This is a genomic window from Streptomyces sp. NPDC012825 (assembly GCF_042900925.1).
Lineage (GTDB): Bacteria > Actinomycetota > Actinomycetes > Streptomycetales > Streptomycetaceae > Streptomyces.
This window is the reverse complement of sequence record NZ_JBIBBZ010000028.1, coordinates 1-49,471: the sequence shown is the minus strand read 5'-3', so window position 1 is coordinate 49,471 and position 49,471 is coordinate 1. Positions and strand designations below refer to the sequence as shown.

Here is a 49,471-nt window from a genome sequence, read left to right as displayed (position 1 = left end):
ACCACGCCAGGCTGCGGGCACCGGGAGAGCGGGCCTTCGCGCAGCTGAAGTCCTGGCGCATCCTCCGCCGCGCCCGATGCTCCACCCGCCGCATCGGCACCCTCGTCCAAGCCATCCACACCCTGCTGACCTGGAGCTATTCAGGATGAAAGAGGCTCACTCAAGACCATGACGCCCTTCATGAGGCCAAATGCGAGGTGAGCCCAGGAAACCTCATGGAGAAACTGATCGAAGCCGAGCGGAAGAAGCGCGGCCTTTGTTGAGCCGGCAGGCACACGCGGCCCTGATGCGGCAGCAACAGACAGCCGCTGTCCGGCGCAGTGGACACCACGACCACCGCAACGGCCATCTCCCTGACGGATGAGCCGAGTGCCGGGATTCGCCGTACCACCGCAGAAGCAACGGCCAGGGAAGTCCGGTCGCTACCCCGCACAGCCAGTGACTGATCAAGCCACTGCTGCCGACTTCAGTCGCTCGGTAAAGTACCAGCTCAGAGCCCTGCACACCTGTCAGCAGTGACTGAAGTGACTGAGTTCCGCATGCTGCTTGCGTGGATCACTCGTAGGTGTCTTATGTAGACACCTTGAGTCGCTTTCTCTTCACCCATATACCGCCTGACCTGCTGTTTTGTTCAGCAATGCAGAGTAAGCGACTGAAGCAGCCCAGTCGCTGCCGCCATACGCGGTTGCCGCCGAGTACCTCTCTACAACTCATCTCTCCGCAGGCCGTCCCCATTGAAGACACCCTGCTCACGCCTCACATCGAGATCGACCGAGGACCCTTACCGACGGTCAGAGCGGTGTGGCCAAGGATCTGGTGAGCACGTCTGGTGCCCAGGCCGAGGCGTTTGAGGGCTTGGGCTTTGCTGAGGCCGAGGTGGGTGAGGAAGCTCAGTTCATGATGGAGGAGGTCGGGGGTCCAGGGGGACTGGTGGGCGGGGGTGCGGATGCCGTTGGGTGAGGTAGCGGGATCGTCGATGGTCTCGTTGTCCCAGGCCAGAGGCGGTGCCCAGGCTTTGGCCTGGGCGCGTTGACGGGCGGCGGGGGAGGGGCCTGGCTGGTGGGCCAGCTCTTCCCAGGCGGCCAGGATCGCTCCGCGCAGGGCGGGTGTGCTGTGCGGATGGCCGATGAAGGCGGTAAGCGTCTTGGCGCTGATGCCGCCTGCCGCGCCGATGTTCTTCAGAGTCCAGCCGGCGGTGCACAGGGCTTGCAGGCGTCGTAGCAGTCCGGTGTCGGTGATCTGGATGCGGCGCGGACAGGCCGGTGGGGGAAGGTCTTTGAGGGCGAGGATCCGCTGGGCTATGGCGGTGTAGATGCCGCGTCGGGGGTTGCGGACGTGGTCGAGAAGGGCGCAGGACAGAGTGCTGGGTTTGACGCCCGCGGTGCGGGCGATGAAGGAGCGACTGGCGCGGTCGTAGCGCAGTTGCAGGTTGTGCAGATGGTCGATGACCTGCTGCAGGTCGGTGGTGTCGCTGCGGCGTGTAAGGGCGGCGATCAGAAGCAGATCCGGATCCAGGACGAGGAGCCGTTGGGCAGCTGCCTGCTGGATACGCCGGGGCCGGCCAGCGGTCACGTCGTGCAGTGCGGCGGCCAGGGTGCTGGGCGATATGCCGGCCGCTCGTGCGACAGCGGCCTGTGACAGCGCGGGGTGCGCGGACAGCAGCGTCTGCACGTGGCGTATGGCGGGGGTGGCGTCGGTGGAGCGGCCGCCGTATCCGCGGTCGCGACACGGCAGATCGACCGCCCTCACCGACAGCAGGCGCTGGGCGATGGTTGGGCTGACCGTACGGTCCTGGGCTTGGTCTTGGCTCTTTTCGTGACGGGTGTCGCGCAGCAGGGATTTCAGGGTGGAGGAGGCAACGCCGGCGTACCGGGCGATCGCGGCCACCGGCAGGTGCGGGCGCTGGGCGATCAGGTGCCGCACGTGTTCGATGACGGGGGTGGCGGCTGTGCGGTCGGCTCGCATGGGGGAGTTCCGGGAGAGTCGGACAGGACGATCGGGCCTATGTGTTGCCCGAACTCTACGAGTGAGCAGGACCCATGAGGAAATGCGGCCGGTCCTTGACGGCCGCTGTACCGGCAGTGGAGTTCATGACAGGGGGGTGTGGGGGAGAGGAGGCTATCGGAGTGGTGTGTCCGCGGGGCGGAGTGTCGAACCGCCTCCCGAAATCGAACAGGAGTAGCATTAATCCGTGAGTGAGAACGCATCTCCCGATGAGGAGCCGAAGGATCCGTACGGCTTCCCGGTCGATCTGAAGGACCTCCAGGCCCGGCTCCACCAGGCGCATGCCGCCTACCGGGCGCTGCTCAAGAGCCTGCCGTGGTCGGTGGAGCCGTTGCCCGGCTGGCCCGGCACGGAGCATCCGCACACCAAGGAGGTCCTCCCAGGCCGGGAGAACAGCCCTGGCTACACCCCAGAGCAGGCTGCGGAGGAGAAGCGGCTGTGGGATCTGGTGCGTGAGCTCTCAATCGCAGTAGCCACGCATCCGTACTGGAGCAAGTCCGAGCGCGGCACCGGACTAGTCGAGGCCCGCATGGCGCTGAAGCATCACCCTGACGTCATGGCCGTGATCGACGGCCTTACCGAGGCGGCCTGAAACAAGACGGACGGAAAAAACGGTCGGCTACCCGTGCTCGGGGGCACGGGTAGCTGGCCATTGGGCTCCCGTCCTGTCGGAGGCCGTGCCCCGACCGTACGTCACAGCGGTCTTCACGGGCTCGTGATGAGGATGCGACATGGGCTGTGCGGGTGGCCTGGCCAGTCATCTGGCGGAGTGTTATCAGCTCGCTGATGTCGCGAAAGCCCCATCCCGCCGACGATCGGCCCCCTCTCGACGAATGGCACTGGACCTCCGGGGGCGGACCGGTATGCCTCAGCGAGGGGGAGGTCGGGGGCAGCCCTTCTCAGACAGCGCTGCAGCCGCAGGGTTACCCGCAGCAAGCTTGGTACGCCCTGGTGCTGTGCGGTAAGGCCTACGCCACCGACGAGCGCGTTCTCCAGGCAGAACGCGCTTCCGGGGTGGAAGAAGCCGTGCGGATCGTGCATGCCCATCTGGACGATCATCGCGCGCAGCTCAGGGGGCGGGTCCAGGGCGAGCGCCTACTGGACGCAGCCGAGGTAACTGAGACCAACGGTCCCCAAAGGACGCCCAAAAACCAGGGCGGCCGACGCAACCAGACGGTAGTGGCCTGGCCGGCAGCGGCCTCGTTGCGCCAGAGGTGGAGATCGCCGCCGGAGCCGCCGGTGCCGCGGCAGCTCTGGAGGACGATGTGGAAGCCCTACTCAGCCAGGAGGGCCCCGTACATCGGCGCCCAGGGGAATCCCCGGCCATAGGGCAAGCGCACCAGCAGCGTGGGGAAGTCCCCCCGTCCAGCGGGTAGTAGCGGTCACTCAGCAAGCCGCTGCCGTCTGCTGCGGGACGACGAGGCCGGCGTAGGCGTCGTGCGGCTTGGACGGCAGTCCCCTCAAGGTTCATCGCACGGCCCTTGTGCTCAGGGGCTGATCTGGGATGTCAGTCGGTTGTGGTGGTTCGTTGACGGTCTTTGGACCCTGACCGGCTGTGAATGCTCGAGCATGATTCTGGTGTTCAGGTCAGTGCTTCTCCAGGTTGAGACCCTGGGCTGTTTAGTCCCTGCAGCTTCAGTCCCTGGAGAAACCTGCAGGTCAGAGCGGTTAGCTCTACCGCTGAGGGACTGAAGGGACTCAATTTTCATGTTTCCAGCCTTTACGTGCGTGCGTGTATGCGCGGGCGTATGTATCTCCTTGAAGCCTGAGCCGCTCATAACTAGAGATTTCAGTCCCTTCAGTCCCTTTGAGTCCCTGAACCGGCTGCCCCAGCCCGCTGACCTGCAGGTTTATGTAGTGACTGAAGCGTCAGGGACCGAGGCGCTTCAGTCCTGCTTTAGCCCTCTCGAACGGGGAGGGTGTGCAGGGGGAGGGGAAGTCCGAGTGGATGACCCGGGCTGGAGGTCTTCCAGCCAAGTGACCGAACAGAGACTGAAGGGACCGAAGGGACCGAATTTTCAAAGAAGGGTGAGGTCATGCGCGAGTCGCCCACGGCGCTGCGCTAGCATCCAGGGTTAGGGAATCTTCAGTCCCTTCAGTCCCTCAGTCCCTTCGATCACCTCCTCTGTGCCGCCAAGGAAGAGCCTGTGTCCGTCCGTCCTGTGCATGTCGCAACCTGGATGGCTCGGCATGGGTTCGCAGTGCATCCTCTTACTCCCGGTGCCAAGACACCTCCCCCTAACTGCCAAGCCTGTACAGCAGGAGCCCATCAGCCCCAGAACTGTCCCTGCCACGTACAACAGGGCTGGTGTCACGGTTTTCACGCCGCTACCACCGACCTGCACACCCTCCAGCAGTGGTGGTCCATCCAGCCGGAGTTCGGCATCGGTATTGCCTGCGGCCCTTCCCGCCTAGTCGTCGTCGACGTGGACACTCACGCCGACCGCCTGCCTGATCGGTCCCGGCTGCTGCCTGGCATCTCCATCCACGACTCCGTCGACCTTGCCGGGCTCAGCAGCGGATTCGACACGCTCGCTCTATTAGCTGCCTACCGACGCCGACCAAACCCTTGCGCGGACACCTCGACCCTGCGCGTACAGACCCCTTCCGGTGGAATGCACATCTGGTACCGCACGCCCCGCCACGCCCCCGCGTTCAAGTCCTCCAGCGGATCCAGCAACCGCACCGCGCTCGCCTGGCAGGTCGACATCCGCGCAGCCAACGGATACATCGTCGCGCCCGGCACCCGCACCACAACCGGCGCCTACCAAGCCCTGCCCGGAGCCCGCATCCCCGCTCCGCTCCCACTGTGGCTGGTCGCCGAACTCACCCGCACCGGACACCGCGCGGACGCTCCAGCACCTTCGAAATCCCCGGCACCGAGCTCCCCCCGCCCCGCAAACACCCCCCATGTCCTTACAGCCCTCCTCAAAGAGGTAGAGGACTGCGGAGCCGTCCCCGAAGGAGCAGCCTTCAGTGAAAAACTCAACCGAGTCGCCTTCACAGCCGGTGGACTCGTCCAAACCGGCTACCTCAACAGCATCGAGACCCGGCAGCTGCTCATCGAGACCGCTACACGCGCCCGGCCCCACCAGCCCCGCAGAAACGCCCACATCGTCGAGACCGGCATGCGTGCCGGCAGCACCCGACCCATCCGACCCGAGGAACGCACATGAGCAGCGCCGGAAGCACCGGGTTCAACGCCCAAGCGGCGGCCGAACAGCTCGCCGCGTTCGGTGACGAGCCCGCGGCCGAACCGTCCAAGCGCCTGCATCCCCCGCAGAAGAACGCAGGCCCGGTTCTCACAGATCCTTCCGACTTCGTCCAGTCCGGGCTGCTCGCCAACCTCAGCGACCGTGGCAACGCCAAACTCTTCGCCCACCTGTACCATGATCGATTCCGCCACGTCGAAGGACTGGGCTGGTACGTCTGGGACGAGTACCGGTGGAAGCGCACCGGAGGAGAAAAGGCCGCCATCTGGGCCGCCGGCGACATGGCCGAGGATCTGCCCATCGCCGATCCCCGCGGCGTCTTCACCGACCGGGAACTCATCCAGCACCGCAAGCGCGCCATGTCCACCTCCGGCGTGAAGGCCATGCTGACCCAGGCCAAAGCATCCCCCGAGCTCGCCCTCGACCCCGACAGCCTCGACGGCGACAAATACGCTCTGTGCACCCCGGCAGGCGTCGTCGACCTGCGCACCGGCGAACTCCACAAGCCCGACCCCACCCGCGACCTGCACTCCCGGGCCACCTACCTTGCCCCCGAAGCCATCCCCACCCCCCGGTTCCACAGCTTCCTCGACCAGACCTTCGGCGAGGACGACCGCGGCAAAGAGATGATCAACTTCCTGCATCTCCTGCTCGGCTACTCCATCACCGGCGACGTCGGCGGCCAGGTCCTGCCCTTCCTCTACGGCGTCGGCGCCAACGGCAAATCCGCACTCCTCGACGTCGTCATCAAGATCCTCGGCGACTACGCCGACGTCGCACCCCCCGGCTTCCTCATGGAACGCGGAAAGTTCAACGAACACTCCACCGAGCTGACCGAACTCCACGGCCGCCGACTGTTCGTATGCAGCGAGCTCAAGCCCCACGACAAGTTCGACGAAGCCCGCGTCAAACTCCTCACCGGCGGCGACCGCCTCAAAGCCCGACGCATGCGTCAGGACTTCTTCAGCTTCGAACCCACACACAAGCTGTGGCTGCTGGGAAACCACCGCCCCGAGGTCGGCACCGGCGGCCACGCGTTCTGGCGACGCATCCGCCTCATCCCCTTCGAACGCGTGGTCCCCGACCACCGCAAGATCGACAACCTCGCCGAGATCCTCGTCCACGACGAAGGCCCCGGCATCCTCTACTGGATGATCCAAGGCGCCAAGGCCTACCTGGCCACCAAGCCCGCCCTCACCGGCCCCAGCGTGGTCCGCACCGCCACCCAGGCATACGCCACCACCGAAGACCACATCGGACGCTTCCTCGCCGAGTGCTGCACCACCGGCGGCGACCTGGAAGAACCCCGCGACCTCAGAGTCGAGCAGGGAGCCCTCTACCGCGCCTACAGCAGCTGGTGCCAGGACGGCGAAGGACTGCGCCCGGCCACCACGCGCGCATTCGCCACACGCATCCGGGCCGAGGTAGGTGTCGCCTCACCCAGCGAAATGCTGCGGTCCAACGGACAGAAGTTCTATCCCGGGCTCGCGCTGCTGGCAGACGACTGACCCCCTCAGCGCGCAGCAGACGGGTAAGCCTCAGCACGAAGCCGGAACGCGTGCTCCCGGAAGACGACCGACACACCTACCATGGATGAAGAATGAGCCGAGCCACCCAAGTGCCGGGCCTAGTGACCGCCGGCCGTATACCGACATCGGCGCCGGGTACGGCGTGGAGGAAACCGGGCCCTGCACGGGCCGACATGATCAAGAAGGGATCCAGGCCATGAGTTCGCTACTGACGGCAAGCGACCTCACCCACGAGGACAAAGTGGTGTGGCTGGAAGACCCCGAAGACCTCGACTACGTCCGCCAGGCCCTGGACAAGACCCCCCGGCGCCGGGGAAAGCCCCGATACCACCGCGACGGCCGCATGATCGGCTTCGCCGAACTCAGCGACAGCGCCGAAGCCGACCCCGACAGCGGCCTGCAGAAACGACGCGTCTTCTACCTGCTGCCCCACGACCGTGACGCCGAGCCCGACGGGCTGTACCGCGCCGGGGCACCTGGCGAAGCAGTAGACCCGCGAACGATCCAGCCGGGCCAGGTGGGCAGCAAGACCGCTCGCTCCCAGCGCGGATCCGAAGCCACCGTGGCCTGAACCGGTTTTCCAGTCCCTTCAGTCCCTGGCGGACGTACGCGCGCACAAAGAGAAGCGTCGCAGTGCACAGGGATCTTTCTCAGGTTCAGGATGTGGCGTGGGGGAGGATACGAGGATCTCCACGAGATCGTCTTCGAGGGGCATCAAGGATGGACCTCACCTGTCCATCCTAGGGAAGCGGGGATGCCGGCTCATCCCTACGCGGCCGCAGGCTGCTCGTCCTTGAGGCAGGCGAGCACAACCTCTCGGTTCTCGCCTCACTGGATCATGGCCGGGAAGTAGAGAAGCGTGGGCGGTCTTACCGAGGCGAAGCTGGCGCAGATGGCCGGGAAGCGTTCGTTTGAACGCGGGCTCGGCTACACCGACGCGGTGTCCGGACTCGAGGTGGGTGACGGCTGGATCAGAGCATTCGTACATGGCACGGAGCGATACGAGGCAGAACTGCTCCTGGGTAAACGCGGACGACTGTCCGGCAGATGCGACTGCCCATACGGCCAGGAAGGCAACTTCTGCAAGCACCTGGTCGCCCTGGGCCTGACAGTGATCTCACAGGAAACAGATGTCCTGCGACGAGGTGAGCTGGCCCGAGGCCGAGCGCACGGCCTCGACGCCTGGCTGTCCAGCCTGTCAAGAAAGGAACTGCTGGCACTCCTGCAGCAAGAAGCAGCCGGGGACCGACAGTTGCGCCGCCGTTTGGAGCTGAAGGCGGCGAGCGCCTGCGGAGACCTGGACGGCATCCGGGCCCGTATCCGCGAGCTGTTCGATATCGGACCGTTCGCCCGGTACGGCTATGTCGAGTACACCGATGCCCAGGCCTACGCCGACCAGGCTGGCCAGGCAGTGACCGCGATCAAGGCACTGATCGGCTCAGGCCGGCCGAGTGATGCGATGGTCCTGGCTCAAGAGGCCATCAGCCTGCTGGCAGCAGTGGTCGAAAGCATCGATGACTCCGACGGATCGCTCACCCAGATCGGTGGCGACCTGGCCGACGCTCACTACGACGCCTGTGGGCAAGCTCGCTTCGACTCCGAGAAACTCGCGCACTGGCTGGTGACCCATGCGCTCGATGACGCGTCCGATCTGACGGACATCGACCCCCTCAAGTACAAGGACCTGCTGGGGGAGCGGGGGATGGCCTCTCTACGTCGTCATGCGGTCAACGCATGGCAGGCCAATCGCACCGGCTGGGCCGAGAAACAGCTCATGCAACGACTCGTGAAGTCGGAGCAGGACACCGACACGCTCATCGCCATGCACGCCGCAGACCTCGCAGCAAACGGTCACACTCACCTGCTCATCGCCCGCGAACTCGATACCGTAGCCCGTCCGTCCGAAGCCCTTGAATGGGCCGAGCGCGGCATCGACGAGACCGAGGATCTTGCCGCAGTAGACACCGCCCTGGTGGACTACCTTGCCGACCGCTACCAGCGGGCCGATCGGCTCACCGATGCCCTCGCGCTGCGCCGCGAGCACTTCATAGCCCGCCGTACCCTGCTCACCTATCGGCAGTTGCGCACCGTCGCCCGAGCCACCGGCCGCTGGCCGGCCGAGCGAGAAGAAGCCCTGAACCTCCTCCGGTCCGCCACCACCGCGAAAGACACTCACAGCAGCCATGTCCTGGTCGATGTCCTACTGGACGACGAAGACATCGACACGGCCTGGCAGGTGGCCACCGACAGCGGCGCCCGCGACAACCAGTGGCTCGCACTGGCCAGCCAATCCCACGCCACCCGCCCCGGCGACGCTCTCACCGTCTACCACCGCCTGGTCACCCCGCTCACCCGGCAAACAGGCGACCGCGCCTACGAGCAGCTCGTCAGCCTGCTCCTGAGCATCCGTGACTGCCACGACCACCTTGGTACGCCAGAGCTCTTCACTGCCTATGCTGCTGATCTGCGCACCGCCCAGAAGCGCAAGCGGAACCTGATGAGACTGATGGACGAGCACGGGTTGTGAACCAGGACAGCGTCCGAGTCCGGTGGCAGGCGCCACCTGTGCCATTCGCAGCCTGACAGCCGCTTCGCCAAGGGCAACGTGACTGTTATCGACCTCTTTGCTTCCTGGTACAGGCGCCGTTCGAAGCCTCCTGGAGAAAACTTCCGAAGCCTCCAGCGAGGCAGAAGCCCTGATCGGAACGCACCCTCTGACTGCAGAGACCAGCCGGTACGAGACCTTGAACAGCAGGGATGGCAGATCGGAAAAGTTCTTCTCCTCTACAACCAACCGGCCCGTAACGGCCGGGCTCCGTAGAGCGCTTGGCGCCCTGCGATCCGCCGAAGCAGCCGAGCCCGGCCGTTGGACCATTCAGGCTCCGGCCGTGACCGTCTCGGCGGGTTCACCAGCCGGTGCGGAAGCCCCGGTGCCGGCATCGGCAGTGTCTGCGGTCCTGGGCTTGGTGTAGAGGGCGACGCCTTGGCGGGTGTCCTTCTCGACCTTGTTCTTCTTCACCAGGCCTTCCAGGGCGTTGCGGACGACCTGGACCGAGGTTGAACGCTCGGCGTGCGCCGCGGCGAGTTCCGCGTGGATCTCACTGACCTTCAGCGGCTCGCCGAGGAACTTCTCCCCCAGCAGGCTGTCGATGAGCGTGCCAAGCGTCGGCTGCGCCCCTGACGTACTGCTGGCGGCCTTCTTCGGCGCTGTCTTTCCCGGCGCCGTCTTCTTGGCCGGTGCCTTCGCCCTCTTTGCTGTCGGCTTCTTCACCGGCGAGGCCTTCTTGACCGTCGCCTTCTTCGCCGACGAGGCCTTCTTCACCGCCGCCCTCTGAGCAGGGGCCGCCTCCCGGGTCTCCCGCGGCTGGGGTACGGCCGCTTCTCGTACGGCCTCATCCAACCCGGCCACTACGCTGCTGACCGGTGCGGAAGAGGGCATGGAGTCCAGCGTTGCGGTCAGCCACTTCTCCTCCGTCCGCAACTGCTCCAGACGGGCGGCGATCGACGCTTGCTCGGCACGATTGGCCTCGAGGTCAGCGGTGAGCTGCTCTGTGTACCTGGTGTGAATCGAGGTGCTGTCCAGCTCGTTCGGCACTACAGTCCACGCTCCTTAAATGATGGGCATTGGTGCCGGATGTTACTCGCCACTGGCCAAATCCCGTTGCTGCAGCCCGAAAACATCCCCGGCGAACTGACGGGACCGGCAGACGGGGAAGGTGAAACACCTCGCGCCAAGAGCCCGTTCACCCCACGTCTGAAAGGCAGTTGGGCATGTCGAACCACGTTCGTTCGACGGCATAGGGTTAACGCGCAAGGGCGTCTTGAGTGCGACGGGAGAGCACGCGTGCGTGAGAGCGGTGAGCACTGGCGCGAGAGCGCCGTCTGCCGACAGGGGGACGCCGAGCAACTCTTCGGAGCAACCGCACACCAGAACCGGGCCAAAGCCCTGTGCACTGGTTGCCCTGCCCGCATACCGTGCTTAGCCGAAGCTCTTGATGAACAGATCGAGTTCGGTGTCTGGGGCGGTATGACTGAACGTGAACGCAGGGCACTGTTGCGTCGTAGACCTCACGTCTCGTCATGGAAGGCAGTGCTGTCCGGTTGACTCGCACGGCTTGCTTTACCGGACCGGCAGGCTCGAGTGGTACGCGTAAGGCCTTTCACCGAGACCGACCCTCTGTGAGCCCCTGGGCAAAAGGCCAGGTCAGAACGGTCACAATAGAGAAGCAGGGGCTGAAGGGACTGAAAACCTGGAACCTCTTCGCCTTATCGGCACCCCTCGCCATCGAGTTCCCCTCCCTGGTGAACGACCTCGCAGCCGGCTGCCCACAGATCCGGTGAGCTGAAAGGCCATCACCTGTCTGCGTCCTTGGGCATGCGCTCATCGTTCCGCCCCTCTACGGTATGCCTTAACCGCCCCGACAGGACGGCAAGGCGGCCTCGTGTTCCTTCGCACGTCACGGGGCCGCCCCTGCTCACCCCATAGGCACTGTCGCGACACCGGCCACTGCAACACAGAGCCCGACAAACTCGGGGTGATCACCGCCCAGGTCCTGCAGGTGGCGGGATTGGCCCTCAAGGACTCCTCCTCATCGGGCGGGGTCGCGTGGCTCTGGTCATGCGGAGGCCAAGGCGGTCGGGCTGGCAATCACGATGGTGGTACCGCCGCTGCTTCTGACACATCAATGGGGTGTGTCACTGCGATCCGGCCACCGGTTCACCAACCGCTGACCATTCAGATCATTGCGAAGCACGTCCGAGGGACAAGACACTGTGCGCGGGCGGAGTGGTGATGATCCTGCGCCACGACCCGATCGTCGGCCAGGTGTGGATCGTCGAGGAAGTCTGCGCGATGTGCGCACCCCACATCCCCCACGCCCGGATCCTGGCCCGCGCCGCGGCCCCCGCACGACACACCACCAGCAAGCCCACCACCCAGAGCCAGGCCCAGGGGAGCCGAGCGCAGGTGCTGCCGCGCCCGGGCGTGCCCAGCCTGTTCTCCTCCGCCGACGCCGCCGAAGTGGGCACCGACACCGTCCGGCGCCCACGCAAGCCCTGCCGCCATCCCCGTCAGGGCTGAGAGGTATCACCGGCGGCAAGGAGCTCGGTTGACGGAGTGGGGGTCTGTTCGGTGGGAGTGGCGGCTGAGTGCTTCAGCCGGTGAAGCCTCGGAAGACACCTTCGGGATCTTCCCCAGCCATATCCGCGACCTCGTCAAAACCCTGATTGGCGATCATCAGGTTCACGTTCATCTCGTGCACCCCATGCGGCACCGTACGGAACATATCGCCGTAGATCTCGAACTCCTCATCATTTTCGCACTGGTCCCTGCTCCGCAGGGACAGGGTCAGCAGCGTGCAAGGGCTCTGCCACATCGAGACGTGATCAGCCAGATAGACCACGCTGTAACGCTCCGCAGTCCCGGACGCCATGGACATGACCTGCGCGGGTGTGATCCCTCTCCACTGCGGGTCGTCGACCAGATGGACGTAGGGCTCGAAGTCATCCTCCTCGCCCCAGGTCCTCATGAGCGCCGTCCACGCCTGCTCGTCACCGTAGCCGGTCCTGATGACCAGCGCGGCATCCCTGTCACGCTCCATCGGCCACTGCACACGGCCACTCATCCCGCTCTCCTCCGCCCAATCCAGAGCCCGCAGCCGGAAGGTACGGTCACCCGATCCCCCGGCGCACAGCTTGCAGCACGCACGGGCCGCATACCCCTGCAACCAGGGGGGTGCGCCACGCAGCACCGATGCTCCCGGGAGTGACTGTCCTTGGGTGACTGGTTTGATGCCGTGGGCTCGGAGGATGCGGCCGTGGTCGGGTGCGGGGGATTTCTACAGACAGACCCAACTATCGCAACTATGATAGTTGGAGGTAGGATCGGGACTATGGAGCCAAGGATGTATACGACGATCGATCTGCGTAAGCAAATGGGGGAAATCCTGGATCGGACCCGTATCGCGGGCGAGCCGGCCGCGATCACCCGCAAAGGCAAGACGCTGGCCTACCTAGTGCCTGCGGACTGGTTCGAGCACTATCAACAGCTCACCCAGCCCGAGGCCGCAGAGCCCGGACCCGTCCCACCCGCCGCCGCCGACGACAGCGCCGACGCGGCCTGACCGGCCCGCCCCGCGCCCAGGAGAACCCCCGCCATGACCGCACAGCCCCTGCACTCCGAAGACCCCGGCACCAACCGTCCTCGCCCGGTGCCTCCCATGCCCGAACGCACCCCCCAGGCCCTGCGCCTGGCCATCCAGGACCACGCCCCGCACCTCCTGCCCGACTTCGAGGCCCACTGGCGGCGCGCCATCGCCGACACCTTCAACCTCACACCCGTCCCCGCGTTCATGCACCTGTGGTGGACCCAGTACGCCATCGCCCGCGACCCCGAACTCGAAGCACACCTCGCCGACCTCCAGGCCCGCGCAGCCAAGGAAACCGACCCGAACGAATCTGGGCCCCTACTTGCCGAATACAGCCGCCTGCGGGCGATCGCGGCCGCAGTGGAGCCCGGCCGGTGACCGACCAGCCCCACCCGCCACACCCACCCTGGCAGATGGACTGGACCGCCCAGGCCCGCCACACCTTCGACAACATGCCTGCCGACGGCCGCAAGCTCGTCCTGGCCGTCCGTGCGGAACTGATCACCGCCACCGACCCCTACTACCGGGGTATCGACGCCGACGCTCACCTGCCCCACTGGATCAGCGTCCGCCCCCTCACCTCCACCAACCCGGGCAGTGAACACATCGCCGATCTCGCCGGCGGCCGCGGCTGGCTCATCTACAACTTCATCCGTCGCCATGCCGAACCACAGATCACCGTCACCGACGCCTTCTGGGCCTGACCGCCTTCCTGCCCGGCGGCACCAGATTCCCAACCATGCCTGTCACGCACACCCCACGCTCAGTTCCCGCAGCGCATTCCGCTGCTCCACCGTGAGCTCGTCTCATCAACCACTTCTGCGGCAAGGACGGCCAGTCGCGTATCTGCGGAGGCTGGACGGGCTGCCATGACCGTGACCAGCTCCTGGCACTGCGCGTGGCTCTCGCTGACAGCCAGATCACCGTAGAAACCGCTGAGGCGATCCGGGACTACACCTCACCGATGCCATTGTTCGAATCCGGCGCTGAGGCCGCCGCGCACGGCATGCGCGACATCCTCGCCCCCGACCCCGAGGCTCGCCGGACCATGAACAAGATCGTCCGTGTCCGCCCGGACGTCACATACGCCCCCGCACGCCCCACTGACTGACCCCCGGTCCCGATCCCGCGCTCGCGGCGCCGGGACCTTCTCACGCCCACCACAGGCATACTGGGCCTGCCTCATCCGGCCCCAGCCCTGCCGCTGCGCCCTTTGTCCGATCTCGCAGCGCTCCCGGCCACCGCGTCAGCCAGGCCCAAACGAAGACACTTCACGAACACCCCGAGGGGTCTGCTCCACCCGCGTGAAGTCTCACGCGTACTACCGGTCGGCGTCAGGCGACGGGTTCGATGCCGACGGCGATGTTCTGAGCGCGCAGGTGCACCGCCAAGATCTCCATCTCGACGAGCGTGCCGATCAGACCATCTCCAGCAAGCTGTACGGCCCGCGCCCGTGCCGCGGCAAGGGACACCTCCCGGTCACCGCGCAGGGCCCGCAGTCCCCCGACCAGATGTGGTGTCTGCCCGGACAGGCGAAGCCGCACCGCGCCGTGCGCCTGCAGCAGAGCCTGCCGAATGTCCTCGGGCGTGACCGACCCGCTGTCCTGCTCACACCAGCCGTGCGAACAATCCTCGCAGTAACCCTCACACCGCTTCCTCCAGCATCCCGACCCGCCGCACCCCGTCCTCGAGCACCTGCACACCCACGGCATCACCGCCTGCTTTTTCACCACCGCCACGCGCGGCACAGCCTCCGGCCTGCGCCTGGTGGCCCCCACCACGGAAACGGAGTTCAGACAGCTCCAGCACGCCCTGGACACCCTCCCCGAGTGGCTGCGGCCATGAGGATCACCATCGACACCGACACCGACACCGAGACCGAGAGCTACGCCGACGCAGCCACCTGCCTGCGCACCGCATACGCACCCTCACTCCGTGGCCGCGCATCCATGTCCTACCTCGGCAAATTCGTACTGGAACCCCTGCCCGCCGACACCGAACCCGCCGAGCGCTCGTTCATACCCGTGAGGGATGAACGACCGACGCCGTAGGAGCAGGCGCAGTGCAGCTCGATAACCGGGGCACCGGCACGGAACCCGCCCCGACCGGCCTCGCCGACAGCAATCGGCCGCGACCGGCCCGGGCGCTCCTGCCGTGCCCGGGCCGTGCCCGTACGCCCGGCTACAGCGACCGCCATCCGTCGTACAGGGAGCTGGCCGGGCGAGGGGACGGCTCCGTCGGCGAGTCTGACCCGGACCCGGCCGGTCAGCCGGTCCAGATGGAGCCGCAGGAGCCTGCCGGCGCGCAGCGTCCCGCCTGTCGGACCGGCCCAACGCGATTCCGGCCCGGCCACCCCGCACCCCCATGCCCCTGAAGAACACAAGGAAAGGACCCCATCTCATGCTCGCAGGATTCGACGTCACCCACGCCGACCAGGCATCACGACACCAGGTCAAGGACGGCATCACGGTCACGACGCTGCGCGACGGCACCCATGACGAGCTGTCGGCGATGCTCATCGACTTCGAACCCGGCGCCGTCTTTGGCGAGGAACTCCACCAGACCCCGGAGATCCTCTTCGTCCTGGAAGGCCAGTTCCACGACGGCCAGCAGATCCACCCGGCGGGCACGCTGATCACCGCCACCGCCGGCAGCGTGCACTGGCCGCAGTCCGAGACCGGCTGCCGCCTCCTCGCGCTCTACCCCAATGGCACCGCGAGCGCGGGCGAGTAGCCCGCCCCTACCGCATCCCCGCAACCGGCTCCGCGTTCTGCAGACGCCCGCCCCGGGGCTCATCCCCAGCAGTACCCGGTCCGGGAGGGACCGCCCCCCTTGCCCCTCCCGGACAATCGCATCCCGGCAGCCAGGCCCCGGACCGCTGATCCTCCCTCCACTACGATGGGCGGCACAGGGCCGGTGCGCCGGCCTGCTGCCCCGTTCCCGCGCCCACGCCGCGAGGGGAACCCCGAGGCCGAGAGCCTGCAACTCTCTTGCCCCACAGTGCAGTTCTTCTTGTCGGCACGCTTGGTCTTCCAGCGGCCCGCGAGGCGTGGAGTGCCGGGCCGGGGACGAGGATCGGCATGTCCAAGAACACCACCCGCCAGCACGACCGGGCCGTGCGCGCCTACATGGCCGAGCACGCCGTGTCCTTCAGCCAGGCACGGTGCGCCCTGACCGCGACCACGCAGAGCCAGACCAGCGCTCCCGCACCTTCGCAGTGGGACGGCTTCACCCCCGAGGAACGCCGCCGCTGGGACGGGGTGAAGCTGTCGAGCCTGGCCTCGTGGCAGGAGCTGCGCCGGCTTGGGGAGGTGGCCGACGAGCTCGGCTGGTCCATGCCGGCCACCTCGCCGACTGGTATCCCGCTCTGGGGCGGGTGAGCCTGCGGCGCAGCGACGCCTTCACTTACGAGACCCTGGAGGAGGCACTCCTCGGCGCGGCAGAGGTCTACCTGCTGTGGGGGCGACAACCAGGGCTTCGAATGCCCCCACCACCCCCTGGGCTGGAAGATAATGAGAGAGGGCATGCGGGCCGAACGCTGGTTCGACACCTTCGCTACCACCATCCCCCGCGACCCCGACCGTAGCTTCCCCAAGGAAGTGTGGTCCCGGCTCACCGACCACGCCCGCTGCACTCTGGCACGGGAGCCTCTCTGGCTCGGCGCCGACCCCGAGTCGACCGCCAATCGGCAGCAGAGCCCCGCTGCTTCGGACCGGTTGGCCAAGGACGCGCTGCTGGGTGTTGTGTCGGCAGCGAACTTCCTCATCGCCGCATGGCGCCAGCAGGTCCTCAACCTAATCGGCGAGGCGATGCGTACCCGGCACCATGTGTGGCACGTCGAGAGCACTGACCAGGCCTGGCAGACCGACGGACGTACCGTGTTCAGCGACATCCCCGCCGTCGCACTGGCACAGGCCCGCCGTCTGCTGACCAGAGAGGGCCGTAGCCGGGCAGGGCGAGATTGTTGACATCTACTGGGCCAGTCCCGCACCGGCGGGGCACTACTACCGGTCGCTGTGGTTCCGGCTCAAGGTCTGGAAGATCGAGGACCACTTCACCGGCCCGCGTGATGTCCCCTGGATGCGCGTCCAGTGAGCCGACGGCATCCTGCCGGGCATCTCCTTCACCGACATTGTCGCCATGCGCCGGGCCACCGGCCAGGACCTGTCGCCGTGGGTCCCGGTCACCAGCGAACTCCTGCGGATGCCGACCCTCGACGATTACCCCTCGCCCTTCGACGACGCACCCGAGGAGGACTGAGGCCTCCATGTCAGTGGCTCGTCACCCAGCCTTGGCCGGGTAATCAGCGGCGTCATTGATCGGGGCTATGGTTCCCGGTCATGGGGTTCTCGGGGTCTTTCATCGTGGCGCGAGCCGGTCGGCCGCTGACGGAGTTGGCGGCGATACGGGCGTCGGACTGTGTGCCGTTGTGGTTGGCGCGCGATGGCGAGTGGCAGATCCTGCAAGCGTGTCCCATCACGGATCCGGAGCCTTCGATCATCGGCGAGACGCGCGCTTCTGTTCTGGTCTGCCATGTGGTCGACAGTGACTTCGCGACCGTTCAGGCAGCGAGCCCCGATGACCTGTCATGGCAATGTGCTTTGTCACCGGAGATGGCGCGGGATTGCGGCCTGCCTGGTGAGTGGATCGGTGATTCGGTCAAGGTGAGCGAGCGAGCTGCAGCCTGGGCTCGAGGGGCCGGTTTTCAGCCGGACCTGGTGGCGCTTAGGGCTGCCCTGGTGACTGAGTGTGATCCGCTGGCGGAGGACTTGGTCTTCGCGCTCGTTCACGCCTTGGGGTTCCGGTTCCGTAACGCGGTCCACCTGGAACCGCCGACGGTGTGATTCAGTGTCCGTTCACGAGCTGCGCCCTGCCGACTCACCAGCCGAAGTGCCCAGAGCGGTCGCACGATCTGCTGCTTATTGACTTCGGCTTGTCGGGGTACCCCTGGATACCCCAGGGGTACCCCGACAAGCCGAAGTCAGTACCTGCCCGCAGGCTGTCTCCAAGACCTGATCTTGGAGGTGCTCGTGGGGCATCGACTGAGCGTGTTCGTCCGGCTGGTGAGCATGGCGGCACCACCCTAAGAAATTGTCTCACGTGGCAAGTTTCGCGAGATTCTTGTAGCAGGTCAGGGCGGCAGTCGTGGCCGGGCCTCGGCTCTGCCGGTCATTGCGGACCGCATACGTGATCTTGAGAATAGGAGCGGCCAGTGGCAGGCTCGTGCCGCATGATCGATGCATTCGCGAAAGACAACCTGCACGGGAGACTGCGGCGGGACCGCGAGGCGCTGCTCTGGAAACTTGACGGCCTGTCCGAGTACGACGCCCGCCGGCCTCTGACGGTGACCGGGACCAACCTCCTCGGCCTGGTCAAGCACGTGGCCACGGTCGAGGCCAGGTACTTCGGCGAGGTCTTCGGCCGTCCTTCACCGAAACCGCTGTGCCGGTGGCAGGACTCCGACGGCAGCGATCTGTGGGCCACCAAGGATGAGACCTGTGAGCAGATCATCAGCTTTTACCGGCGCGCGTGGGAACACTCGGACGCGACGATCGAGGTGCTTGCCCTGGACGCCTCCGGCCGCGTGCCGTGGTGGCCCGAGCCTTATACCAACACGAACCGGTTCGCCGTCATGATCCATGTCCTCGGCGAGACCGCCCGGCATGCCGGGCACACCGACATCCTGTGCGAGGGCCTCGACGGTCGGACCGAGCTGCGCCCCGAACACGAGAAGCAGATCGACGAAAAAGCCCGCGCGGCCTACTGCGCGAAGATCGAGCAGGCCGCCAGGTCGGCGGCGCCAAGCGAGGCGTAGAGGTTGTCTCACGTCACGTCCGTGCGGGCTGTACTGGACGAACTCGGGGCCCGGGGTGAGGTGGACTGGTCCTCGGCGATCGCCGACGCGGCCCCTCCAGCCGGGACATCCACCGGGCGTGCATCCGCCCTCCGTCCGGAGAGATCCGAACGCATCCCTCCGGCCGGGCGCCCACTGCAAGCCGTGAGCCCAACCACGCCGTATACGCTCGCCTGGTTCTATGCCACCGGGAAGGGACCCACATGATCCACAAGAAGTCAGTGCAAGGCACCGTGTTAGCCGCCGCCGTCCTGGCGGCCCTGGCCGTCTCCTGCGGCACAACCCCCGAGCCCGACCGCCCCGCATCAGGCGCAGGAGCGGCCGGCCCCGACAGGGCCGGCGCAACCCCCTACCCGGACAACGCCTACGCGCCGTCCACCGGCGAGAAGGTCCGGGACGCCTTCGCCACCCTCCAGGCCACACTCAACGACTCCTGCGCGAAGGACTGCGACTACTTCCTGGGCCGTGTGAACAAGGAACTCCAGGAACTGGACCGGGCGATGAAGAACGACCCCAAGGGACCCGGGCACTTCCCCGAGCCGATCCAGAAGATGACCGAACTCAACAACACGCTCGGCGCGGACGCTTCCTCCGAGAACCTGAAGAAGCACCACAAGCAGCTCATCGCCACCCGCGACTTCATCAACACATGGATGCAGGACCACCCCGACGACTACCGCTGACCGCAGACGTCACCTGCCACTGCAGAGACGGAGGCCCGCGGCCAGAGCGCTTCGAAGACACCTCCTGGACCGCGCCCTCCCAGTGCTCCTCCTGCCGTGCTCATCGCTTCTTGCCGGCGGTGGGGCGCGCGGGACGGTCGGCGCATGGGGGAGTGGTGACCTCTCTCGGGTCAGGCCGCGCTCACCGGCGGCCAGGCAGGGTCGAGGGCCACGGCAGCTGCTGAAGGGGTGTAGTGCCATCCGGTCCGGTACAGGGCCTCCGCCTGGTCGGCCAGTGCCTTGATACAGGCAGACCGTTTAGCGGCCGCGCGCCGGCGGGCGGTCTGGCCCGGGTGATGCCGTGCCCGGTTCCTCGTCCGCCCCCATGGTTTCTGTCGGGCCCTGTCAGGGCTGCTGTGGCGCCGGTTTTTCCCTCCAGGTGTCGCGGGTCTCGAGGACTTCCAGCTTGTGGGGCAAGGAGAGCTCGTCGAAGAACCGGGCGTCTCCGTAGGCCGCCTCCTTGGCTTCCAGAGCCTCCTCTTCGCAAGCCGCGTTGAACGCTACCCACGTCGCGCCGCACGAAGGCTCCTTGCCGGCTTCGAAGACGTGGAGGCAGCCGTGGGAGAAGCAGTACGCGTAGGTGTCCCCAGGTTGGTGATTCACGATCCCAACTCCTTCATGCGTGCGGGTAAACCGGGTACCGGTGGCCGGATGGGTCACTGGCGGGGGAGGGGCGGGACGATTCTGTCACCGGGCGGTGCGGCGGGTGGGGTCCTCACCCCGGGTTGTTCACCCTGCCGGGCGCCCACCCCGGGCGGGCGTCCGGTCCGGCTGTGGAGGACACCGGTGCAGCACGGCCGCCGCTACTGTGTCTGCCGCTGATCAGTAGCGCCCAGCGCCGCCCGCCACTTGGCCAGTTGTTCATCGGTCACCAGGCAGGTGTTCAGCTCCCAGCTGGGGTGTCCCTGCGGCCGGAGGTGGCCGAGGACCTCGCGCAAGATCTCCTCCAGCTGTTCGCAGCGACGGCCTTGCCCCTCTTGCCCTGCCACTTCCGAGGGGGAGGGGGAGGTGACGAAAGTGCCCCGGCCCGGTACGGCGCCGGCCAGGCCCTCGGTGCGCAGGAGGTTCAGGGCGGAACGTGCCGTCAGGCTGGAGACGGCATACCGCTTCTGCAGCTCGCGCATCGACGGCAGCCGCGCACCCGGCGCGAGACGGCCGCTGTGGATCTGTCCGCGCAGCTCCGACGCGATCTGCCGGTACAGAGGCGCAGCCCCACGGCCAGAACGCAGCGAAAACATCTCCTGGACCATGGCTCCCGCCTTTCCCGGCGCTCCTGCTTCTGCCGCGCTCATCGCGTCTTGCCAGCGCCGGGGCGCGCGGGACGGTTGGGCTGCCGGCCGATCTGCTCGGCGACGGCCCGGATCTCCCTCTCGCCGTAGGCGGTACGCACACCGGAGAAGGTGTAGCCGGAGCGCCGGGCGAGCTCCTCCAGACCGTAGGGGTGGCTGCCGTGGAACTCGCGGCCGTAGGCCAGCAGTCGGCGGATCTGTGCGTCGACGGCTTCTTTCTGCGTCCTGAGGCCGTCCAGCGCCAGCAGCAGCGGATCCACGCCCATGGCCTCACCGGCGGCCTCCAGGCGGAAGGCTTCCTCCTCGCGCAGCTCTACCGTCTTCTCGCAGGCGTCGGTGAAGCACTCCTCTGGTGTCACCGAGCCCGGCTCGGGCAGCGGGTGGCACAGGGCGGCAAGTTCTTGAGTCCCATCCATTTTGCGATCATCGCAAAACTTTGTGATGATCGCAATGCTGGAATCTTGGTAGGCCGGGACGGAGTGCGCACCACGGCGCTCCGTACACCTGCCCCTCCTCCCACGCACCACAGGCCGGGCACTCGCAGTCCTGCCCTGCCCCGGCCTCTCCAGGGCTGCTGAGGAGGACTGTTCCTGCCGCAGGATGGTGTCGGTGCTAGGCCGTGTATCGAAAGTGGATCTTGGGCTGTGAATGATCACGGTTCATGGGTCGGGGAGATCTCACGGACGAGCAGTGGGCAGTGCTGGAGCCGTTGTTGCCGAAGGGGGAGAAGGTAGGGCGGCCACCCGTCTGGCCTCGGCGGCAGCTGATCGACGGCATACGGTTCCGGGTCCGGACCGGTGTGCCGTGGCGGGACGTGCCCGTCGAGTACGGGCCGTGGAACCGGGTCTACGACCTGTTCCGCCGATGGCAGCGGGACGGCACCTGGCACCACATCCTCACCCGGCTCCAGTCCCTGGCCGACGCGAAGGGAATGATTGTGTGGGACCTGAGCGCCGATTCCACGGTCTGCCGTGCCCACCAGCATGCGGCTGGAGCCCGAAGGCAGGGTGACCTGCAGAAGGAACCACCAGGCGGTGTCCATGAAGAGCCCGGAGATCACGGACTGGGACGGTCGCGCGGAGGGTTCACCACCAAGCTGCACCTGGCCGTCGAACAGGGCCAGAAGCCCATGGCGATCGTGGTGACCGCCGGGCAGCGCGGGGACTCGCCGCAGTTCGAACCCGTCCTGGCAAAGGTCCGCGTGCCCCGCCTCGGTCCGGGCCGGCCACGCGTCCGCCCCAACCGGGTCCGCGCGGACAAGGCGTACGCCTCCCGCAAGAACCGTGCCTACCTGCGCCGCCGCGGGATCCGCTGCACCATCCCCGACAAGGCCGACCAGGCCCGCCACCGCCGGAAGCTCGGTTCCCGCGGTGGCCGACCACCGCGCTTCGATCCGGTCGACTACCGCGAGCGCCACGCGGTGGAGTGCGGGATCAACCGCCTCAAGAGACACCGCGCTGTCGCCACGCGATACGACAAACTCGCGGTCCGCTACGAGGCGACCGTCCTCGTCGCGGCCATCAACGAGTGGCTGTGACCCTCGGCCATCACACGATGGGATCCACGTTCCACGTCTCCGGCAGATCACTGCCGCAGAAGACGCAGACGAAGTCGTCCTCGCGCACGATGTTGTGCTCCTGGCAGTCAGGACACCGGCGGAACACCACCTCGTGGGTGAAGCTGGAGGGCCGTTCGATCCCTACGTCGTCCAGAGCACGAGCGACTGCCGACCAGGAGCCAATGTCGGGGCAGTATCCGGTGGACTGGTTGCTGACCGTGTTCACAGTCCACCGGTCCCGCTCGCGCACGAAACCAATCTCGCCGGCACTCAAGACCATGGCTCCGCCGGCACAGGCCACGTGCTCGCTCCGTCGCGGCGCCAGCCGAAGCACACCGTCCACGCCGACCACGAAGGTGAACGGTTCGGCCAGTTCTGCTGCCGATAGCTCAGCGATCCAGCTGTCGAAGTCAGTCGCCGAGCCGATCGGGCACCCGCCGCTGTCAGGCCGGACCGCAGCCTTCAGCTCGACCGGTCCGACGTATCGGTAACTCCGCCCCCGCGTACTCACGTCAGCCAACCTAGTGCCGCATCAGGCAACGTTCGCCCTGGTCGCTTCTTCCTTCGGCGTACGCTCTGGCTGTCTATTGAGTGGTTGTGACGTCGAAGGGGTCGGGTGTGGGCGAGAGTGTGCTGGAGCGGGTTGATCTGGGTGAGGTTCCCTATGTTGAAGCGGTTGAGCGGATGGGCTCCTGGGTCCGCCAGCGGCGAGAGGGGTTAATCGCAGATCGGCTGGCACTCCTCACCCATCCGTCAGTGATCACTTACAGTGCCCGAACGCCGCGTCACGAACTGCCTGTGCAGGCTGGGATCCCTCTGGTCGAGGTGGACAGAGGCGGTCAGGCGACCTACCACGGACCGGGGCAGCTGATCGGTTACCTGGTGGTCAATCTCCGTGAGCGTGGCCCCGGGGACATCGTGCGCTGGCTGGAGGAGGGCTTGGTCAGTGCCCTGGACTCGCTGGGCCTGCAGGCTGTCCGACGGGATACCCCGCCCGGGGCCCAGAGCCTGGTCGGGGTCTGGACGCCGGCGCACAAGAAGATTGCCTCGATCGGTATGAGGATCCGCGGCGGTGTGACAAGCCACGGGTTCGCCCTGAACATCGCGCCGGACCTGGCCGCGTTCTCGACGTTCACGGCCTGCGGGTTGCCCGAGGTCGCCATGACCTCCCTTGCGGAAATGGCTGCCGCCGTGGGCAAGGCCACTCCTACCGAAGGAACGGTGCGAGACGCTGTAGCCGCCGCGCTCGGGGCCGTTTGACGCCCCAGAAGCCACCTCACCCCCAGAACGCGGGTTTTCCGTCAAGCTATGTGGGTGGCTGGGAGGGTGCGGGTGCGCGAGATCGATGACGACGAGGGCGGGCGGTTACTGCGGATCGTCCGGCGGGGCACCGGCTCGGTGGTGACCTGGCGGCGGGCCCAGATGGTGCTGCTGTCCGCGCAGGGCATGCCCGCGGCGAAGATCGCCGAGGTGACCTTCACCAGCGACGACCGGGTCCGCGACGTGATCCACAACTTCAATACCGATGGCTTCGAGTCCCTCTACCCCAAGTACCGGGGCGGACGGCCCAGGACCTTCACCCTGCCCGAGCGCCGGGAGATCAAGAAGATCGCCAAGTCCAAGCCGGCCGAGCACGGCCTGCCTTTTTCGACCTGGAGCCTGGCCAAGCTGGCCGACTTCCTGGTCGCCGAGGGGGTGGTCGACGACATCAGCCATGAGGGCCTGCGCATCTTGCTCCGCGAGGAGGGCGTCACCTTTCAACGGGTGAAGACCTGGAAGACCTCGAAGGATCCCGAATACGCGGCCAAGAAGGCCCGCGTCGAGCACCTCTACGCCATCGCCGACGGCGAGGTCGTCCCTGAGGACGGCGAACCCGAGGTCGTTTTGTGCCTGGACGAGTTCGGGCCGCTCAACCTCCAGCCTCACCCAGGCCGGCAGTGGGCCGAACGCGGCGGCCAGCACAAGGACCCCGACCGTGAACCACGGCCGCGGCGCCGCGCGACCTACACCCGCCCGCACGGCGTCCGGCACCTGTTCGCCGCCTACGACCTGGGCAAAGACCGGCTCTACGGCCACATCAAGCCGAGAAAGCACCGCACGGGGTTCCTGGAGTTCTGCCGTTACCTGCGCAGCCTGCACCCCCTCGGGAAGCGCATCGCGATCGTGCTCGACAACTACTCCCCGCACCTGACCACCAAGTGCTGTCGGCGGGTCGCGGAGTGGGCGGAGGCGAACAACGTCGAGTTCGCCTACACGCCCACCAATAGTTCGTGGCTCAACCGGATCGAGGCCCAGTTCACCGCCCTGCGCTACTTCGCCCTCGACGGCACCGACCACGCCAGCCACAAGGAGCAGGGCAGCATGATCCGCCGCTACATCATCTGGCGAAACAAGCACGCCACCGACAAACGCCTCCGTGCAGTCGTAGACAGGGCGAACGTTGCCTGATGCGGCACTAGAGCACTTCCGACACACGCCCTAGTTCTGCCATGGGTGTCAGTGCCGCCCTGCATAGTGCCGGTCATGATCAACGACTTGGACAAGACAGACTGGGCGTCCCTGGGGCATGCCTACGGGTCGGCCGACGACGTACCCGGATGGCTGCGCGGCATGGTCTCGCCCGACCCCGCTATACGGCAAAAGGCGTTCAGCAGCTTCTACGGCGCCGTGCTGCATCAGGGCAGCGTGTATTCGAGCACGGTGGCCAGTGTGCCGTTCCTGTTCGCGATGGCGGACGATTCTGCGACTCCTGACCGCGGGAAAGTCGTCGCGCTGCTGCTGAGCATTGGGCGGGAAGCGGTCGACGCCGAGGAGATCTACGCCGTCGTCTGCGGCGAGGACGGTGAGGAGTCCACGATCTACCCGGACACCGCACGCCTGATGCGCGAGCACGCCGACGCCTTCATCGCCTACGCCCGTGACCCCGACCCGCGGGTGCGCCGGGCGTCGATCGAGGGCTTGGGACTCTTCCTGGACGACACCGAGCGGGCGGTGGAACTCCTGCAGGACCGTTTCGCGGAAGAGGACGGGATTGCGGAGCGGCTGCTGGTGGTGCGGACGATGGCCGGCCTGGCGCTGCGCCTGCCCGCAGCCGCAGTACCGGCGCGGGCATGGCTGGACACCCTGGCCGACGACCTGGCGACCGATCCGGACATCCGTCTGGCGGCGCTCGTCCACCGGGCCCGCTGCGCCCCCGATTCCACCGACGACCAGACGGTGCCGACCGCGATCGAACTGCTCCGCCAGGTCACCCCCGCACCCCGGCCCGACAAAGGCGAGCACAAGGACCGGGATCCGTCCCGTCCGTGTGCGTGCGAGGCCGAACCCGACCCCGACCCGAACGTTCCCGGGTACGTTACGGCCGCTTTCGCCGACCTCGAACGGCACGGCCGCGTCCACGCCGCCACCACTCCCTTGCTGACGGCCTTCCACACGGCCCTGGACACACGCGCCCGGGACCGAACAGCTCTGCTCACCGCACAGCTGCGCAGCCCGGACCCGGGGACCCGCTACGATGCCATCGCCATGGCACGCAGTCTGATCACCTCTTTGCGGGGCGACCACACCGCTCTGGTACGGCTCATCGGCGACCGCCTGCTCCCCGCCGACCCCTACACCGCCGCGGCCGCGGCCGAGGCGTTCGGCTCCCTGCACACCCTTGCCGAACCGGCCCGCGAAGCCCTCGCCGCCTACGTCACCGCCCACCGGCCCGACGCGTGGGCGAGCCCGCACCGCACCGTGCGCCGAGCCCACCAGATGGCCGTGGTGGCGCTGGCCGGCCTCGGCGACGAGCGGGCTCTGCCCAGCCTGCTTGTCGCGCTGGACACCGACACTGACGTCTGGCGCGCTCTGGGCGCGGTGGGCCATCTGCCCCAGTGCGCTACGCAGCTCACCCCCCGGCTGATCAAGCGTCTCGCCGACGTCGACCACTGCGGCGACTGGCCCGACGTCAGCCCTGTGACGCTCGCCTCCGCCCTCGCCAAGCTCGCCGATCCGGCAGCCGTACCCGCACTCACCAACGCCCTCCAGGCCGCACTCCAGCGCGAGCAGATGCACGCCATCGAGCCTGCCTTGAAGGCACTGGCGTCCTTCGGCCCCCGCGCCGCATCCGCCCTGACCGTCATCCGCCCCCTCACCGACGCAGGCGATGTCTCCCTGCGCACCGCCGCGGCGAGCGCCGTCTGGGAAATCGAACGCCGCCCCGGCACCATCGTGCCGCTGCTGGAAGACCTCCTCGACGCCCCCCGGAAATTCGAAGCGCTCAACCTCGCCGGCCGCATCGGCCCCGACGCCGCAGCAGTACTGCCGCGCCTGCGGCAGATCCTGAATCAACAACTCGAGCAGAACGCGCGCAACGAGCTAAACGGCGCGGCCGTGCTGAACGACTCCTGGACCCTCCTCCATGCCGCATCCGCCCTGTGGGACATAGCTGGCACCAGCGAGGCCGGCACCGTCGTGCCCGCGCTGCTGAACGCCTGGAAGGACAACAACTCCACCGCACGCGACGTCCTTGCCTGCCTGAACCGCATGGGCCCAGCCGCACACCCCGCCCTGCCCCAGATCCAGATCGCACTCGCACAACCCCACCGCGACCACCAACGATGGTCGGACGCGGTCGCCTTCGACCTCGAAGTCGAGCACGCCTGCCGGGACCTCCTCGCGCGCCTGACCGGCCTTGCGGACCCGGCACCGGCCAAGAGGCAATAGCTCCCGCCACCCTAGGGATCCCGCCCGGCGAAACGAGCGGCACGAAGACACGTGCGGTTGTCCCGCCAGGCGGGACGGCCGCCCCTTCCTCCCCGCAGCCTGCCACCGGCCCGCACAGACTCTGTGACACAGAGCAAACAACGCCCCCCCCGGGGCGATGAGAGATGAGGGCGGCGCGAGCGTGGGCAAGGCGAGCAGGCGCAAGAAGCAACGCATCACCCGGCCCGAGACCCGGACGTGGGACCCGGCGATCGCGGCCCGCCGCGCGCTGCGCGACCGCACAGCCACAGCAACACTGATCGATAACAACCCCTACGTGGCCGCCCGGCTTGCCGAATCGACCCAAACCACCTTCCAGCACACCCTGTGGCACTACATCCGCGCCGGTCTCCCGCTCGCTGACGCCTGGCACGAGACGGCCGCCTGGATCATGGGCGAAACCGGCTACCAGGGCCCCTGGCCCCACACCGCCCAGCTCATCGCCGACTACGGCGTGTGGGAGAGGGAAAGGCACCTTGCGCTGCTGCGGGACAGCGAGATCTGCGTCGTCTCACCGGCCGCCCACGCAGCCCTCGTGGCAGCCGCCCTCACCCTGGAGACCACCGACCTGCTCACCCTCGACCGGGACACCGACATCCCGCTCCCGGCAGCCCTGGTCGTCCTGCCCGAGCCCGTCGTCCTGTCCGTCCAGGGAGACATCGCCGGCGATCTGAGCGTTCTGGGTTGGTCCTTCACCACGATGTACGGCGCTGACGGCGAGCAGTGCCCCGCCGTCGGTGTCAGCGGCATGCTCCCCACCGACGGCCCCGTCCAGAGCGCCGAGTGGAGGCAGTTCCTGGCGGAAGCCAAGGCCGCCGGCCACCGGATGCCGCCCTGGACGCCCGCAGGCACCAACGGCATGCGCGCGGACGCCTCCACCAGGAGCACCTCCTCCCAGGCCGCCGCGCTGGTGCAGGCCCGCGCCCGCCACCTGCTGCGCCACGAGGTCGGAGACCTCATCCACGCCGATCCCAGCATCCCCGTCCCGGAGGTGGCGCAGTGGAGCGGCGAGCCGATCGACGACCCCTACAACAACTTCGCCGACCGCTACCTCTTCGCCTTCTGGCGCCTTGCCGCACAAGGCGTCACCACCGTCACCGACACCCCGGCCCCCGACCCGGCCACGCCGCGCGGCCCCTCCCACAACAACGCCTCCGGCTCCCGGGACACCGCCGGAGTGCGGCTGGTCGACCTGCGCCGCACCACGGACCGCTCACCACGCTCCGACGACACACCCAGCTCACGCCGCTACAGCCACCGCTGGCCCGTACGCATGCACAAGGTCAACCAGTGGTACCCCACCCTCAAGCGCCACAAGGTCCTGTGGCGCGGTCCTTTCATCCAGGGCCCGGCCGACGCCCCGCTGCGCGTGACGGAGAAGGCCTACCACCTGAACGTCTGAACCCCTCGGCCCCCGGTGTACCGGCGAGGGCGGGTTCATGTCGAAGTAGCCGGGCCAGGGCGACCGGATCGCCTATCCCCGGCCCGCCGCGCTGAATGCCGCCCCTGGCCTGCTGGGGCGAAAGACGGACACGGGAAAAGCCCTTGGGCCCCCGGTCAGGCGTGAAACGCCCCGATGCAGGCCTTGGCGGACGGCAGGTGCCACCTGGGCCGCATGAGGTGGGTGTGCGCTTGGCGGATGAGTCTCGCGGCGTGTCCGATGCGACGTGAGACTGCTTGGGCGGCGCGCTTTTCATGATCGGTTCATGGATGACACCGGTCGGCGATGCCCGGGCGCTTGCAGGTTTTCCGGGCGCCAGTGTGATCAGGCATGTGCCTTTGCGGCGCAGGAGTGGGGGGACTTCCTCGCCCGCCGGGTCGACGGTCGGGTGGTGAGGCTGGTGCGGCCCGGCGATACCGGGCGTCCGACCTGGGTGGTCTACGAGCGCGGGGCCCATCTCGGCACCGTGCACGCCCGACCTGACGGGGACGGAATGTGGCACGTACAGGAGGCCGGGGAACAGTGCGGCGGCCTGGACGACGCGGTCAGGATGCTGCGCAGGCCGCCGGTCTGGCTGCGTCAACGCCAACAGGTGAGGCGGTGGGCGCAGGGGCTGCTGGCGGATCCCTCACTGCTCATCCTCGATGTCCAGACCGCCGGCCTGGGTACTCAGGCCTGGGCGGTACAGATCGCCGCGCTGGACAACCAGGGGCGCACCCTGATCAACGAGTTGCTCAATCCGCGTCTGCCGATCCCGGCCGAAGCCAGCAGACTCCACGGCATCACCGACGCCTGTGTCGCTCACGCCCCGAGCTTCGGCGGTCTGCTGCCGGAACTGAGGGGCGTGGTCAAAGGGCGGCGCTGCATCGCTTACAACGCCCGCTTCGACAAGGGCGTCATGGACCGGGAACTGTCGCGCCTTCACAGCAGTGTCCTGCCTGCTCAGGCACCGCTCGAACCAAGGCGCTGGGAAGACGCGGGGTCTGTCAATCGAACGGTGTAACCGTGGTGTTCGAGGTTACTGTCGGGCTGCGGCGAGTCGACCGTCGAAGGTGATGTCGAAGGCGTTCAGGGCGGTCTTCCAGCGCAGGGTCCAGCGGGTCTGTCCCCCGCCGGTCGGGTCGAGTGACATGATCGCCATGTAGACGCACTTCAGTGCGGCCTGCTCGTTCGGGAAGTGTCCCCGGGCCTTGACCGCCCGCCGGATCCTGGCGTTCACCGACTCGATCGCGTTCGTGGTGCAGACGATGCGGCGGATCTCGGTGTCGAAGCGGAGGAACGGCGTGAACTCCTCCCACGCGTTCTTCCAGAGCCGGACGATCGCCGGATATTTCCTGCCCCAGGCATCGGTGAACTCCGCGAACCGCTCCAGCGCGGCCTCCTCGGTCGCCGCCGTATAGACGGGCTTGAGGAGTTTGGCGATCTTGTCCCAGTCCTGGTGGGCGGCATAGCGGAAGGAGTTCCGCAGCAGGTGGACCACACAGGTCTGCACGATTGTCTGCGGCCAGACGGTCTCGACCGCGTCGGGCAGGCCCCTCAGGCCGTCGCAGACGAGCATCAGGACGTCGTTCACGCCGCGGTTTTTGATCTCGGTGAGGATGTGCATCCAGTGTTTGGCGCCCTCGCCACCGTCCCCGGCCCACAGCCCCAGGATCTCGCGCCGGCCCTCGACGGTGACCGCCAGGGCCACGTAGATCGGCCGGTTCGCGACGGCCCCGTCTCGGATCTTCACGTGGATCGTGTCGATGAACACGACCGGATAGACCGGGTCGAGGGGCCGGTTCTGCCACTCGGCCATGCCCTCAAGGACCTTGTCGGTGATCGTGGAGATCGTCTGCCGCGAGACGTCGGCGCCATAAACCTCCGCCAGGTGGGCCTGGACCTCGCCGGTGGTCAGGCCCTTCGCCGACAGCGAGATGACCATCTCGTCCACCCCGGTCAGACGCTTCTGCCGCTTCTTGACGATCCTCGGCTCGAACGAGCCGTCGCGGTCACGCGGCACGGATATCTCCACCGGCCCGACGTCCGTCAGCACGGTCTTGGCCCGGGTGCCGTTGCGGGAGTTCCCGCCGTTCTTCCCGGCTGGGTCGTGCTTGTCATAGCCGAGGTGGTCGGTGATCTCGCCCTCCAGGGCGGACTCCAGCAGCCGCTTCGTCAGCTGCTGGAGCAACCCGCCCTCGCCCGTCAGCTGCAGGCCCTCGGCCTGGGCCCGGGACACCAGCTCGTCGATCAGCCGGTCGTCCACCACCCTCGCCGGCTGCGGCTCAGCCGCCTCGACGGGCTCGCCCTCGGGCACGTTCTCACTGGTCATCGGTGCATCCTCCATGATCGGGAGTTACACCGAACGATTTACAGTCCCCCGGGTTCTGCGGGCCTCTGGCACGGGGATCCGGAGGCTGGTAGCTGTATGGGAGTGGGGGTCTGTGCCGTTATCAATGTCGGCAGACAGGCCTGATCAGGTGGAGGCGTGGTTGTGGTCAGATAGTGCCTTCGCCTTGTCAGCGGTGGTGAGGTGGGGCGCTGATCTTGAACTGGGGTCGGTGCTGCGGGGTTGTCGGGCTGCTCGATCAGGACGTATCAGACGGTTCGGCGTCGGGTAGACCGTTGCGGGTGAGCCAGTGTTGGGCTGATACCGATCCTGCTTGTGCGGCTGCGCGGTTCAAGCGTTCGGCGTCATGTAGGCGACCATTGAAGAATCGCAGGTGGGCGAGGCCGTGCAAAGCGTGGCTGTTACCGGCTGCCGCGGCAGTGTATGCGAGGTCCTCGGCGCGTTGGTGATGGCCCTGCCCTTCGTAGTGCCATGACATCCATTCCAGAGCCTTCGGGTGCTTTTTGGCGCCGGCTGCGCGGTAGAAGCACAAGGCGGTGGCATGGTCGCGATGCTGTGATCTCTCGTGTGCGAATGCGACCAGGGCACCGGCATGGCCGTGATCAGCGACAAGGCTGCTTAGCCGGTCCGCATCGTCGAGCCTTCCTGCTTCGACCCGAAGCTGAACCAGCACAAGGGCGGCGGATGGGTCTGCGTGCTGTCTGAGGGCCATCTGGGCCAGGTGTTCGGCCGTGGTCCGGTCACCCCGGGCTTCGTGATGCACGGTGAGCCACCGCAAAGCCACTGGGTCTCCGGTCTCAGCGAGCCATGAGTAGACCTGCTCGGCAGTGCGACGCATCCCAGATGCCGACAGGTGGTAGGCCAGACTTCGAGCGCCCTTACGGTCACGGCTGACCTCGTATGCCCGGCGCGCCAGACGCTCAGCGTCCTTGAAGCGTCCAGCGAGCCCAATAGCCGCGGAAAGCTCTCCCAGGAGCAGCCCGTCGAGGCAGTACTTCTCGATGAGTTCCTCAGCCCGTTCGAACCGTCCGAACTTCATCAGGCGACGGATGAACCACTGCAGCACCTCTACATCTCCGCATGCCGCCGCCCTCAGATAGAGCTGTTCACAGTCCACGGCGCCCAGGTTGCGGGCCGATTGGGCAAGCTCCCGCATGTCTGTGTCCGTCTGAGAGTGGGCCGCTGCTGCCGCCCACAAGGAGAGAGCAGGACTCTCCTTCTCCCTCGTCGCCCGGCTTCTCTCGTGCAGAAAGTCGGCCAGCTGGTACAGCGGACTGACGAGAGGCGGCTCATCGTGACGCGGGCGGAACCGGGTCAGTGGCCCCGGCAGGTGACGGTGCGGCCTGAGAAGCTTGGCGAGATTCGAGGCGAACCAATCCTCATCCAAGGCATGCCACGTGACGTCATCTATATAGCCCTCAGCGGCTACCCGAAGGAAGTCCTCAGACAGCAGTGGACCGTGCCCGCAGCGACGCGCGTCCATGGCAGCGTGAAGGATAGCGCGGGCTGCTCCGGCGGACTGCTCGTAACGACGCCACAGATGCGGAGCTCCGGCCAGAAACTGAGTGATGCGTCCACTAGCGGCACGGCTGCGGGCCAGTTTCAGGCGCGGGTCGGAGGCAACCACCGCCGCAGCACGTGTCAGGTCCCGGGAGGTGAAGGCGGCAGGCATTCTGACTGTGACCGCTAGGTCAGCAAGCTGCTGCACCGCGCCCGCTCCGGTGTCCACGCCGCTGTCCTCAAGCGCACGTTCCGTCAGCTCCTCCCAAAAGTCTGGCCATATAGTGCCCAGGACGAGAACAGGCCCACGCTGAGGGTCCGTCGACAGGGCTTGCAGGCTGGCTGACACCTGAGCCGCGTAGTTCTTGACCAGCAAGTACAGGTTCGCTTCGTTCAGCCAAAGCACTGTTCGTGGCTCCAGAACACCTGCCTGTAAGACAGACATCAGAGCCGCAGGTCTTTCAGGCGCCAACGGATGCACAATGCGCCAGTCCGGCAGCTCAGCCCGCACCGCTTCCCAGCAGGACCGAGTCTTGCCCGTGGAGGAGCCACCAACGACCATCACCAGCCGGCTGCCACTGACCGCCCCGGCCACTTGGCGTCGCAGCTCGTCATCAACGCTGTCCGGACGATCGATATATGGCGGAAGCGCAGAGAGCGCCGCAGAACGGGTGTCCGTCTCGAATGCAGGGTGCACCTCCAAGCGCAATGCATCGACTGCCTCCAGTTCTCTCACCACATTCACCCGGGCAGAAACGGTTGGATCTCGAGGCGGCAGATCGCCGCGCAGCGTGACACCTCGCGCCTGCAATCGGCTTCGCAGCATGGCCGCATCCACAGTGCCGGCCCTCGGCCCCCATTCCTGCGCCAGCTCCTCGATCATTCGATACACCGCGGCAGGATCGTGCTTAGAGCCTGTCGGGAGTACCCGATCCTCTAGTAGGGAGCAGAGGTAGGGGTACCGGGGACTCATCTGTTCAGTAGGCTCCACCTGTACGACCAGGCGACGTGCGATCCGAAAGGAAATCAGCTCTACCGAATCCTTCGCAGGAGCCGCAACGCCGTCTTCTACGAGGAGATCGTGGATGGTTTCCACAAGATGCTTCCACAAGCGACGATGATCTTGACCCATGTTCGGGAGCTGCCGCAAGAGATCGTCCACACTCTTCTGCGCGGCTGCGTACGTGGCCAGACTCCGTAGCACCTCCAGGCCATGAAGAGGCCCGGATGCAGTTACACCAAGTCTATGCCGGTCAGCGTCGATGTCATTTCCGAAGGATTCAAGGCTTCGCAAGCACTGCCGCATCGTCTTACGCCAGGGCGCACTACTAGGAGCAATCTCCAGCGTTCGTTTGACCTGCCGCTCCACGACCAACCGTTGGGGGCCTTTGCGGTTAAGGGCCACAACATCATCTAGAGGAAACTCGCTGCTCTGCTGCAGGCAGATCGCATCCGGTACGACATCAAGACCTGGGACAGGCACGCCACACAGCAGTGAGACCAGATCGAGAGCTGCGACCCGATACTCATAGATGGTGCCGCCCCCACCAGTGCCGATTGAGGAAGCCCCTCTACTCAATCACTCACTCCTCGTTCGCACTCAGGTCAAGCCGCAGTCATGTCCACACCCTCGGGACTCTACGGGAGATGATCACCCTGGCGCTTTCAAACGGCTGTGCACACTTCCTACCGGTCGGCTTCCCATGTCTGCAACGTCACGTCCACTGCATGCCGAGTGCTCGTAGCGTTGTCATCGGTCAGTGAGCCTCTTTCATCCTGAATAGTTGCAGGTCAGCAGGGTGTGGACGGCTTGGACGATGGTGCTGATGCGGCGGGTGGAGCATCGGGCGCGGCGGAGGATGCGCCAGGACTTCAGCTGCGCGAAGGCCCGCTCTCCCGGTGCCCGCAGCCTGGCGTGGTCGCGGTTGAACTGCTGGTAGTGCTCGGGCTGTTCGCGGTGGTTCTTGTACGGGGTGTGGACCGTGGCGCCAGCACCCTGGTAGGCACGGTCCACACCCCGTACCACCACCGCGAACAACCCGAGTACTACCAACAGTTCAACCGCGACCACGCCCGCCTGAGAGCTCCCGGCGAACGCGCCTTCGCGCAGCTGAAGTCCTGGCGCATCCTCCGCCGCGCCCGATGCTCCACCCGCCGCATCAGCACAATCATCCAGGCCGTCCACACGCTCCTGACCTGCAACTATTCAGGATGAAAGAGGCTCAGTGAGGAAGGTGAACGGCGGCCTACGAAAGAGCCGTTGCAGAGTCAGCTACTGACCTTGAAGTCGTCTTGTCGTAGGGGCTGACGGTTGCTGATCGTCGCGGTATGCCGGATGTATGAGGTATCCGCAGGGTGGGGGTCTGACCGCGGAGAGACAAGCTTTCCGTGAGCGAGTCCGGATGGAAGCAGTCGGGATGTTCGCCGAGGGGCGGGGCAGCACGGAGATCGCGAAGGAGTTACGGGTCAGCGTCCGGTCCGTCCAGCGATGGCGGCGGTCCTGGCGGGAGGCCGGTCGGGACGCGGTTCGTTTCCGTGGCCCGGCGTCGCGTCCGAAGCTGAGCGATGTGCTGTTCACCGTGCTCGAGGAGGAGTTGGCCAAAGGCCCGGTCGCTCACGGCTGGCCGGATCAGCGGTGGACGCTCGCGCGGATCAAGACGCTGATCGGCCGACGGTTCCACAAGAGCATGACGTTGTCGGGCATCTCCCAGATGCTGCGCAGGCACGGCTGGAGCCATCAGGTTCCTGCCCGTCGGGCGGTCGAGCGTGACGAGGCGGCGGTGGCCGGCTGGGTGAAGGAGGTGTGGCCGCACCTGGAACCACCGCGGCGGCGCTCGGGGCCTGGCTTGTCTTCGAAGACGAGGCCGGATTCTCGATGACGCCGCCGACCTTGCGCACCTGGGGCAAACGCGGGTCCACCCCGGTCGTCCGGGTCCGCGGCCGTTCCCAGCGGCGCTTCTCCATCGCAGCCCTGTGCTGCTACAGACCCGGGATGCGATCCCGCCTGATCTACCAGCCCAAACGGCACACCGATCACAAGAACGGCGGCCGCAAAAGCTTCGCCTGGACCGAGTACCGCGACCTCCTCATCGCAGCCCACCAGCAGCTCGGAGGGCCGATCGTCCTCGTCTGGGACAATTTGAACGTCCACAAGGACCGGCGGATACGCGAGTTCATCGACACCCACGACTGGATCACCGCCTACCACCTGCCGCCCTACGCACCTGATCTCAACCCGGTTGAGGGCATCTGGTCAGTGCTCCGCCGGACCAGCCAGGCCAATACCGCCTTCGCCGACCCCGACCAACTCATCCGCCGACTACGACTCGGTCTCCGCCAGATCCAATACCGAAGCGACGTCATCGACGGCTGCCTCGCCGCTACCGGCCTCACCCTCACGACATCACGCCTACAACCTCAGTAACGTCGGAGCATGGCAGAGAAGGACATACTCGGGACAGCATCAGACGACCCTGTGGCAGCCAAGTGGCAGGCCGTGCGGGACATGGACGCGAACCTCATCGACAAAGCCCTGGTAGAGGCCGCATACGCAAACCCTGCCCTCCGGGCTCTGTTTCCGCTGGTCAGCCATGGATCACTGCAGTTCAGCCGGTGCACCCGTTTCCCTTGGTCGCAAGACCTGCCCTCGATCTTCCCCTACGACGGCGAACGGCGCTTCCGCGTTCGTCGGCTGCATGAGCCGCGCGGTTCGGGGCGGGAGCAGATCGGTGGCCCTGTTACTGCCGACGAGGCCGTGGAACTCATAGCTTCGCACCTTCCCGCAGGCTGTGGTCCTGCCCTTGACGGCACGCCCGACGACCTCGAATCGCTCAACTGAGTCAACTAGCTTGTCTGGCTGCGGTGCGTACGAGCGGGTGCGGGCCCTGCCGCGTCGCCGGTCGGCCGCGGGTGAGTCGGCGGACCATGATGCCGATCATCGCCCAGCGGATCACGGTCTCGGACCGGGCCGGAATGGTCTCGTAGTCCCGGGCGAGGCGGCGATGGGCGGTAAGCCAAAAGAAGGTGCGCTCGATTGCCCACCACTTGGGTTGGACCTGGAAGCCGCGCTGGCCAGGGTCTTTGCGAACGATGTCCAGCTCGCGGCCGAGGATCTGGGCGGTCCAATCGACCAGGCGGCCGGCGAAGCCCTGATCCGCCCAGAACTTCTGGATCCGCAGGTGGTTGAGCCGGGCCCACAAAAGCGGTCGACGGGCGCCGTCGCAGTCCTGGACGCTCGCAGCGACCACGTAGACCCAATCAGCAGGCCGAGGGTGTCGGTGACGAGGAACCGCTTACGACCCTTGACCTTCTTGCCGGCGTCGAAGCCCCTGGTCACGGCGGGGACGGTATCAGCGGTGCGGATGGACTGCGAGTCGATCAGGCCAGCGCTCGGCTCGGCATTGCGGCCGTCAGCCTCGCGCACCCTGTCCCGCAGTGCGTCGTGTACGCGCTCGACGGTGCCGTCGTCGTGCCACCAGGCGAAGTACCAATACACCGTAGGCCAGGGCGGGAAGTCCTTCGGCAGCTGCCGCCAGGAACACCCGGCCCGCACTACGTAGAAGATCGCGTCCACGATCCGACGCTGCGAGTGCTTCTCCCGCCGACCGCCCTTCGGACCCACCCGCGCCAGCGGCAGCAACGGCTCCACCAGCGCCCACTGTTCGTCCGTCAGGTCCGACGGATATCCGCCTCCAGAACCACTTACGGACAGTTCAACGAGCACGTCAGCCCATGGCGACGGCAGATCTCAAACGCGGTCTGAGGGCATCCTGGCCAGTTCCTGCACCGGCAGATTGTTCAGCAGGAAGGCGAGGCGGGGTGCGTCGTATCCGGCGTCCGCGATGGCGAGGATGTCCGGGTCATCCGCCTGTTACTGGTCTGTGGTGATCAGCCGCTCGACCAGCTCGCGCAGTTGTAGGGCGGTGGCTGTGGTGGTGTCGTCCCCCGGTGCCAGAAGTCGGTCATCCAGTGGGGTGGTCTACGAGCTGCGGCCTGGTTCGAGTGCGTAGATGACTGAGTAGGGCCAGCCGGTGACGAGCGAGCGAAGCCTGCGGCTTCGCAGCGAGGGGCGTCAAGAGCACCTGCAGGCAGAGAGGCTGGCATCGGTACCGACCCAAAGCGGTCCGATGCACCCTAAGCCGATTCTCCTCCGGAAAAGCCTCGTGAGAGGCATACGCGACCCTTCATGCCTATCAATCAGAAAAATATACCCACCCCCCTCAAAAGGGATAAGTATCGGTTTCTGGTCTCTGGCACTTCGAGATCAGTCAACCTCCAGAAGCGTAAGGGGAGTTATTGGCGGAGCGCAGGCCCCAATATCCATGCAGGTCACGGTGCTGAACGAGCACCCAAGGCCACTCTTGACTGCCTTGGATCTCGCCTTCATATTGGGGTGGATCTTTGTGTGGATCATGTGAATGATGTGGGTGAAATATGCAAGATGAGGCGTGGCGTCGTGGACGCCGAAGACTGAGCGCCATTTTGGCCGCTACAGTCGTTCTATCCGTTTTCTCACCGCTGTACGGCCATCAGGATGCTGCTCTGGCGGCATCCTCCGACGTACTGGGCGAGGAGACGGACACACCAGAATCGGCCGCCTCGGAGGCAGCAGCTGAGACCGGGCAGAGGACGGAGGTAATTGCCCGCACGACGGAGACGTCACAGGTCTTCGCCAACCCGGACGGCACCTTCACCAAGGAGATGAACGCCGCTCCTGTTCGTGCTCAGAAGGACGACGGGTCGTGGGCGGCCATCGACACGACGCTGGTCCATACCGAAGACGGTGGCATCGCGACCAAGGCCACGGTAAACCGTGTGGAGTTCTCCGGCGGCGGTTCCGATCAGCCGATGGCTACCGTCTCCAAGGCGGGCAAGGAACTGTCCCTGGCCTGGCCTGGCGCCCTGCCCGAACCGGTCCTGGACGGCAGTACCGCTACCTACGCCGAAGTCTTCCCTGGCGTGGATCTGAAGCTGACAGCTGTCGAGAGCGGATTCACGCAGACTCTCGTCGTCAAGACTGCCGAGGCGGCCGAGAACCCGTCCCTGGAATCCGTGCGCCTGGGCATGGAGAGCAGCGGCGTGCGGTACACACCCGGTCGCGACGGTGGCATGCGCTTCGTCGACGACGACGGCAGGACCGTCTTTGAGAGCCCGAGCGGTCAGATGTGGGACTCCTCCGGAGATACCACAAGCTCGGCCGAGGCACCGGCGAAGACGTCCAACGCCCAGATACGCAGCATGGCTGTCGAAGAGTCGAATCCGACGGCATTGCCGGAGGAAGCGCATGACGGCGGCAGGGAAGAGCCCTTCTCCTCCCCAAGCATCGGCGACAAGACCGCTAACGTCGCTGTGGAACTCAACGCGGACACGCTGGAGATGAAGCCGGACCTGGATCTGCTGCGCAGTGCGGAGACGGTGTACCCGGTGTACATCGACCCGCCGGTGACAGGTCTGGTGCTGACCGACTGGACGGCCCTTCGGTCGGACGGCGTGCGGTACTGGGAGTTCACGGGGGACAAGGGCGTGGGCTACTGCTCCAACTACGCCGGCTACTTGTGCTCCGAGACCCCCTACACGCAGCGGATGTACTTCGAGTACCCGATGGGCTCGCTGTACAAGAAGAAGATCCTGGATGCCACCTGGGAGATCTACCAGACCTGGAGCTTCACCTGCACCCAGCACAACTACCTCCTCGTCCGCGCCGACGAGAACAAGGGCATCTCCAGCTCCACGACGTGGGGAACCAAGCCTGCGTATGTCGACATGATGGGAGACCGGTGGGCGGCGCAGGGCCGTGGAGAGCTGTGCAGCCCCGCTCAGCCTGCGAACTGGCTGCGGTACAGCGACAACGTGACCGGCGGCGAGAGTGACGAGAACCTCACCCCCACGCTGCAGTCCTTCGTGGACAACCAGAAGCCCAACCTCACCCTGGAATTCCGTGCCCAGGACGAATCGACGACCGCCGCGTGGTCACGCTTCCGCAACGACGCCAAGCTGTCCGTTACCTACGTCTCTCAGCCCGAGAAGCCAACTTCGGTAGGCGTGCGCTACGGCACGACGGGCAGGGCGTGCAACGCCTCGACGACGCCTCTCGTGACGAGCAGCGTCACCCCGAAGCTCACCTCCATCGTCCAGTCACCTGACGGTGCGAAGGCCCAGCTCCGGGCACTGTACGAGGTGTGGAAGGCGGACGGTTCACAGAAGATGTTCTGGGCCGTGTCCCCTACCGGCGGGGCCCACGCGTCTGACAACGACGTGACCGATACCACCTCGCCCACGCTCGCCGACAACACGAACTACCGGATGCGCGTGCTGACGGAGGCCTACTGGGCGACCGACCGCGGCGCCTCCGGGCACCTGCAGTCACCCTGGTCGACCTGGTGCTACTTCCGTGTCGACAAGACAAGTCCGCCGCCGCCGATCGTCACGAGCGACGACGGCCTGTACCCGCCGGCGGAGAGCAGCGTGCCGACTGGCGCCGTCGGCAAGGCGGGCAGGTTCCGCTTCACACCGGTGGACACGAACGCGAGCCTGTCGGGCATCCAGTCGGATGTCACCTCCTACAAATGGCGACTGAACAGCGGTCCCCTGTCGGCGCCTATCAACGTGTCCACCGGGGCGTCGACGACGTTGTGGGTGACTCCGAACCAGGACGGTGAGAACACCCTTCAGGTGTGGGCCTACGACGCGGCCATGCACAGCTCGGTGACGGCCTACTACAGCTTCGAGGTTAAACGGGCCGATGCCCCGGTCGGCATGTGGTCCTTGAACAACAGCGGCGCCGACTTGACGACCGCGACGACGAAGCGGCCTCTCACACTCGGCGGTTCCGCCGTATACAGCGCCAAGAGCCGCGCGGGCACCCACGCCCTGCAGGTGAATGGCAGCACCGCGTACGCAGCCACGTCCTCCGCGCCGGTGAACACGCTGTATTCCTACAGCGTGTCCGCGTGGGCCAGGATTACACCCGGTGTGTCCGGCGGAACCGTCGTCGGGATCGACGGCAAGGTCTTCAGCGGTTTCTACCTTGCCTACGACAACGGGCGCTGGTCCTTGCTGACGTCTCCCCTCGACACCACGAGCGGGAACATCAACGATCAGGTGGTGGTGTCCAAGCAGCCGGCCACGACGGGGGTATGGACGCATCTGACAGGGGTGTACGACTCCATCGAGAAGGAGATCCGCCTCTATGTGAACGGGCGCCTGCAGGGAACGCACGCGGTGCCGGCTTCTTGGACGGCCACAGGTGGCCTGCAGATCGGACGGGCTCTGTGGCAGTCCGAGTACCACGGCTACTTCTCCGGATCCGTCGATGAGGTGTACACCTGGTCCCGGGCACTCTCTGGTGACGAAGTGGCCCAGATCGCGACCCAAGAGGACGAGGACGCCAGCGACGGCTACACGGGCGACCACGTCACCGCCAACGTCGCCTCCTGGGACGCCACCACAGCGACCGGCACCAGCATCCAGGACACCTCCGGGTACGGCCGCACGATGACGCTTAACGGCGCCACCATCGGGATCGACCCGGCCACGGCCGACAACGAGGCCTCGGGTCTGCCCACGAAGAACGCGATGGTCCTCAACGGCGTGTCCGGCTACGCCGGCGCTTCGGGTCCCATCGTGGACGACACCGGCTCCTTCACCGCCACCGCCTGGGTGCGTCTGGACAGTGAGGGGGTCAAGGACACGTCCCTGGGATACCTCCGCCAGGTCCTGGGCCAGGCAGGCACGTCGAACTTCTCGTGGGGTATCTGGTACGAACAGCCCGCCGGATCCTCCGCCGGCAAGTGGCGGCTCGGACGTTCCAGCAAGGACGCCTCGGGTTCCGCATGGGCCTATGGCTCATCCCTGCCGGCGCAGAAGGACAAGTGGGTTCGACTGACAGTCGTCTACGACGCGCAGTACTCAGCCGCCTCCGGAGACGGCGACGAAGTCAGCCGCGGCGCCATGTTCCTCTATGTCGATTCGTCGCAAGTCGATGGGGACGACGGCGTGGCCTTCACGGCTCCCTGGCAGGGCCTCGGAAAGTTCGAGATCGGCCGGGGCATCGTCAACGGCACCGTCGGACGCTACTTCCCGGGTTATGTGGGGAACGTCCGCGTGTGGGCGGGCGCCATGTCGCCGTCCGCAGTCGGCGATTCCTACGCGAATGAGCAGGACCAGTTCGAGTAACACCATGCCGGTGGCTCGCCACGATGTTCGGCGAGCCACCAGCTTCTCTTTTTCAGCACCACATCTGTGCCGACTTCCCCAGCAGAATGGAAAGCCCCATGTCAACTGCCCCGAAGGGCAGACGACGCCGAACCTCACTGCCCAGATGGTTCGGCCGAGGCGCGCTCGCGCTCTCGATAGCCTTGCTCCCGCAGATCGCCATCCCCAACGGGATCGATCTCACCACCAGCGCCGCCGCCTCGGGCCGCGACTTCTCCCAGCCCGCAAACCCGAAGGTCGACCGTGTCGAGGACTACGCACGGACGATGTTCAAGCCCGTCGACGCCACAGTCGCCGCCAGTGAGGCGACGAAGAAGCGTCTGGCCAAGGCGCACTGGCCGAAGGCGGACAAGACCACTCTCACCCTGCTGGCCGACGGCACGACGAAAGCATCCGTCGGAGGTCTTCCCGTCACGCTCGCGCCGGTCGGCAAGAACGCGAAGCGTTCAGCCGGAAACAGCGCACGGCCGGCCAGCCAGGCCGAGGTCAAGATCCTTGACCAGGAGACCGCACGCAAGGCAGGCATCAACGGCGTACTGCTCTCCCTCCTCCCTGGCCGGTCGGCGGACACGGCGGACACGCTGCGCTTCTCGCTGGACTACGCGTCCTTTGCCGATGTCTACGGCGGCGATTTCGGTGCCCGTCTCCATCTCGTCCGCCTTCCCGTCTGTGCGCTGAGCACGCCGGACAAGGCGGCCTGCCGCAAGCAGACCTCACTCCTTTCGGAGAACGACACCAGCGAGCAGACCCTCAGCGCCGACCTCCCGGGCGGCACGCTCCGCGCAGCCGAGCCGATGCTCCTGGCAGCCACGGCGGGAGCCTCTTCGACACAGGGTGACTTCGGTGCGACACCGCTGTCGTCCTCCGCGACCTGGTCCGCCGGCGGCAACACCGGTGACTTCAACTGGAGCTACCCGCTGCGGATGCCGCTGGCCACGGCCGGCCCTGAGCCCTCGCTCGCCATCAGCTACAACTCCAGCAGCGTCGATGGCCGCACCGCGAGCGAGAACAACCAGACCTCCGTCATTGGAGAGGGCTTCTCCCTCACAGACTCCTACATTGAGCGGAAGTACGGATCCTGCAAGGACGACGGGCAGGCCGGCAAGGGTGACCTGTGCTGGAAGTACGCCAACGCGACCCTCGTTCTGAACGGCAAGGCGTCCCAGCTCGTCAACAGCTGTGCCGACACGGCGGCCTGCACCACGGCGGAACGCTCCGAGGCGGCCGGCGGTTCGTGGCGTCTGGGGGATGACGACGCGAGCAAGGTCGAGCACCTCACCGGCGCCGCCAACGGTGACAACAACGGCGAGTACTGGAAGGTCACCACGACCGATGGTGTCCAGTACTTCTTCGGCAAGCACAAGCTCGAGGGCTGGAGCGACAACGGCACAGCGGCGGACGACCCTGTGACCCACTCCACCTGGACCGTGCCTGTCTTCGGCGACGACGTCAGCGAACCGTGCCACGCCAGCACGTTCGACACGTCCGCCTGCACCCAGGCATGGCGGTGGAACCTCGACTACGTCGTGGACCCTCACGACAATGTCATGACCTACTGGTACGGCAAGGAAACCAACAACTACGCCAAGTCCGGCGTCGACAGCCCTGGCACCCCGTACGTCGCCGGCGGTTATCTCAAGCGCATCAACTACGGTCAGCGTCTGGACAGCATCTTTTCCAAGCCGGCCTCCCAGTCGGTGGCCTTCGCCTACTCGCAGCGCTGCACCGCCACGGACTGCAGCAGCCTCACCAGCACGACCAAGGCGAACTGGCCCGATGTCCCGTTCGACATGATCTGCGACACCGGCAAGGCGTGCACCAACATCATCGGGCCCGCGTTCTTCACGCGATACCGAATGACCCTCATCAGCTCCTACGTCTGGTCGGGCACCGGCACCACCATGCGGCTCGTCGACTCCTGGACGATGGAGCACGACTTCCCCGCCACCGGCGATTCCTCGTCCCCGAGCCTGTGGCTGAAGTCCATCCAGGCCCACGGCAAGGCCGACGGCACCACCCTCAGCATGCCAAAGACGACGTTCGGCGGCATCCAGATGCCCAACCACGTCGAAGGTGGCACCAACACCCTGCGCTACTACAAGTGGCGCGTGCGCGTATTGGCCTCGGACACCGGCAGCAAGACCACGGTCAACTACTCCGACCCGCAGTGCGTCCGCGGCACCATGATGCCCGCGAGCGAGGACAGCAACAGTCTGCGCTGCTTCCCCGTCTACTGGTCACAGGTCGGCGGAACACCGGAGCTGGACTGGTTCCACAAGTACGTCGTGGACTCCGTCGTCGTCACGGACCCCATCGGCTACGCCGACGCCCAGGAGACGCACTACACCTACCAGGGTGGCGCCGGCTGGGCCTTCGCCGACGACGACGGCATCACTAAGGACAAGTACCGCACGTGGTCACAGTGGCGCGGCTACTCCAAGGTCACGACAGCCACCGGCGTCACCACCGGCACGCAGGGCAAAACCTTCACCCTGTACATGCGGGGTCTCGACGGAGACAAGAAGAAGGACGGCACCTTCCGTGACGAGAAGGTCACCGACTCGACCGGGCAGACGATCGAGGACTCGCGCCAGTACAGCGGTTTCGTCCGAGAAAGCATCGGCTACGACGGCGCCGAAGAGGTAAGCGGCAGCATCACCGACCCATGGTCGTTCAGGACCTCCAGCCACAAGTACACCTGGGGCACGCCCGAATCCTGGTTCGTCAAGCCGGGCACGGTACGAAACCGGTACAAGACCTCGACCGGCGCTCGCACCGTTTCCACCACCACCACCTACGACACCACGTACGGCATGGCCACCAAGGTGGACGCGGCCGGAGACACCGCCAAGTCCGGCGACGAGACGTGCACCCGCTCCACGTACGCCCGTAACACAGCCGCCTGGCTGGTCCAGTTCGCCTCACGCATCGAGACGTACGCAGTAGGCTGCTCCATCACGCCTTCGCTGCCCTCGGACGCGATCTCCGACCTGAAGACCTCGTACGACGGCCAGGCCGCCGGTGCCGCTCCCACCAAGGGCGACATCACCGGGTCCTATCGTCTTTCGGGCTACACGTCCGGGACGCCCGTCTACCAGACCGCCTCGACATCGACGTACGACGTGCTCGGCCGGCCCACGTCGGTGACCGACTCGCTCGACCGCACAACCAAGACCAGCTACGAGCCCGCTGTCTACGGTCCGCTGACCAAGCAGACCGTCACCGACCCCAAGCTCTACACCGCCACCACGGTGATCGACCCCGCCTGGGGCAAAGCCACCAAGGTCACCGATGCCAACGGCAACACCACCGAGTGGGCATTCGACGCCCTTGGCCGGCTCACTTCGGTCTGGAAGCCCAACCGCATCCGGGCCATGGCGGATGCCGCGAGCATCGTCTACACGTACAACGTCAGCAACACCACCGAGACCTGGATCCGCACAGACACCCTGAAGTCTGACGGCAAGACCTACAACAGCTCCTACCAGATCTACGACTCCCTGCTGCGTCCTCGCCAGACGCAGGTCCCCGCACCCAACGGCGGGCGGGTCATCTCCGAGACGCTCTACGACGACCGGGGCCTGGCCACGATCGCCAACGGCGGCATCCACGACAACGCTGCCCCCAGCGGCGCCCTTCAGAACACCTTCGAGGGCTCGGTCCCGGCATCCACCAAGACCGTCTTCGACGGAGCCGGCCGTCCTACCCAGGCACACTTCCGTGTGTACAACCAGCCGAAGTGGACGACCTACACCACCTACGAAGGTGACCGGACCGCGTTCACTGCGGCACCTGGCGGCACCGGCACCGTCACCTTCACGGATGTCTACGGCAAGACCACCGAGCGCCGCGAGTACCCGGGCCCCACACCAACCGGCAGCGAGTACACCGCGACGAAGTACACCTACACGCCAGGCGGCCAGATCGAGACCATGACCGGTCCCGACGGCGCCAAGTGGACCTACACCTACGACCTGCGCGGCAGGCTCGTCGAGTCCACCGACCCCGACAAGGGCAAGAGCACCAGCACGTTCAACGATGCGGACCAGGTCCTGACCACCACGACCTCCGTAGACGGCCAGACCAAGACCCTCATCAGCGAGTACGACGCTCTCGGCCGCCAGACCGGCACCTGGGAAGACGTCAAGGACAACGCCCATCAGCTCACCAAGAACCTCTACGACACCGTAGCCAAGGGCAAGCTCTCGGCTGCCATCCGGTATGTCGGGGGTACCACGGGCCAGATCTACTCCGATGCAGTCACCGGCTACGACATGATGGGCCAGCCCACGGGGATCAAGACGGTCCTGGCGGCCACCGACCCGCTGGTCGTCGCGGGAGCACCGCAGACCTTCACCACGTCCACTGCCTACAACCTGGACGGCACCGTCCAGAACACCATCCTTCCCGCCGTCGGTGGGCTCCCTCTCGAGACCGTCGCCTACAAGTACAACGACCTCGGCATGCCGACGTCCGTCGAAGGCATGACGGACTACGTCCAGTCCATCGGCTACACGCAGTACGGCGAAGCCGAGGACACCCGCCTGGGCACCTCCACTACCGCTAAGCACCTGCAGGTGGTCAATCGGTATGAGGACGGCACCCGGCGGCTGACCAACAGCCACGTCGTGGACGAGGCGAGTGTTGGCTACCTCAGTGACGTCGACTACCGCTACGACGCCAGTGGCAACGTCACGTCTATCAAGAACAAGGCCGGCACGGCTGACAACCAGTGCTTCGCCTACGACGGCTATCGGCGTCTGACCCAAGCGTGGACGCCTGCTTCCGGTGACTGCACCGCATCGCGGTCCATCGCGGCGCTGGGAGGACCGGCCCCGTACTGGCACAGCTGGACCTACAAGCCGGGCGGCCTACGCGACACCCAGACCATCCACACCGCCACCGGCGATGCCGAAACCAAGTACGCCTACCCACCCGTGAACACGTCCGGTGCCGGACAGCCTCACACCCTGACGAGCACGGTGTCGGAAGGCGTTACTGCGAACTACGCCTACAACTCACTCGGAAACACGACCAAGCGTCCTGGAACTACCGGAGACCAGACCCTCACGTGGAACATCGAGGGAAAGCCGGCCACTCTGACCGAGGGCACGAACACGACCGCCTACCTCTACGACGCTAGCGGTGAGCTTCTCATCCGCCGCGGCCCGACGAAGACGGTGCTCTACCTTCCCGGCGGCCAGGAACTCCACTACGACACCGTCGCCAAGGCATTCTCCGCCCAGCGGTACTACGGAGCCGGAAGCGGCAAGGCCCTTCGCACGAACACGGGCCTGAGCTGGATCGTGGACGACCACCACGGCACCGCCTCCATGAGCGTCGACGCCACCACCCAGGCCGTCACCCGCCGCTACACCAAGCCGTTCGGCGAAGCACGCGGCAACACGCCAACATGGGTCGACGACAAGGGATTCCTCGGCAAACCCCAGGACGAGGAAACAGGCCTCACGCACATCGGAGCCCGCGAGTACGACCCGGACCTCGGCCGGTTCATCTCCGTAGACCCGATCCTCGCCCCGGACACCCACGAGTCCGTCAACGGCTACACGTACTCCAGAAACGCACCTACGACGTTCTCCGACCCCACGGGTCTCAAGGAGATCATCACCGAGCGCGGCGGCGTCTCCGATGACAAGTACCTCCGCGACCACAACGCCAGCTGGAGCGGAGGACCTGGTAACTGGACCTACACGCAGCACAATGACACGCCCATCACCTTCAGTGATGGCTCATCGGGCACTCTGCGTAAAACGGTAACCATCGGCAAGACCGTCAAGGTCGAATACTTCATCAAGGGACCTGATCCCGTTCCTGTGAAGAAGGAAGCCGCGCCCTTCACCGGGTACGCGATGGGAACCAACCCCAACTACAACCCCAACGTGCCCCTGGGCATCGACCGAGGCCCGCTGGCTACGTGGCAGAAGGTCGTCCTCGGAGCCGCGGTAGTCGTAGCACTCGCAGTCGCGATCGCACCCGTGGCGGCCGTAGCGGGCCCTGCCTGCCTGGCAGCCTGGGTCGTCTGCGCCGAAGGAATCGCCGAAGCAGCTTCGGGCCCCGCCGCCGGCAGCGGAACCGCCGTCGGCGGCGCACTCGCGGTCGGTTCCCGCGCTGCGCGCGCCAAGGGTGCCGCGGCGCTTGCCAAGGAGTGCAACAGCTTCGTCCCTGGCACCAAGGTGCTCATGGCCAACGGAACGACCAAGCCGATCGAGAAGGTCAGAGTCGGCGACAAGGTTCTCGCGGCCGACCCCGAGACAGGTACGGTCAGGTCTGAAACCGTCACAGCCGAAATCAAGGGCCAAGGAACCAAACGTCTCGTCAACCTCGCCATCGACGTCGACGGCCCCGGAGGCACCAAGACCGCCCGGATCTCGGCAACAGCCGGCCACCCCTTCTGGGTCGCGGCCCTGGGCAAGTGGGTCGACGCCACAGACCTCCGCCCGGACCAGATGCTTCAGACGAATGCCGGCACCTATCTCCGAATCGACGCAATTCAACGGCAAACAGCCCTGAAGGCCAAGGTCTACAATCTCACTGTCTCCAACCTGCACACGTACTATGTGCTGGCGGGCGAGACTCCGGTACTCGTTCACAACAGCAACGGGTTGTGTGACGTATGGCAGTCCGAGTTCGGAAATCTATCGAAGGGAAAGCAGGGGCACGTTCGGGAAATGCCCGATGAGGAGACGATGCGTGGCGCCTTTGAGCGCTGGACTGCTGGCGCTGAGCAACTCCCAGCGCGGGGTCCAAAAATTCCCGACGTGTATCGACTGCCAGATGGCACCGTGATCCAGTGGAGAACGGCGTCTGCTTCCGGTGGAGCGACAATAGATATCCAGCCTGGTGCTGGCGGAAAGCCATTGAAGGTTCACTTGCCATGATCGAAAAGCGTATTTTCGCGGATGTATTGATCGAAGGGCTGGACGATTGGGTCCCAATCGATCAGCTCATCTGGGCAGCACGGGAGGCAGCGCAGGGTGGCCCGTGGAAGGGTTTCTTTGCTGATCTGCTGCACTTCTTGCTCGAAAGTGGCCTGATCCAGATCGGTGAACTTGCCGCAGAGGGATTCTCGCCCTGGAAGGGAGGGCCTGGTGAAGTTGTCCAGTTGGTACTCGATGACCTTGAGCGCCTTTCATGGGAACCCAAGCTGGGCAGCCGCGCCTGGATCGCCAATACGGATGCAGGTAATAAAGTGGCGCGGTCGCTGATCGACGACTAGCGCCGGGGTATTTCAGGAATGACTGAAAGGCTAGAGTCGTTCCCGAGATGCTCAGGGGACCTGTATCGGCAACGATGAATACCGGTGTCGGCGGACGTGGGTACATCCTCGCTGCCCGATCCCGCACCCCAAATGCTAGATAGCAAAATCGAAGCCCCGTCAGGTGTGCCCTGGCGGGGCTTCTGTGATGGGTGACGGCAGTAGTTGACGGCAACGTCAGTGGACAGTGGCTCCGCACGGCGACGGGTCGTCACCGTCGCCGCAGGTCGGCTCGTCGCTGACAGGACCGTCAAGGACGATGCTGAGGGTGTCGATGGCGTCGCGCTGGAGACGGAGTCGGACGTGGGCGTAGACGGTGGCGGTGACGCCGATGTGGGCAAGTCGAAAGCTTCGCGTAGCACACGTACTATGTGCTGGCGGGGGCCACGCCGGTACTGGTTCATAATTCTGGCGGGTGCCCCAGGATTGGTACTGCGGAATCCCTGATAGAGAATCTCGACGATGACGTGATACTCCATTATGTGGACGAAGATGGAATTGCCTATATCGTCAATTTGGGCGCAATAGGGGTCGACTCGAAGGGGCGAGCATGCGTTACTGAGCCTCTTTCATCCTGTGCTGGAGGGTGAAATGGGCTGGTCAGCGGGTGTGGTGACGAGGCAGGGCCCCTCGTCGTTGGCGTAGTGATCTC

42 protein-coding genes and 5 pseudogenes are annotated in these 49,471 nt (G+C 66.1%); 32 read left to right on the top strand and 15 right to left on the bottom strand.

Translation table 11 applies throughout. From position 1 onward, the window contains the following. Positions 1-149 (top strand): annotated as a pseudogene (locus ACFY7E_RS31270) (IS5/IS1182 family transposase); the annotation flags it as partial. A gap of 607 nt (positions 150-756) precedes the next feature. Here ACFY7E_RS31270 and ACFY7E_RS31265 read toward each other — a convergent pair. After that, on the bottom strand, positions 757-1,965 hold the full coding sequence (locus ACFY7E_RS31265; protein WP_389490826.1) for a hypothetical protein: 1,209 nt from the start codon (positions 1,963-1,965) through the stop codon (positions 757-759). A gap of 226 nt (positions 1,966-2,191) precedes the next feature. Between ACFY7E_RS31265 and ACFY7E_RS31260 the strand changes: the two genes are divergently transcribed. Then, positions 2,192-2,596 (top strand): hypothetical protein, encoded by a 405-nt coding sequence (locus ACFY7E_RS31260; protein ID WP_389490824.1) that lies wholly within the window; start codon positions 2,192-2,194, stop codon positions 2,594-2,596. Between the two features lie 463 nt (positions 2,597-3,059). On the opposite strand, the gene ACFY7E_RS31255 is transcribed toward ACFY7E_RS31260, so the two are convergent. After that, entirely contained in the window at positions 3,060-3,269 is a 210-nt protein-coding gene (locus tag ACFY7E_RS31255) for a CocE/NonD family hydrolase (RefSeq protein WP_389490834.1), read from the bottom strand. Positions 3,270-4,184: 915 nt separating this feature from the next. Between ACFY7E_RS31255 and ACFY7E_RS31250 the strand changes: the two genes are divergently transcribed. The 4 genes from ACFY7E_RS31250 to ACFY7E_RS31235 all read left to right on the top strand — a co-directional run bounded on the left by ACFY7E_RS31250 (position 4,185) and on the right by ACFY7E_RS31235 (position 9,272). Beyond that, on the top strand, positions 4,185-5,180 hold the full coding sequence (locus tag ACFY7E_RS31250; RefSeq protein WP_389490832.1) for a bifunctional DNA primase/polymerase: 996 nt from the start codon (positions 4,185-4,187) through the stop codon (positions 5,178-5,180). Continuing rightward, the gene (locus ACFY7E_RS31245; RefSeq protein WP_389490821.1) at positions 5,177-6,724 is read left to right on the top strand and encodes a phage/plasmid primase, P4 family; all 1,548 of its coding nucleotides are present in this window, start codon (positions 5,177-5,179) and stop codon (positions 6,722-6,724) included. The genes ACFY7E_RS31250 and ACFY7E_RS31245 overlap by 4 nt, the downstream gene beginning before the upstream one ends. A gap of 217 nt (positions 6,725-6,941) precedes the next feature. After that, positions 6,942-7,316 carry a DUF6009 family protein gene (locus tag ACFY7E_RS31240; RefSeq protein ID WP_365548895.1) on the top strand — a complete coding sequence of 125 codons (375 nt, stop codon included), beginning with the start codon at positions 6,942-6,944 and terminating at the stop codon, positions 7,314-7,316. Positions 7,317-7,604: 288 nt separating this feature from the next. Continuing rightward, positions 7,605-9,272, top strand: a complete 1,668-nt coding sequence (locus tag ACFY7E_RS31235) for an SWIM zinc finger domain-containing protein (RefSeq protein WP_389490818.1) — start codon at positions 7,605-7,607, stop codon at positions 9,270-9,272. A 348-nt stretch (positions 9,273-9,620) separates the two neighbouring features. Here the strand turns inward: ACFY7E_RS31235 and ACFY7E_RS31230 are convergent, their stop codons facing one another. Next, on the bottom strand, positions 9,621-10,340 hold the full coding sequence (locus ACFY7E_RS31230; RefSeq protein WP_389490816.1) for a hypothetical protein: 720 nt from the start codon (positions 10,338-10,340) through the stop codon (positions 9,621-9,623). 249 nt (positions 10,341-10,589) lie between these two features. On the opposite strand from ACFY7E_RS31230, the gene ACFY7E_RS31225 reads away from it, so the two are divergent. Together ACFY7E_RS31225 and ACFY7E_RS31220 are read left to right on the top strand one after the other, a co-directional pair. Next, on the top strand, positions 10,590-10,850 hold the full coding sequence (locus ACFY7E_RS31225) for a WhiB family transcriptional regulator (RefSeq protein ID WP_389490814.1): 261 nt from the start codon (positions 10,590-10,592) through the stop codon (positions 10,848-10,850). A gap of 687 nt (positions 10,851-11,537) precedes the next feature. Further along, entirely contained in the window at positions 11,538-11,825 is a 288-nt protein-coding gene (locus tag ACFY7E_RS31220; protein WP_389490812.1) for a hypothetical protein, read from the top strand. A gap of 73 nt (positions 11,826-11,898) precedes the next feature. On the opposite strand, the gene ACFY7E_RS31215 is transcribed toward ACFY7E_RS31220, so the two are convergent. After that, on the bottom strand, positions 11,899-12,369 hold the full coding sequence (locus ACFY7E_RS31215; protein ID WP_389490809.1) for a DUF6924 domain-containing protein: 471 nt from the start codon (positions 12,367-12,369) through the stop codon (positions 11,899-11,901). A 279-nt stretch (positions 12,370-12,648) separates the two neighbouring features. Here ACFY7E_RS31215 and ACFY7E_RS31210 point away from each other — a divergent pair, with 279 nt between their 5' ends. The 4 genes from ACFY7E_RS31210 to ACFY7E_RS31195 all read left to right on the top strand — a co-directional run bounded on the left by ACFY7E_RS31210 (position 12,649) and on the right by ACFY7E_RS31195 (position 14,002). Next, positions 12,649-12,867 (top strand): type II toxin-antitoxin system prevent-host-death family antitoxin, encoded by a 219-nt coding sequence (locus ACFY7E_RS31210; protein ID WP_389490807.1) that lies wholly within the window; start codon positions 12,649-12,651, stop codon positions 12,865-12,867. A gap of 33 nt (positions 12,868-12,900) precedes the next feature. Further along, the gene (locus tag ACFY7E_RS31205) at positions 12,901-13,269 is read left to right on the top strand and encodes a DUF6247 family protein (RefSeq protein ID WP_389490805.1); all 369 of its coding nucleotides are present in this window, start codon (positions 12,901-12,903) and stop codon (positions 13,267-13,269) included. Beyond that, positions 13,266-13,595: a hypothetical protein gene (locus tag ACFY7E_RS31200; protein ID WP_389490802.1), complete on the top strand. Its 330-nt coding sequence runs from the start codon at positions 13,266-13,268 to the stop codon at positions 13,593-13,595. Before ACFY7E_RS31205 ends, ACFY7E_RS31200 begins: the two co-directional genes overlap by 4 nt. Before the next feature lie 104 nt (positions 13,596-13,699). Beyond that, positions 13,700-14,002, top strand: coding sequence for a DUF6283 family protein (locus tag ACFY7E_RS31195; protein WP_389490830.1), 303 nt, complete (start codon positions 13,700-13,702; stop codon positions 14,000-14,002). A 223-nt stretch (positions 14,003-14,225) separates the two neighbouring features. Here the strand turns inward: ACFY7E_RS31195 and ACFY7E_RS31190 are convergent, their stop codons facing one another. Next, complete coding sequence (locus ACFY7E_RS31190; protein WP_389490800.1) at positions 14,226-14,435, bottom strand: hypothetical protein; 210 nt, start codon at positions 14,433-14,435, stop codon at positions 14,226-14,228. A gap of 100 nt (positions 14,436-14,535) precedes the next feature. Continuing rightward, positions 14,536-14,700 (bottom strand): hypothetical protein, encoded by a 165-nt coding sequence (locus ACFY7E_RS31185; protein WP_389490798.1) that lies wholly within the window; start codon positions 14,698-14,700, stop codon positions 14,536-14,538. 32 nt (positions 14,701-14,732) lie between these two features. On the opposite strand from ACFY7E_RS31185, the gene ACFY7E_RS31180 reads away from it, so the two are divergent. The 7 genes from ACFY7E_RS31180 to ACFY7E_RS31150 all read left to right on the top strand — a co-directional run bounded on the left by ACFY7E_RS31180 (position 14,733) and on the right by ACFY7E_RS31150 (position 19,428). Next, on the top strand, positions 14,733-14,942 hold the full coding sequence (locus ACFY7E_RS31180) for a hypothetical protein (RefSeq protein ID WP_389490796.1): 210 nt from the start codon (positions 14,733-14,735) through the stop codon (positions 14,940-14,942). Positions 14,943-15,291: 349 nt separating this feature from the next. Next, the gene (locus ACFY7E_RS31175) at positions 15,292-15,624 is read left to right on the top strand and encodes a cupin domain-containing protein (RefSeq protein ID WP_389490794.1); all 333 of its coding nucleotides are present in this window, start codon (positions 15,292-15,294) and stop codon (positions 15,622-15,624) included. Between the two features lie 347 nt (positions 15,625-15,971). Next, the gene (locus ACFY7E_RS31170) at positions 15,972-16,271 is read left to right on the top strand and encodes a hypothetical protein (protein ID WP_389490792.1); all 300 of its coding nucleotides are present in this window, start codon (positions 15,972-15,974) and stop codon (positions 16,269-16,271) included. A 144-nt stretch (positions 16,272-16,415) separates the two neighbouring features. Further along, positions 16,416-16,859, top strand: a complete 444-nt coding sequence (locus tag ACFY7E_RS31165; RefSeq protein ID WP_389490790.1) for a hypothetical protein — start codon at positions 16,416-16,418, stop codon at positions 16,857-16,859. A gap of 372 nt (positions 16,860-17,231) precedes the next feature. Beyond that, positions 17,232-17,735: a hypothetical protein gene (locus tag ACFY7E_RS31160; protein ID WP_389490787.1), complete on the top strand. Its 504-nt coding sequence runs from the start codon at positions 17,232-17,234 to the stop codon at positions 17,733-17,735. 386 nt (positions 17,736-18,121) lie between these two features. Further along, entirely contained in the window at positions 18,122-18,706 is a 585-nt protein-coding gene (locus tag ACFY7E_RS31155) for a DinB family protein (RefSeq protein ID WP_389490785.1), read from the top strand. Positions 18,707-18,948: 242 nt separating this feature from the next. Then, positions 18,949-19,428: a hypothetical protein gene (locus tag ACFY7E_RS31150; RefSeq protein ID WP_389490784.1), complete on the top strand. Its 480-nt coding sequence runs from the start codon at positions 18,949-18,951 to the stop codon at positions 19,426-19,428. A 384-nt stretch (positions 19,429-19,812) separates the two neighbouring features. On the opposite strand, the gene ACFY7E_RS31145 is transcribed toward ACFY7E_RS31150, so the two are convergent. The 3 genes from ACFY7E_RS31145 to ACFY7E_RS31135 form a co-directional block, all read right to left on the bottom strand. Further along, positions 19,813-20,070 carry a hypothetical protein gene (locus tag ACFY7E_RS31145; RefSeq protein WP_389490782.1) on the bottom strand — a complete coding sequence of 86 codons (258 nt, stop codon included), beginning with the start codon at positions 20,068-20,070 and terminating at the stop codon, positions 19,813-19,815. Positions 20,071-20,270: 200 nt separating this feature from the next. Then, positions 20,271-20,717: a GntR family transcriptional regulator gene (locus ACFY7E_RS31140; RefSeq protein WP_389490779.1), complete on the bottom strand. Its 447-nt coding sequence runs from the start codon at positions 20,715-20,717 to the stop codon at positions 20,271-20,273. Between the two features lie 38 nt (positions 20,718-20,755). After that, positions 20,756-21,172, bottom strand: a complete 417-nt coding sequence (locus ACFY7E_RS31135) for a hypothetical protein (RefSeq protein ID WP_389490777.1) — start codon at positions 21,170-21,172, stop codon at positions 20,756-20,758. Between the two features lie 245 nt (positions 21,173-21,417). Here ACFY7E_RS31135 and ACFY7E_RS31130 point away from each other — a divergent pair, with 245 nt between their 5' ends. After that, positions 21,418-22,293 carry an IS5 family transposase gene (locus ACFY7E_RS31130; protein ID WP_389490774.1) on the top strand — a complete coding sequence of 292 codons (876 nt, stop codon included), beginning with the start codon at positions 21,418-21,420 and terminating at the stop codon, positions 22,291-22,293. A 10-nt stretch (positions 22,294-22,303) separates the two neighbouring features. Here ACFY7E_RS31130 and ACFY7E_RS31125 read toward each other — a convergent pair whose 3' ends face one another. Continuing rightward, entirely contained in the window at positions 22,304-22,825 is a 522-nt protein-coding gene (locus tag ACFY7E_RS31125) for a hypothetical protein (protein ID WP_389490772.1), read from the bottom strand. Positions 22,826-22,932: 107 nt separating this feature from the next. On the opposite strand from ACFY7E_RS31125, the gene lipB reads away from it, so the two are divergent. The 5 genes from lipB to ACFY7E_RS31100 all read left to right on the top strand — a co-directional run bounded on the left by lipB (position 22,933) and on the right by ACFY7E_RS31100 (position 29,504). Then, complete coding sequence (lipB, locus tag ACFY7E_RS31120; protein ID WP_389490770.1) at positions 22,933-23,574, top strand: lipoyl(octanoyl) transferase LipB; 642 nt, start codon at positions 22,933-22,935, stop codon at positions 23,572-23,574. Between the two features lie 54 nt (positions 23,575-23,628). After that, positions 23,629-24,762 (top strand): IS630 family transposase, encoded by a 1,134-nt coding sequence (locus tag ACFY7E_RS31115; protein ID WP_389490767.1) that lies wholly within the window; start codon positions 23,629-23,631, stop codon positions 24,760-24,762. 75 nt (positions 24,763-24,837) lie between these two features. Beyond that, positions 24,838-27,021: a HEAT repeat domain-containing protein gene (locus ACFY7E_RS31110; RefSeq protein WP_389490764.1), complete on the top strand. Its 2,184-nt coding sequence runs from the start codon at positions 24,838-24,840 to the stop codon at positions 27,019-27,021. Between the two features lie 157 nt (positions 27,022-27,178). After that, positions 27,179-28,462: a hypothetical protein gene (locus ACFY7E_RS31105; RefSeq protein ID WP_389490762.1), complete on the top strand. Its 1,284-nt coding sequence runs from the start codon at positions 27,179-27,181 to the stop codon at positions 28,460-28,462. A 304-nt stretch (positions 28,463-28,766) separates the two neighbouring features. Beyond that, on the top strand, positions 28,767-29,504 hold the full coding sequence (locus ACFY7E_RS31100; RefSeq protein ID WP_389490760.1) for an exonuclease domain-containing protein: 738 nt from the start codon (positions 28,767-28,769) through the stop codon (positions 29,502-29,504). A gap of 15 nt (positions 29,505-29,519) precedes the next feature. Here ACFY7E_RS31100 and ACFY7E_RS31095 read toward each other — a convergent pair whose 3' ends face one another. From ACFY7E_RS31095 to ACFY7E_RS31085, 3 genes and pseudogenes are all read right to left on the bottom strand, one after another. Further along, on the bottom strand, positions 29,520-30,812 hold the full coding sequence (locus ACFY7E_RS31095; protein WP_389490757.1) for an IS256 family transposase: 1,293 nt from the start codon (positions 30,810-30,812) through the stop codon (positions 29,520-29,522). A gap of 256 nt (positions 30,813-31,068) precedes the next feature. Then, complete coding sequence (locus ACFY7E_RS31090; protein ID WP_389490754.1) at positions 31,069-33,441, bottom strand: tetratricopeptide repeat protein; 2,373 nt, start codon at positions 33,439-33,441, stop codon at positions 31,069-31,071. A gap of 660 nt (positions 33,442-34,101) precedes the next feature. After that, positions 34,102-34,341 (bottom strand): annotated as a pseudogene (locus ACFY7E_RS31085) (transposase family protein); the annotation flags it as partial. Between ACFY7E_RS31085 and ACFY7E_RS31080 the strand changes: the two are divergent. From ACFY7E_RS31080 to ACFY7E_RS31065, 4 genes and pseudogenes are all read left to right on the top strand, one after another. After that, a pseudogene (locus ACFY7E_RS31080) lies at positions 34,336-34,545 on the top strand (transposase family protein); the annotation flags it as partial. The pseudogenes ACFY7E_RS31085 and ACFY7E_RS31080 overlap by 6 nt on opposite strands. 124 nt (positions 34,546-34,669) lie before the next feature. Further along, on the top strand, positions 34,670-35,209 hold the full coding sequence (locus ACFY7E_RS31075) for a winged helix-turn-helix domain-containing protein (protein ID WP_389490751.1): 540 nt from the start codon (positions 34,670-34,672) through the stop codon (positions 35,207-35,209). After that, positions 35,206-35,754, top strand: a complete 549-nt coding sequence (locus ACFY7E_RS31070) for a transposase (RefSeq protein WP_389490828.1) — start codon at positions 35,206-35,208, stop codon at positions 35,752-35,754. Before ACFY7E_RS31075 ends, ACFY7E_RS31070 begins: the two co-directional genes overlap by 4 nt. A 9-nt stretch (positions 35,755-35,763) precedes the next feature. Then, the gene (locus ACFY7E_RS31065) at positions 35,764-36,168 is read left to right on the top strand and encodes a DUF6193 family natural product biosynthesis protein (RefSeq protein WP_389490749.1); all 405 of its coding nucleotides are present in this window, start codon (positions 35,764-35,766) and stop codon (positions 36,166-36,168) included. A 1-nt stretch (position 36,169) separates the two neighbouring features. Here ACFY7E_RS31065 and ACFY7E_RS31060 read toward each other — a convergent pair. Together ACFY7E_RS31060 and ACFY7E_RS31055 are read right to left on the bottom strand one after the other, a co-directional pair. Beyond that, positions 36,170-37,074, bottom strand: a pseudogene (locus ACFY7E_RS31060) (IS5 family transposase). Positions 37,075-37,080: 6 nt separating this feature from the next. After that, a pseudogene (locus ACFY7E_RS31055) lies at positions 37,081-37,365 on the bottom strand (transposase); the annotation flags it as partial. 446 nt (positions 37,366-37,811) lie between these two features. On the opposite strand from ACFY7E_RS31055, the gene ACFY7E_RS31050 reads away from it, so the two are divergent. From ACFY7E_RS31050 to ACFY7E_RS31040, 3 genes are all read left to right on the top strand, one after another. After that, the gene (locus ACFY7E_RS31050) at positions 37,812-41,504 is read left to right on the top strand and encodes a LamG-like jellyroll fold domain-containing protein (protein WP_389490746.1); all 3,693 of its coding nucleotides are present in this window, start codon (positions 37,812-37,814) and stop codon (positions 41,502-41,504) included. Between the two features lie 98 nt (positions 41,505-41,602). Next, positions 41,603-48,442 carry a polymorphic toxin-type HINT domain-containing protein gene (locus ACFY7E_RS31045; protein WP_389490743.1) on the top strand — a complete coding sequence of 2,280 codons (6,840 nt, stop codon included), beginning with the start codon at positions 41,603-41,605 and terminating at the stop codon, positions 48,440-48,442. Then, positions 48,439-48,780 carry a hypothetical protein gene (locus ACFY7E_RS31040; protein ID WP_389490740.1) on the top strand — a complete coding sequence of 114 codons (342 nt, stop codon included), beginning with the start codon at positions 48,439-48,441 and terminating at the stop codon, positions 48,778-48,780. Before ACFY7E_RS31045 ends, ACFY7E_RS31040 begins: the two co-directional genes overlap by 4 nt. Positions 48,781-49,471: the final 691 nt, after the last annotated feature.

Bases quoted from the DNA above. Each gene is read 5' to 3' on its own strand.
- ACFY7E_RS31160 (WP_389490787.1), top strand. From the start codon at position 17,232: ATGGGGTTCTCGGGGTCTTTCATCGTGGCGCGAGCCGGTCGGCCGCTG.
- ACFY7E_RS31150 (WP_389490784.1), top strand. From the start codon at position 18,949: ATGATCCACAAGAAGTCAGTGCAAGGCACCGTGTTAGCCGCCGCCGTC.
- ACFY7E_RS31070 (WP_389490828.1), top strand. From the start codon at position 35,206: ATGACGCCGCCGACCTTGCGCACCTGGGGCAAACGCGGGTCCACCCCG.
- ACFY7E_RS31175 (WP_389490794.1), top strand. From the start codon at position 15,292: ATGCTCGCAGGATTCGACGTCACCCACGCCGACCAGGCATCACGACAC.
- ACFY7E_RS31075 (WP_389490751.1), top strand. From the start codon at position 34,670: ATGAGGTATCCGCAGGGTGGGGGTCTGACCGCGGAGAGACAAGCTTTC.
- ACFY7E_RS31095 (WP_389490757.1), bottom strand. From the start codon at position 30,812: ATGACCAGTGAGAACGTGCCCGAGGGCGAGCCCGTCGAGGCGGCTGAG.
- ACFY7E_RS31130 (WP_389490774.1), top strand. From the start codon at position 21,418: ATGGGTCGGGGAGATCTCACGGACGAGCAGTGGGCAGTGCTGGAGCCG.
- ACFY7E_RS31215 (WP_389490809.1), bottom strand. From the start codon at position 12,369: ATGAGTGGCCGTGTGCAGTGGCCGATGGAGCGTGACAGGGATGCCGCG.
- ACFY7E_RS31135 (WP_389490777.1), bottom strand. From the start codon at position 21,172: ATGGATGGGACTCAAGAACTTGCCGCCCTGTGCCACCCGCTGCCCGAG.
- ACFY7E_RS31040 (WP_389490740.1), top strand. From the start codon at position 48,439: ATGATCGAAAAGCGTATTTTCGCGGATGTATTGATCGAAGGGCTGGAC.
- ACFY7E_RS31245 (WP_389490821.1), top strand. From the start codon at position 5,177: ATGAGCAGCGCCGGAAGCACCGGGTTCAACGCCCAAGCGGCGGCCGAA.
- ACFY7E_RS31100 (WP_389490760.1), top strand. From the start codon at position 28,767: ATGGATGACACCGGTCGGCGATGCCCGGGCGCTTGCAGGTTTTCCGGG.
- ACFY7E_RS31105 (WP_389490762.1), top strand. From the start codon at position 27,179: ATGAGAGATGAGGGCGGCGCGAGCGTGGGCAAGGCGAGCAGGCGCAAG.
- ACFY7E_RS31065 (WP_389490749.1), top strand. From the start codon at position 35,764: ATGGCAGAGAAGGACATACTCGGGACAGCATCAGACGACCCTGTGGCA.
- ACFY7E_RS31165 (WP_389490790.1), top strand. From the start codon at position 16,416: ATGCGGGCCGAACGCTGGTTCGACACCTTCGCTACCACCATCCCCCGC.
- ACFY7E_RS31240 (WP_365548895.1), top strand. From the start codon at position 6,942: ATGAGTTCGCTACTGACGGCAAGCGACCTCACCCACGAGGACAAAGTG.
- ACFY7E_RS31265 (WP_389490826.1), bottom strand. From the start codon at position 1,965: ATGCGAGCCGACCGCACAGCCGCCACCCCCGTCATCGAACACGTGCGG.
- ACFY7E_RS31140 (WP_389490779.1), bottom strand. From the start codon at position 20,717: ATGGTCCAGGAGATGTTTTCGCTGCGTTCTGGCCGTGGGGCTGCGCCT.
- ACFY7E_RS31110 (WP_389490764.1), top strand. From the start codon at position 24,838: ATGATCAACGACTTGGACAAGACAGACTGGGCGTCCCTGGGGCATGCC.
- ACFY7E_RS31205 (WP_389490805.1), top strand. From the start codon at position 12,901: ATGACCGCACAGCCCCTGCACTCCGAAGACCCCGGCACCAACCGTCCT.
- ACFY7E_RS31180 (WP_389490796.1), top strand. From the start codon at position 14,733: ATGAGGATCACCATCGACACCGACACCGACACCGAGACCGAGAGCTAC.
- ACFY7E_RS31250 (WP_389490832.1), top strand. From the start codon at position 4,185: ATGGCTCGGCATGGGTTCGCAGTGCATCCTCTTACTCCCGGTGCCAAG.
- ACFY7E_RS31170 (WP_389490792.1), top strand. From the start codon at position 15,972: ATGTCCAAGAACACCACCCGCCAGCACGACCGGGCCGTGCGCGCCTAC.
- ACFY7E_RS31155 (WP_389490785.1), top strand. From the start codon at position 18,122: ATGATCGATGCATTCGCGAAAGACAACCTGCACGGGAGACTGCGGCGG.
- ACFY7E_RS31220 (WP_389490812.1), top strand. From the start codon at position 11,538: ATGATCCTGCGCCACGACCCGATCGTCGGCCAGGTGTGGATCGTCGAG.
- ACFY7E_RS31045 (WP_389490743.1), top strand. From the start codon at position 41,603: ATGTCAACTGCCCCGAAGGGCAGACGACGCCGAACCTCACTGCCCAGA.
- ACFY7E_RS31210 (WP_389490807.1), top strand. From the start codon at position 12,649: ATGTATACGACGATCGATCTGCGTAAGCAAATGGGGGAAATCCTGGAT.